The 42896-nt window shown below is 62.3% G+C and carries 43 protein-coding genes; 23 read left to right on the forward strand and 20 right to left on the reverse strand.

Going from position 1 to position 42896, the window contains the following annotated elements; genetic code table 11:
* Nucleotides 1-215 precede the first annotated feature (215 nt).
* From dctP to A6D6_RS16155, 4 genes are all read left to right on the forward strand, one after another.
* Nucleotides 216-1259 carry a TRAP transporter substrate-binding protein DctP gene (gene dctP / locus A6D6_RS16140; protein WP_133492281.1) on the forward strand — a complete coding sequence of 348 codons (1044 nt, stop codon included), beginning with the start codon at nt 216-218 and terminating at the stop codon, nt 1257-1259.
* 85 nt (nt 1260-1344) lie between these two features.
* Nucleotides 1345-1896 (forward strand): TRAP transporter small permease subunit, encoded by a 552-nt coding sequence (locus tag A6D6_RS16145; protein ID WP_133492280.1) that lies wholly within the window; start codon nt 1345-1347, stop codon nt 1894-1896.
* Nucleotides 1893-3203 (forward strand): TRAP transporter large permease, encoded by a 1311-nt coding sequence (locus A6D6_RS16150; protein WP_097058289.1) that lies wholly within the window; start codon nt 1893-1895, stop codon nt 3201-3203. The genes A6D6_RS16145 and A6D6_RS16150 overlap by 4 nt, the downstream gene beginning before the upstream one ends.
* A gap of 112 nt (nt 3204-3315) precedes the next feature.
* A complete protein-coding gene (locus tag A6D6_RS16155) occupies nt 3316-3738 on the forward strand; it encodes a VOC family protein (protein ID WP_133492279.1) in 423 nt (140 codons plus the stop codon).
* Between the two features lie 157 nt (nt 3739-3895).
* On the opposite strand, the gene A6D6_RS16160 is transcribed toward A6D6_RS16155, so the two are convergent.
* Nucleotides 3896-5134: a dienelactone hydrolase family protein gene (locus tag A6D6_RS16160; RefSeq protein WP_159661286.1), complete on the reverse strand. Its 1239-nt coding sequence runs from the start codon at nt 5132-5134 to the stop codon at nt 3896-3898.
* Between the two features lie 124 nt (nt 5135-5258).
* Between A6D6_RS16160 and A6D6_RS16165 the strand changes: the two genes are divergently transcribed.
* Both A6D6_RS16165 and A6D6_RS16170 read left to right on the forward strand, forming a co-directional pair.
* Entirely contained in the window at nt 5259-5822 is a 564-nt protein-coding gene (locus tag A6D6_RS16165) for a gamma carbonic anhydrase family protein (protein ID WP_133492277.1), read from the forward strand.
* 7 nt (nt 5823-5829) lie between these two features.
* Nucleotides 5830-6519, forward strand: a complete 690-nt coding sequence (locus tag A6D6_RS16170) for an alpha/beta fold hydrolase (protein WP_159661287.1) — start codon at nt 5830-5832, stop codon at nt 6517-6519.
* On the opposite strand, the gene A6D6_RS16175 is transcribed toward A6D6_RS16170, so the two are convergent.
* From A6D6_RS16175 to A6D6_RS16185, 3 genes are read right to left on the reverse strand one after another with little or no spacing between them, the layout of a single operon-like run.
* Nucleotides 6516-7862, reverse strand: a complete 1347-nt coding sequence (locus A6D6_RS16175) for an ATP-binding protein (protein ID WP_201303814.1) — start codon at nt 7860-7862, stop codon at nt 6516-6518. The genes A6D6_RS16170 and A6D6_RS16175 overlap by 4 nt on opposite strands.
* Nucleotides 7859-8536 carry a response regulator gene (locus A6D6_RS16180; protein ID WP_159661288.1) on the reverse strand — a complete coding sequence of 226 codons (678 nt, stop codon included), beginning with the start codon at nt 8534-8536 and terminating at the stop codon, nt 7859-7861. Before A6D6_RS16180 ends, A6D6_RS16175 begins: the two co-directional genes overlap by 4 nt.
* Nucleotides 8537-8591: 55 nt before the next feature.
* A complete protein-coding gene (locus A6D6_RS16185) occupies nt 8592-9194 on the reverse strand; it encodes an outer membrane beta-barrel protein (RefSeq protein ID WP_133492274.1) in 603 nt (200 codons plus the stop codon).
* Between the two features lie 133 nt (nt 9195-9327).
* Here A6D6_RS16185 and A6D6_RS16190 point away from each other — a divergent pair, with 133 nt between their 5' ends.
* On the forward strand, nt 9328-9645 hold the full coding sequence (locus tag A6D6_RS16190) for an antibiotic biosynthesis monooxygenase family protein (RefSeq protein ID WP_159661289.1): 318 nt from the start codon (nt 9328-9330) through the stop codon (nt 9643-9645).
* A gap of 235 nt (nt 9646-9880) precedes the next feature.
* Here A6D6_RS16190 and A6D6_RS16195 read toward each other — a convergent pair whose 3' ends face one another.
* Nucleotides 9881-11506, reverse strand: coding sequence for a long-chain-fatty-acid--CoA ligase (locus tag A6D6_RS16195; protein ID WP_133492272.1), 1626 nt, complete (start codon nt 11504-11506; stop codon nt 9881-9883).
* A 242-nt stretch (nt 11507-11748) separates the two neighbouring features.
* Here A6D6_RS16195 and A6D6_RS16200 point away from each other — a divergent pair, with 242 nt between their 5' ends.
* The 3 genes from A6D6_RS16200 to A6D6_RS16210 all read left to right on the forward strand — a co-directional run bounded on the left by A6D6_RS16200 (nt 11749) and on the right by A6D6_RS16210 (nt 14136).
* Nucleotides 11749-12576 carry an arylamine N-acetyltransferase family protein gene (locus A6D6_RS16200; protein ID WP_159661290.1) on the forward strand — a complete coding sequence of 276 codons (828 nt, stop codon included), beginning with the start codon at nt 11749-11751 and terminating at the stop codon, nt 12574-12576.
* 93 nt (nt 12577-12669) lie between these two features.
* Complete coding sequence (locus A6D6_RS16205; RefSeq protein ID WP_133492270.1) at nt 12670-13581, forward strand: recombination-associated protein RdgC; 912 nt, start codon at nt 12670-12672, stop codon at nt 13579-13581.
* Nucleotides 13582-13716: 135 nt separating this feature from the next.
* Nucleotides 13717-14136, forward strand: coding sequence for an SRPBCC family protein (locus A6D6_RS16210; RefSeq protein ID WP_133492311.1), 420 nt, complete (start codon nt 13717-13719; stop codon nt 14134-14136).
* A 15-nt stretch (nt 14137-14151) separates the two neighbouring features.
* Here A6D6_RS16210 and A6D6_RS16215 read toward each other — a convergent pair whose 3' ends face one another.
* From A6D6_RS16215 to A6D6_RS16225, 3 genes are all read right to left on the reverse strand, one after another.
* Nucleotides 14152-14496 (reverse strand): YciI family protein, encoded by a 345-nt coding sequence (locus A6D6_RS16215; RefSeq protein WP_133492269.1) that lies wholly within the window; start codon nt 14494-14496, stop codon nt 14152-14154.
* A gap of 22 nt (nt 14497-14518) precedes the next feature.
* On the reverse strand, nt 14519-15784 hold the full coding sequence (locus tag A6D6_RS16220; RefSeq protein WP_133492268.1) for an RNA polymerase sigma factor: 1266 nt from the start codon (nt 15782-15784) through the stop codon (nt 14519-14521).
* A 74-nt stretch (nt 15785-15858) separates the two neighbouring features.
* The gene (locus A6D6_RS16225; protein WP_159661291.1) at nt 15859-16218 is read right to left on the reverse strand and encodes a YciI family protein; all 360 of its coding nucleotides are present in this window, start codon (nt 16216-16218) and stop codon (nt 15859-15861) included.
* 286 nt (nt 16219-16504) lie between these two features.
* On the opposite strand from A6D6_RS16225, the gene A6D6_RS16230 reads away from it, so the two are divergent.
* Nucleotides 16505-16894 carry a nuclear transport factor 2 family protein gene (locus A6D6_RS16230; protein ID WP_133492266.1) on the forward strand — a complete coding sequence of 130 codons (390 nt, stop codon included), beginning with the start codon at nt 16505-16507 and terminating at the stop codon, nt 16892-16894.
* 183 nt (nt 16895-17077) lie between these two features.
* Here the strand turns inward: A6D6_RS16230 and A6D6_RS16235 are convergent, their stop codons facing one another.
* From A6D6_RS16235 to A6D6_RS16245, 4 genes are all read right to left on the reverse strand, one after another.
* Nucleotides 17078-18205: a zinc-dependent alcohol dehydrogenase family protein gene (locus tag A6D6_RS16235; RefSeq protein WP_133492265.1), complete on the reverse strand. Its 1128-nt coding sequence runs from the start codon at nt 18203-18205 to the stop codon at nt 17078-17080.
* 10 nt (nt 18206-18215) lie between these two features.
* Entirely contained in the window at nt 18216-19598 is a 1383-nt protein-coding gene (locus A6D6_RS16240; protein ID WP_159661292.1) for a hypothetical protein, read from the reverse strand.
* Between the two features lie 123 nt (nt 19599-19721).
* Nucleotides 19722-19853: a hypothetical protein gene (locus tag A6D6_RS22055; RefSeq protein WP_255461660.1), complete on the reverse strand. Its 132-nt coding sequence runs from the start codon at nt 19851-19853 to the stop codon at nt 19722-19724.
* On the reverse strand, nt 19820-20470 hold the full coding sequence (locus A6D6_RS16245) for a TSUP family transporter (RefSeq protein WP_236564134.1): 651 nt from the start codon (nt 20468-20470) through the stop codon (nt 19820-19822). Before A6D6_RS16245 ends, A6D6_RS22055 begins: the two co-directional genes overlap by 34 nt.
* 158 nt (nt 20471-20628) lie before the next feature.
* Between A6D6_RS16245 and A6D6_RS16250 the strand changes: the two genes are divergently transcribed.
* Together A6D6_RS16250 and ypfJ are read left to right on the forward strand one after the other, a co-directional pair.
* Nucleotides 20629-21996 carry a hypothetical protein gene (locus tag A6D6_RS16250; RefSeq protein ID WP_159661293.1) on the forward strand — a complete coding sequence of 456 codons (1368 nt, stop codon included), beginning with the start codon at nt 20629-20631 and terminating at the stop codon, nt 21994-21996.
* A 97-nt stretch (nt 21997-22093) separates the two neighbouring features.
* Complete coding sequence (gene ypfJ, locus A6D6_RS16255) at nt 22094-22984, forward strand: KPN_02809 family neutral zinc metallopeptidase (RefSeq protein ID WP_133492261.1); 891 nt, start codon at nt 22094-22096, stop codon at nt 22982-22984.
* Nucleotides 22985-23317: 333 nt separating this feature from the next.
* Here the strand turns inward: ypfJ and A6D6_RS16260 are convergent, their stop codons facing one another.
* Entirely contained in the window at nt 23318-26374 is a 3057-nt protein-coding gene (locus A6D6_RS16260) for an efflux RND transporter permease subunit (RefSeq protein WP_159661294.1), read from the reverse strand.
* 2 nt (nt 26375-26376) lie between these two features.
* Complete coding sequence (locus tag A6D6_RS16265) at nt 26377-27531, reverse strand: efflux RND transporter periplasmic adaptor subunit (RefSeq protein WP_133492259.1); 1155 nt, start codon at nt 27529-27531, stop codon at nt 26377-26379.
* A 149-nt stretch (nt 27532-27680) separates the two neighbouring features.
* On the opposite strand from A6D6_RS16265, the gene A6D6_RS16270 reads away from it, so the two are divergent.
* Nucleotides 27681-28313, forward strand: a complete 633-nt coding sequence (locus A6D6_RS16270; protein WP_133492258.1) for a TetR/AcrR family transcriptional regulator — start codon at nt 27681-27683, stop codon at nt 28311-28313.
* On the opposite strand, the gene A6D6_RS16275 is transcribed toward A6D6_RS16270, so the two are convergent.
* Together A6D6_RS16275 and A6D6_RS16280 are read right to left on the reverse strand one after the other, a co-directional pair.
* The gene (locus tag A6D6_RS16275) at nt 28301-30031 is read right to left on the reverse strand and encodes a bifunctional protein-serine/threonine kinase/phosphatase (RefSeq protein WP_133492257.1); all 1731 of its coding nucleotides are present in this window, start codon (nt 30029-30031) and stop codon (nt 28301-28303) included. The genes A6D6_RS16270 and A6D6_RS16275 overlap by 13 nt on opposite strands.
* A 58-nt stretch (nt 30032-30089) precedes the next feature.
* On the reverse strand, nt 30090-30899 hold the full coding sequence (locus tag A6D6_RS16280) for a formate/nitrite transporter family protein (RefSeq protein WP_133492256.1): 810 nt from the start codon (nt 30897-30899) through the stop codon (nt 30090-30092).
* A 295-nt stretch (nt 30900-31194) separates the two neighbouring features.
* On the opposite strand from A6D6_RS16280, the gene A6D6_RS16285 reads away from it, so the two are divergent.
* From A6D6_RS16285 to A6D6_RS16295, 4 genes are all read left to right on the forward strand, one after another.
* Entirely contained in the window at nt 31195-31746 is a 552-nt protein-coding gene (locus tag A6D6_RS16285) for a DedA family protein (RefSeq protein WP_133492255.1), read from the forward strand.
* Between the two features lie 294 nt (nt 31747-32040).
* Nucleotides 32041-32136: a thioredoxin domain-containing protein gene (locus A6D6_RS21750; protein ID WP_236564135.1), complete on the forward strand. Its 96-nt coding sequence runs from the start codon at nt 32041-32043 to the stop codon at nt 32134-32136.
* Nucleotides 32133-32546 carry a glutathione binding-like protein gene (locus A6D6_RS16290; RefSeq protein WP_201303817.1) on the forward strand — a complete coding sequence of 138 codons (414 nt, stop codon included), beginning with the start codon at nt 32133-32135 and terminating at the stop codon, nt 32544-32546. Before A6D6_RS21750 ends, A6D6_RS16290 begins: the two co-directional genes overlap by 4 nt.
* Nucleotides 32543-33052 (forward strand): methylated-DNA--[protein]-cysteine S-methyltransferase, encoded by a 510-nt coding sequence (locus A6D6_RS16295; protein WP_133492254.1) that lies wholly within the window; start codon nt 32543-32545, stop codon nt 33050-33052. Before A6D6_RS16290 ends, A6D6_RS16295 begins: the two co-directional genes overlap by 4 nt.
* Here the strand turns inward: A6D6_RS16295 and gcvA are convergent, their stop codons facing one another.
* Entirely contained in the window at nt 33053-33946 is an 894-nt protein-coding gene (gene gcvA / locus A6D6_RS16300) for a transcriptional regulator GcvA (protein ID WP_159661295.1), read from the reverse strand.
* 175 nt (nt 33947-34121) lie between these two features.
* Between gcvA and alkA the strand changes: the two genes are divergently transcribed.
* From alkA to A6D6_RS16315, 3 genes are all read left to right on the forward strand, one after another.
* Nucleotides 34122-35570 (forward strand): DNA-3-methyladenine glycosylase 2, encoded by a 1449-nt coding sequence (gene alkA, locus A6D6_RS16305; RefSeq protein ID WP_236564136.1) that lies wholly within the window; start codon nt 34122-34124, stop codon nt 35568-35570.
* On the forward strand, nt 35567-36067 hold the full coding sequence (locus A6D6_RS16310; RefSeq protein WP_159661297.1) for a methylated-DNA--[protein]-cysteine S-methyltransferase: 501 nt from the start codon (nt 35567-35569) through the stop codon (nt 36065-36067). The genes alkA and A6D6_RS16310 overlap by 4 nt, the downstream gene beginning before the upstream one ends.
* A 236-nt stretch (nt 36068-36303) precedes the next feature.
* Nucleotides 36304-36711, forward strand: coding sequence for a VOC family protein (locus A6D6_RS16315; RefSeq protein ID WP_159661298.1), 408 nt, complete (start codon nt 36304-36306; stop codon nt 36709-36711).
* Nucleotides 36712-36731: 20 nt separating this feature from the next.
* Here the strand turns inward: A6D6_RS16315 and A6D6_RS16320 are convergent, their stop codons facing one another.
* Both A6D6_RS16320 and A6D6_RS16325 read right to left on the reverse strand, forming a co-directional pair.
* Nucleotides 36732-37952: an MFS transporter gene (locus A6D6_RS16320; RefSeq protein WP_236564137.1), complete on the reverse strand. Its 1221-nt coding sequence runs from the start codon at nt 37950-37952 to the stop codon at nt 36732-36734.
* 362 nt (nt 37953-38314) lie between these two features.
* Complete coding sequence (locus A6D6_RS16325) at nt 38315-39043, reverse strand: lipopolysaccharide kinase InaA family protein (RefSeq protein WP_159661300.1); 729 nt, start codon at nt 39041-39043, stop codon at nt 38315-38317.
* A 223-nt stretch (nt 39044-39266) separates the two neighbouring features.
* On the opposite strand from A6D6_RS16325, the gene A6D6_RS16330 reads away from it, so the two are divergent.
* Both A6D6_RS16330 and A6D6_RS16335 read left to right on the forward strand, forming a co-directional pair.
* A complete protein-coding gene (locus A6D6_RS16330; protein ID WP_159661301.1) occupies nt 39267-40625 on the forward strand; it encodes a DEAD/DEAH box helicase in 1359 nt (452 codons plus the stop codon).
* Between the two features lie 30 nt (nt 40626-40655).
* The gene (locus tag A6D6_RS16335; RefSeq protein WP_159661302.1) at nt 40656-41858 is read left to right on the forward strand and encodes a class I SAM-dependent rRNA methyltransferase; all 1203 of its coding nucleotides are present in this window, start codon (nt 40656-40658) and stop codon (nt 41856-41858) included.
* Between the two features lie 258 nt (nt 41859-42116).
* Here the strand turns inward: A6D6_RS16335 and A6D6_RS16340 are convergent, their stop codons facing one another.
* On the reverse strand, nt 42117-42731 hold the full coding sequence (locus A6D6_RS16340) for a LysE family translocator (protein ID WP_133492246.1): 615 nt from the start codon (nt 42729-42731) through the stop codon (nt 42117-42119).
* Nucleotides 42732-42896 lie beyond the last annotated feature (165 nt).

Here is a 42896-nt window from a genome sequence, read left to right on the forward strand (position 1 = left end):
TTTCCAGCAGCAACGCGGTGGCGTAAAGATCCCAGATGGGCTCTTAGTCGCGGAAATGAAATAAGACAAAAGTGGGTATGGTGATGAGGGATCCTGTGTTAAATTTGCGCGGATTCTCATTATTTTGATCGCCTGTTTCGCTATGCGGAATGGCTATCGTTTTGACCCAAACCGGTGGCGCTCACCACCCGAGAAGAAAAAGCAGGAGAACTAGAATGGTTCTGTTAGCACAACTCCGTAAGCATCTGGTCACGGCCGCCGCCGCGGTGGCGGTGGCAACCAGCGCTGTTTTGCCCTCCCTGGCCTCCGCCGATGATGTCATCAAGTGGAAGGTTCAATCCCACTGGCCCGGTGCCAGCAGTTCCTACAAGGACAGCCTGGAGCGCATCAAGCGGGTACTGGAAGAACGCACCGGCGGCCGTCTGCAACTGCAATTGTTTGAATCTGGTGCCCTGTTCAAGCCCAATGAGACCTTCAATGCGGTCAGCCGGGGCATCATTCAGATGGGCACCATCTCCCCGGGCTACGCTCAGGACAAACTGAGCCTGGGCGGCATCGCCTCTGGCCTGCCTTTCGCGTTCCACAATGTGTGGGAAGCGGTGTACTTCCATAAAAACATGGGGTTCGAGGACAAGCTGCGGGCGGAAGCCGCCAAGTACGGTGTGTACTATTCCACCGACAAGATCTACCCCACGGAAATGGTGATCAAGAAGCCGGTGGAAAGCTGGGATGACTTCACCAAGCTGAAGATCCGTTCTTCCGGCGCGTTGCAGAAATTCCTCACCGAAGCCGGTGCCGCTGCCTCCTATATCCCCGGTGGCGAACTGTATCAGGCGTTGTCCACCGGCGTGGTCGACGGTGCCCACTGGGGCGCCTCCCAGGGCGCGAAGAGCATGGGCCTGTACGAAGTGGCCAAATACCACGTCAAACCGGCTCTGAACATCGCCGGCACCGACGTCTTCATCGTCAGCCAGAAAGCCCTGGACAAGCTGCCGGAAGGCATGGCCAAGATCGTCAAGGATGCCTTGGAAGAGCAGTTCTGGCTGCGCACCAATGAGTATCTGTACCAGGAACGGGTTTCCCTGGCCACGGCGATGCGTGATGAAGGCGTGCAGGTCAACACTCTGCCCGACGATGTGCAGAAACGTCTGACCGCCACCGCCCAGAAGACTTGGGACAAAGAAGCCGAGCGCAGCCCCGAGGCGAAAGCCATCGTGGAAGAACTGCGTGGTTTCCTGAAGGACCTCGGTTACCTGTAACCGGTGACCGTCAGGATGATGAGGGCGCCCACCGTGGCGCCCTTTTCTCGTTCCCGCCCTTCACTCGACCTATTGGAGGAGCCCCATGTCCGCGGTTCGAGCGTTTATTAATGGGATCACCTGGCTGAACGACCATGTCGGCCGCTGGGTGTCCTATCTGGTGTTCGCGATGTTCGCGTTCCTGATACTGGAGGTGTTCCTCCGTTACGTGTTCGGTGCGCCCACCGTATGGACCAACGAGCTGACGCAAATGCTGTTTGGTGTTTACGGTGTGCTCGCCGGTGGTTACGTCATGGCGCATAAAGGCCATGTCAACGTGGACTTGTTCCACTCCGCGTTACCGGTGCGGGTGCGCGCGGGCCTGGATGTGATCACCTCGGCGGTGTTCTTTATTTTCGTCGGGGCGTTGCTGTATTTCGGCAGCTCCATGGCGCTGGAATCGATCGAGAGTCTGGAGACCTCCTACTCCGCCTGGAACCCGCCGGTCTGGCCGATCAAGGCCTGCATTCCCCTGGGGGCCCTGCTGCTGCTGTTGCAAGGCCTGGCCAAGTTGCTGCAGGACCTGGGCGTGGCCTTCAATCTGATCGATCCGTCGGAGATCAAGACTCTGGGTGACGAGGAGGAAGACCACCTATGAGTATCGAAATGCTCACCTTGCTGTTCTTCGGCACTCTGCTGCTTTTCGTCTTTCTGGGCGTGCCGCTGACTTTCGTACTGGGCGGTGTCTCGGTGGTGTTCCTGTATTTCACCTGGGGTGCCGACGCTTTCTATATGGTGGCCTCGCAGATCTGGGGCACGATGGAAAGTTCGACCCTGGTGGCGATCCCGCTATTCGTGTTCATGGCCATGGTGCTGGAGCGAACCGGGGTGGCCAAGGACCTCTATCATATGATGCACCTGTGGTGGGGTGGCCTGCGCGGCGGTCTGGCCATCGGTACCCTCGGCATCTGTGCCTTGTTCGCGGCCATGTGTGGTATCAGCGGCGCCGCGGTGGTGGCCATGGGTACCATTGCTCTGCCGTCGATGCTGGAGCGCGGTTACGACAAGAAGCTGGCGCTGGGGGTGATCAACACTGGCGGCGGCTGGGGAATTCTGATTCCGCCCAGCATCCTGATGATCCTGTATTCGTTGATCACCGGGGTTTCCGTGGGTCAGATGTTCGCCGCCGGGGTGTTGCCGGGCCTGTTGTTGATGGTGCTGACGGTGCTGTACATCGTCGTGCGGTGCGCCTTCCAGCCGAATCTGGCACCGGCCTTGCCCAAGGAAGAGCGGGGCAACATGGCGGAGAAGATGCGCGCGCTGCGGGCGGTGATCCTGCCGATCCTGATCGTGGTGATGGTGCTGGGCTCCATCATCAAGGGTATCACCACCCCTACCGAAGCGGCCGCCGTAGGCGTGTTTGGTTCCCTGCTTTCCGCCATCGTCTACCGTAAGCTGACCCTGGGCTTGATGCGGGAAGCGGCTCTGCGCACCTTCAAGCTTACCGGTATGATCATGTGGATCCTGTTCGCCGCCCACGCCTTCAGTGCCGCTTACCAGAGCATGGGCGCCCAGGCGTTGATCGAAGGGCTGATGACGTCGATCCCCGGCGGTCCCTGGGCGATCATTATTTCCATGATGGTGATCGTGTTCCTGCTGGCGATGGTGCTGGATCCCGTGGGTATCATGCTGATCACGCTGCCGGTGTTCATGCCAATCGTACAGAGTCTGGGTTTTGATCCGATCTGGTTCGGCATCCTGTTCGTGATCAACATGGAGATCGGCTATATGACCCCGCCGTTCGGCTTCAACCTCTTCTATTTGAAAGGGGTGGCGCCACCGGATGTCAGTATGCGTGATATCTACTCCTCGGTGATTCCGTTCGTGATCGTGGAGATCATCGGCCTGGCCCTGATCATGATGTTCCCGGAAATTGCCACCTACCTGCCCCAAGCCCTGTTCTAGGGGGCTCCCGGCAAGCTCCCGGCATCCGTTTCAAGGAAAAGCCGGGAGCTTGTCGAATCCGCATCTTCCTGATCGACTCTCTGGTGACGTTAACCCATAAGGAGAGTCATCCGTGAACGTAAATCCCTATCTTTTCTTCCAGGGACAGTGCGAGGAAGCGCTGCGGTTCTACGCTGATCTGCTGGACGGCGAAATTCTGGCGCTGCTGCCGTACGGGCCTGAAGGCTGTAAGGACATGCCCGAGGCGAAACAGGACTGGATCATGCACGGCTGCGTAAAACTGGACGACACCGTGCTGATGGGCTCGGACAGCCCTTCGGACCGGTATCAGGTGCCGACGGGGCTGTCGGTGTCGCTGGAGGTAAATGACCCGGAGCGGGCCGAGCACGTCTTCGCGGCGCTGTGTAGCGGCGGCAGCGTGATCATGCCCATGGAAGCGACGTTCTGGGCGCTGCGTTTCGGCATGGCCACCGACCGTTTCGGTATCCCCTGGATGGTGAACTGCCCGAGCCCGGAGGCCGGCTGCCCGGAATAGTCGGTCTTGCGGACATGATTTCGCGAGCGAGCTCGCTTCCCGCAAAGAAACTACGAGGCCGCTGTGGGAAGCTGCCTTGGCAGCGAACGGGCGTCTAACCACTGCTATCGCCAATGGCGGGGAGGCAGTGGTTCACGGGCCACGATCGGTCGGTGGCTCAGTCCCGGCCCGCGCTCTCCTTCCAGCGTGCCATCAGCGTATTGGAAGGCAGGGATTCGTCCAGCAGCTTGCGGGCGCTGTCCACGCCGGTTACCGGCAGGCCTGCCGGGTCCAGCAGGCCGATTTGCACCAGCACACTGGCCTGGTCCCAGTAGATGTGTTCGTGGCACAGCTTGTCGCCGCGGAAGCGCACCACGCCGAGCATGGGGATTTCCACTTTCCTGCCGGTGGCGGCGACGCCGGGCAGCAGCCAGTCGATTTCCCGGTCGTGGGTGAAGCTGAGCACGAACTCGTCGACGATCTGGCAGGCGCCAATGGTGCGGGAGATCGGCGTCAGCATCATGTCCTCGGGATTGCCGTGGACGAAATGGTGCTGATAGAAGCGGCTCAGCTGCGGATAGCCGACGCCGCCGGTCATGGTGGGAATGTGGTTCACATAGGGTTCGGACACCATGGTGGCCATGGTCGCGGGCACATCGCGCGCGTCGAATTCGTAGCGCACGTGTTCCTCCCACAGGGCGGACAGATCGTATTCGGGGCCGATCTCCCTTTTCAGGGCGGCGATGGTGCGTTCATGCGCCATCTGCGCGGAGGGTTTGTGATAGTGGTCGCCCTTGGGCCGGGCAAAGGCATGATCCACTCCGGGATAGACGAAGGTTTCCAGGCGTGACACGGTGCCGCCCAGGGTGGTGATGATGCGGTTGCGGGCCGCGCTGTCGCAGAAGCCGTCCAACTCGGCGAAATGCAGCACCAGCCGCCCCCGGATCGATCCGGCCTCTTGCAGATGGTTCTCGATACCGACTCCGTAGTAGCCCACGCTGCACGCCACATCGGTGCGGCAGGCGGTCAGATAGGCCAGCTTGCCGCCCAGGCAATAGCCGACGAAGCCCAAACCGTCTCCGGCTACCTCCGGCCGTTGCCGCAGAACGTCCAGCGTGGCGGCGATGTCGTCGATGGCCAGATCCAGATCAATGGTCTGGAACAGTTCGAAAGCGCGACCGAAATCCCGCTCGGTGTAGCCCAGTTCGATGCCGGGTTCGATACGCCAGAACAGATCCGGAACCAGGGTGACGTAGCCTTCCTCGGCGTAAAAATCCGCCAACTCGCGCATGGTGCCGTTGACACCGAAAATCTCCTGACCCAGCACCAGCCCGGGCCCCCGGCCCCCTTCCGGCACGGCCAGATAGGCTCGGAAATGACCGCCGTCGCGGGCCTCGATATCAATGAACTGTCCCATGCTATGCTCCCTGTCGGACCGGCCTGTCCGGTCTCTTTGATAATGCTGGGGTGAACAGGCCCTAAATGTACGCTACGAAATTCCGAATGGTATGAAACCGCAATCAGCATAAGGAGAACAAGCCATGGGGTTCATCGATTCCCGCGCCAACATTCACGACAGTGCCTACGTTCACGAATCCGCTTACCTGTATGGCGATATCACCATCGAGGAAGGGGCATCCGTGTGGATCAACGCGGCGGCGCGGGCGGAAGCCTATGACATCCACATCGGCCGTTACAGCAACATTCAGGATTTCGTCATGATTCACATCGGCAGCGGCTGTGGTACCCGGGTGGGCGAGTACTGTTCCATTACCCACCATGTGACGCTGCATGGCTGCACCATTGGTAACAACTGCCTGATCGGCATCAACAGTACCATCATGGACGGTTGCGTGATCGGTGATAACTGCATCATTGCCGGCCATACCTTCCTCAAGGAAGGCACGGTGATTCCCGATAATTCCATCGTCATGGGCTCGCCCGGCGAAGTGCGCCGTCAACGCGATAACCGCGTCGCCAACCGGGTCAACGCCCTGGCTTACCATCGCAATGCCCGCGCCTACGCCGAAGGCGACCATCGCGCCTGGGAAGACATGGCGCTGTTTCAGCGATTGGTTCAGGAAGTAACGGAAAGCGAGCGGTAAAACGCGCATGAAACTGATGCTGCTGCCGGGGATGGATGGAACGGGGCTGCTTTTTCGCGACCTGCTGACGCATCTGACGTCGCTGGAGTGCGAAGTGATTCCGCTTCCGGACAGTGGGCGGCAGGACATCGAGCGCCTCTCCGATCACATCGCCGGCCAGTTGCCGGATAGCGACTATATGCTGCTGGCGGAGTCCTTTTCCGGGAAGATCGCGGAGCGGCTCCTGCTGCGGGAGGACCCGAACCTCAAGGCGGTTATTTTCGTGGCGTCTTTTCTTTCCAGACCCGGTAGGTTGCTTCCCGGGCTGGCGGCGGCCTTGCCGGTCAAATCATTGCTGGCGCTGCCCGCCTCATCGTTGGGAATTCGATGGTTTCTCATGGGGCGGGACGCTTCCGATGATGCGATTGCCCGGTTCAAACAGACAGTAAGCACGGTGCCGGGAAAGGTGCTTGGGGAACGGCTCAGACAAATAGCGGGTATGCGTTTTGAAGGCCACCAGTTCACTGTGCCGGCGCTGTATCTTCGGCCCCGCGATGATGTTCTGGTAAGGAACGCCACCGAGGAGTTCCAGGCTGCCTTTGCCGATCTGAATATCGTCGAACTCGAGGGGCCGCATTTTATCCTTCAGGCGAGACCGGAGCAGTGCGCGCACAGAATCGCGGAGGCCGTGCGCGGGTGGTTCCCAACTGCCTCCTAGCGAGGAAAGAACAACATGAAGCGGGCGCCGCCGAGGGGGGAATCGTCCAGGGTCAGGGTCGCCGAATAGCTGTCGAGAATGTCCTTGACCACCGCCAGCCCCAGCCCCTGGCCGGGATGGCGGGTATCCAGCCGCTCGCCCCTTCGGAGGATGCGTTCGCGCTGATCCCCGGCGATGCCGGGGCCGTCGTCTTCCACCACCAGGATGTCACCGTCGCTGAGCCGTCGGGCGCTGACGCGTACCCGGCTGAGACAGAGGCGATAGGCGTTTTCCAGAAGATTGCCGAGTACCTCCAGCAGCGCGCCTTGTTCCAGCGGTACCATGAAGTGCTCGGGAACAGCCCGCTCCAGAGTGACCCGCTTCCCATGGTGGACTTTGTCCAGGGCGGTTTCCAGGGTGTCCAGCAAGGGCGCCAGTGCCACCTGGTGACGGATCAAGCCGCTACGACGCAGCGAAGCCCGTTGCAGTTGAAAACCGATCTGTTGGTTCATGCGCTCGATTTGATCGCCCATGATTTCCACCTGCTCGTGATTTTCCCGACGGGAAGACAGCGTCTCGCCCACCGCCTGAAGCAGGCTCAGAGGGGTCTTCAGACCGTGGGCCAGATCCGCCAGGGAATCCCGATAGCGCTCCCGCTGCAGCCGTTCACCGTCGAGCAAACGGTTCAGTGAGCGGGTCAGACGCAGCAGTTCCCGGGGATGGTCTTCGCTGAGACGCTCCCGCTCGCCGCTTTCCACCTGGTCCAATTCTTCTTTCATGCCGCGCAGGGTGCGCAAACCCCAGGTCAGCCCCAGCCACAGCAGTAACAACAACACCAGAAGACCGCCGCCGAGCCAGACATAAAGCTGCTTGCGCAGGCCGGACAGCATGGCGTCATAGTCCCGGGACGGCTGTACGGTGACGATGCTGTAGGCGGCGTTCTCGCCCCGCAGCAAATCAATTTCCATGTCGTAGACGAACAATCTGACGCCGTTGGCGTCGCGAATGCGGTGCAACTCGCGGTTCTTGTCGCCGTCATAACGGGGCAGGTAATCGATGTTCAGATCGTGGGTGGAGGCGGAGCGCCAGAGCAGATGGCCATCGCGGTCATAGATATAGCCGAACAGCTTGTTGTCGAGGAGGGAGAATTCCTCGTCGGGCAAATGATCGGGCATGTGCAAGCGGCCATCTTCCACCCGGGCGGCGGAAATCAGAGTGCTCACATCCGCCGCCAGCCGCTGTTCGATGGTGTCTTCCAGTGCCAGGCTGAACGCCTGCTGCAGGGCCTGTTGCAGGGCAATGATGAACAGCACCGCCAGAGTGGCGGCGCCGAGCATCAGTCGCAGGCGCAGGGAGCGTTTCACCGGCAACGCTCGGTAAACAGATAGCCTTGCCCGCGTACCGTCTCGATCGGCCGGAAGCCACCCGGTTGATCCAGTTTGCGACGCAGGCGCCCGACCAGCACCTCGATCACATTGGGATCGCGGTCCTGGTCATCGGGGTAGAGCTGTTCCATCAGCCGGTCCTTGCTCACCACCTGCTGATGGTGGCGCATCAGGTACTCGAGAATCCGGTATTCATAGGCGGTCAGCCCGAGGCCGTGCCCGCCGACACGGGCCTGCCGCCGATTCAGATCCAGCACCAGGGGGCCGGCCTCGATAGTCGATTGAACGAACCCGGAGGCGCGCCGCAGCAGGGCGTTCAAGCGCGCTTCCAACTCCTCGAACTGGAACGGTTTGACCACGTAGTCGTCGGCGCCGGCGGCCAGCCCTTCCACTTTGTCCTGCCAGTTGCCGCGGGCAGTAAGAATCAAGATGGGAAAATCCCGGCCCTGATTGCGAATCTCGCGAATCAGGTCCAGACCACTCATGCCGGGTAATCCGAGATCGACGATGGCCAGGTCATGATGGTATTCCCTGGCCCGGTACAGCGCCTCCTCGGCACCGGCCACCGCATCCACCACGTGACCCTGCTCGCCCAGACGGCTGTACAGATGGTGGCGCAGTAACGCCTCGTCTTCCACCACCAGCAGTTTCATGGGGCCTCCGATAATGCCTCGCCGGCGTGGAGCCCATGGCACCTGACGGCGCCGATCAGAACCGATAGTTTACGCCGACATAGAACTGCTCGCTGCTGTGCAGATCAGCGCGGCCGGCATTGCCCACGCCGCGTTCCTTCAGCCGCGCGTCGGCGCTGGTGCGCAGGTAGCGGTAGCCGCCTTCCAGCGCCACGTTATGGCCGAGATCCTGAATGATGCCGGCCTGTACACCGCCGGCCAGGCCCACGTCACGATCCCGGTGGAAACCGCGGCTTTCCTGCTCCAGGCTGACCAGGCCGGCGCTGACGCCACCGAACAGTTGAGTCCCTTGATCGCCTACCGGTAGCAGGGCGTCATAGCTGCCAAGCAGATTCTGCTGGCGGAATTTGTACTGGTGCCGGGTATCGGAGGCATAGTCGTACGTGACGTAGACGCGGGCGTTGTCTTCCACGGTGCCGAAACGCGCACCCCAGGTACCGCTGTTGTTGATGGCCCCGTCCAGATCGGGGTCGTTCAACTGCGCGTTCACCGAGTGGGATTTCCGCATGTTGTTACTGGTTTCACCCCAGGTGATGCCGCCGAAATGATCGGCGGCCTGGGCCAGCCCGATAGCCCCGATCAGAGTGCTGCCCAATACCAGTTTGCCGAATGTTTTCATGGCTTTGATCCTTTGTTGCTGACACGGTTTAACGATGCGGCCAGCATAGAGAGGGCACCCTGAACCGGGCCTGTCGTCTTCCTGAACGGAGCTTGAACGGAAGGTAAAAAGTGCGGAAAGAGAGGGCACAGCCATGAAGTTTATTTTCGAAGTGAAAATGAAGCCGGGCTACACGGTGGCGGAGTACGCCGAGGCCTGGATCGAGGCCAGTGAGATCATTCAGCAGGTGCCGGGAGCCCGGGGCACCTACTTGCACCGCAAGATCGGTGAACCGGATACCCTGCTGGCCATCGCGCATTGGGAATCCAAGGCCCGCCGGGACGCCAAGGATGACCGCCGCAGCGAGATCGTGCGCGGTATCCTGGAAAAACACGCCCGGACTTGCGAGATCACCGTGATCGGTGAGTTCGAGGAGCCGGAGTGGCAGGTGCTACCGCCCCGGCGGGATTAGAACAGAAGTAGCGGAGACAATCGGAGGCTACCACGAAGCCGCTGTGGGTGCTTGCGTACAAGCGAATAGCCAACGGCCCGAGGGCATTCGCGGCCAAGGCCGCTTCCCACCGCAATGGGCGACGAAGCCGCTGTGGGAAGCTTGCTTGCAAGCGAATTCTTCACCCTTCGAGAGTACTTCATTCGCCAGCAGGGCTGGCTCTCACGGCGGCTTTTTCGTTCCCGTGAGAGGCGGTTCAGCCCTGGTTCAGCAGGGTATCGCCGAATTCCTCGCGCAGTTTGTTTTTCAGCACCTTGCCGGTGGCATTGCGGGGCAGTTGTTCCACGAACACCACGGCGTCGGGAATCTGCCAGGAGGCTACCTTGCCTTCGAAACCGGCCAGGATGTCCTGTTCCGAGGGAGTCTGACCTTCCGCCTTGACGGCGATTAGCAACGGACGCTCATCCCACTTGGCGTGACGGGCGGCGATCACCGCGGCGTCGGCCAACTCGTCCATGCCCATGGCCAGGTTTTCCAGTTCCACCGAACTGATCCACTCGCCGCCGGATTTGATCACATCCTTGGAGCGGTCCTTGATGGTGAGGATGCCGTTGGCGTCGAGGGTGGCGATGTCTCCGGTGGGGAACCAGCCGTCGCGGTGCGGTGCCGGGGTGTCCACATTGAAGTAGGCGTCGATCACCCAGTGGCCCTGAGCGTAGAGGTTGCCTTGCGCCTCGCCATCGTTGGGCAGGTCGCGGCCATCGTCATCCATGATTTTCAATGCCACGCCGAACGGCGGCCGGCCCTGCTTGGCGCGCACCGCTGCCTGCTCATCCGCTGACAGACTCAGGTGCTTGTGCAGCAGGGTGCTGACCGAGCCGATCGGGCTCATTTCGGTCATGCCCCAGGCGTGCAGAGTGTCGACATCGTAGTCGTCACGGAAGGTGGCGATCATCGATGGCGGGCAGGCGGAGCCGCCGATCACCGTGCGGTTCAGGCTGGGTACCTTCTCGCCGCTCTTCTTCAGGGAGCCGATCAGACCCTGCCACAGGGTCGGTACGCCGGCGGCCAGGGTGACCTGATGTTCGTTGATCAGGTTTTTCAGGCTGTCGCCGTCCAGGTTCGGTCCGGGCAGCACCAACTTGGCACCGACCATGGCGGCGGCGTAGGGGATCCCCCAGGCGTTCACATGGAACATCGGGACCACCGGCATGATGCAGTCCCGCCCGCTGAGCCCCAGGCTGTCGGGCATCACCACCGCGTAGGAATGCAGCACCGTGGAGCGGTGGGAATAGAGCGCGCCCTTGGGGTTGCCGGTGGTGCCGGAGGTGTAGCACAGGCTGGAGGCGGTGTTCTCGTCAAACTCCGGCCAGCGGAAGTCCGGGACGCCCTTGGCCACCAGATCGTCATAGCCGACGATGCCGGGAATCTGCTTTTCCGCTTCCTCGTCCACCGGTCCCATCAACACGATGTGTTTCAGATGATCCAGCTTGTCACGGATGGCGGCGATCAGCGGGAGGAAGGTTCTGTCGATGAACAGGACCTTGTCCTCGGCGTGATTGAAAATGTACACCAGTTGTTCCGGGAACAGCCGGGGATTGATGGTGTGGCAGACCAGGCCGGCGCCGGAGACGCCGAAATAGACTTCCAGGTGCCGATAGTTGTTCCAGGCCAGAGTGGCGGCCCGGTCGCACTGCTCCAAACCCAGTTGCAGCAGCGCGGAAGCCAGCTGACGTGAACGTTGTTCCACCTCGCCCCAGGTGGTGCGGTGCACGCCGCCGGTGGTTTCCACCGAGACGATCTCGGCGTCGCCGTGGTAACGGGCGGCGTGGGTGATCTGGCTGCTGATCAGCAGCGGCTGTTGCATCATTTGGCCAAGCATTGTTGTTCTCCCGGAGCTGGCTTGTTGTTTTTACGGTTTGTTGGTTCTTGGGTGATCAGTCGTGTCAGGGCGCAGGCATTTAGGCGTGATTCGGCCTGTTATTTGAATAAGCCGGGTTGACCTTTTGCGGCGATAGGCAAAAACCGTATGACCGCCGCTTTACCTTAAGCATGGTTGAGGTCCTAGCCTTGACCCCTCCATAGCTTGATGCCCTATCAGACCAAGAGGAAGGAGAGGACGCAATGACCAATCGGGTGGATCTCAATGCCTATCTGGAGCGAATCGACTATCGCGGCCCGCGCACGCCGGGGCTGTCACTGCTGGCGGAACTGCAACGACGGCACATCGCGACCATTCCCTTCGAGAACCTGTCGCCGTTTCTCGGTCTGGAGGTCGAGCTGTCTCCACAGGGGCTGGAACGCAAGCTGATTCACCAGAAAAGGGGCGGTTATTGCTATGAGCATAACCTGCTGTTCAAGAACATCCTCGAACAACTGGGATTTCAGGTCAGTGGTCTGGGCGCCCGGGTACTGTGGGAGCAGCCTTACACGGCGCGGCCGGCGGTGTCCCACATGCTGCTGCGGGTCACCCTGGATGAGGTGGATTATCTGGTGGACACCGGATTCGGCGCCCTGACCCCCACCGCGCCCCTGCGGCTGGATCGTGTGGGCCCCCAGGAGACCGTCCATGAGCCCTATCGCGTGCTGCATCTGAACGATCATTTCCTGCTCGAGGCTTACGCGGGGACGGGCTGGAAAACCCTGTACCGGTTCGATCTGCGCGAGTTGTGGCAGGCGGATTACGAAATGGCCAGCTGGTATCTGTCGCACCACCCGCAATCCCACTTTGTCACCAACCTGGTGGCTTGCCGGGCGGATGCCGATGGCCGCCGGAACCTGAATAACCAGCGCCTGTCGATCTATCCGCCAGGACAGGAGCGTCAGCGGCGGACGCTGAGCAGCGTGGCGGAAGTGCTGGCGGTGCTGGAACAGGAAATCGGGCTGAGACTCCCGGATCATCCGGCCTTGGAGCGGCGGGTGGCGGACTTGCTGGCGGCCGGGGCGGGTTGATGTCTCGCGGTGGATCATCGGTGCTTGAGGCCGCGGCGTCCCTTGGTTAGTGTTGCCGGTTTCCCCCAAAGATCGCCCCGAGAGTAGAACGTTATGTGGATCAAGAATCTGACGGTGTTTAGCGCCAAGGACCCCTTTACCTGGCCGGTGTCGGAACTGGAAGCCCAACTGGAAGGCGCCCGTTGTCAGCCCTGCGGCAGCCAGGCTCCCAGCAGCGAGGGTTTCGTGCCGCCGCTCAAGGGTGAGGAGCGCATGGTGTTCGCGGTGGAAGGGTTCGTCTACTGCGTGCATCAGGAGATCACCCGCTTGTTGCCCGGTCCGGTGATCAAGGAGGAACTGGATGAGCGGGTGGAGCAGATCCAGGAGCGTGATGACCGCCGTGTGGGCCGTAAGGAAAGGGCGGAACTCAAGGAGCAGATTACCTTTGAGTTGCTGCCGAGGGCATTCACCCGCTCCCGCCGCACCGGTGTATTGATCGATCTGGAGCGCGGCCGGATTCTGGTGGACAGTTCTTCCTCCACCCGTGCCGAGCAGGTGGTGTCGGTGCTGCGTGAGGCGCTGGGCTCGTTGCCGGTGACCCATGCCGGCGGTGAAAGCGCGCCCACCACCGCGTTCGCCGGCTGGCTGCGGGATCACCGGCAATTGCCGGAGGACTTCGGTCTTGGTGATCGCTGCGAGTTGAAGGATGTGAAAGGCGAGGGCGCCAGTGTGCGATTTACCGCGGTGGATCTCGGCCGCGAGGAAATCCTGGCCCACCTGGACACCGACATGGTGCCGGTACGGGTGAACCTGTCCTGGAATGACCAGTTGGAGTTCGACCTGACCGACGGCCTGGACCTGAAACGCATCAAGGCGCTGGATCAGTTCCAGGAGAACCTGGACGGCATGGAGGCGGACGATGCCGTGGCGGAGCTGATGGCGCGCATCAGTTTGCAGGGCAACGCCTTGCGTAACTTGCTGGACGGCATCTACCAATACTTTCAGGTAAAAGCCGACGCGGCCTGAAACGGCGCCCGCAATGGCCCGAGCGGACCTGTGCCCACCGTCGCGGGGGCACAACAATAGAACGCTTTGAACCGGGGCGACGACCACCGCGCCGTCGTCCTTGGGGGGACTTCTTCAGGATAGTGGGTGGATACCATGCAGCGTATTGAGATCAACCGGAGCTTTCCGTTTCCGGTGGAGAAACTGTTCGATTTCCTCAGTGATCACGAAAACCTGGAACTGATTTTCGCGCCGGCGAAAATTCAGCGAATCAAGGAAGGCGTGGACGCCCCCAATGGCGTCGGTTCGGTGCGCCGCATGCGTATCCTGCTGGCGCCGCCGTTCGAGGAAACCGTGACCGAAGTGGTGCCCAACGAACGGATCGAGTATCGCATCAGCAAGGGCAGTCCGCTGAAGAATCACCAGGGCGTGATGAGTTTCTCCGCGCAACCGGACGGTGGCAGCCGGCTGCACTACGTCATCACCTTCCAGGGCAAATTGCCGCTGGTGGGGCCACTCATCAAGGCCGGGTTGCAGCGCGGCATTGAACGCGGCCTGAGCCGGCTGCGGCTTTAGTCAGCGTAACAACGGTCAGGGCTGCAACTCCCGCACCGGCCGCACTTCCACGCAGCCCACCCGCGCCGCCGGAATTCGTGCCGCGAGCTGGATCGCCTGGTTCAGGTCGCGGGCATCGATCAGATAGAACCCCGCCAGTTGTTCCTTGGTTTCGGCGAAGGGGCCGTCGGTGACCGAAGTGGTGCCCTGGTGCAGACGCACGGTGACGGCGGTATTGACCGGCTCCAGGGCCTCGGCGGCCACCAGTTGGCCGCTGGCCTCCACGGTCTCGCAGTAGGCCTCGCATTCGGCGTCTTCCGGACTCTCCGGCAAGCCGTGCAGTTTTTCTTCTTCGCAGTAGACCAGACACAGGTATTTCATTGATGGATCCTCAACGGGGGCGTTATAACGAAGATGGGATAACGGAGGACAGCTCCGTCACCCGTTTTTCCAACAAGCGCCGCTCCGCCCCCTGGTGGCTCAGCGTCAGAGCCTCCTGGTAGACCCGCAGCGCATCCTGGTGGCGGCCCAGCCGACGCAGCAGATCGGCACGGGCGGCCCGGGCTGGCAGATAGCCGTCCAATTGACCGTCGTCCAGCAGCGCATCCACCAGTTTCAGGCCCGCTTCCCAGCCATCCCGCATGGCCACCGCCACCGCCCGGTTCAATTCGATCACCGGTGACGGGCTGGTGCGCAACAAAACGTCGTAGAGGCCGACGATCTGCGGCCAGTCGGTCTGGTCGGCACTGGTGGCTTCGCCATGCACGGCGGCAATGGCGGCCTGCAAGGTATAGGCTCCGAACCGGCCCTCGCCGAGGGCGCGCTCCACCAGGGCGGTGCCCTGCCGGATCAAGTCCTGATCCCATAACGAGCGGTCCTGATCCTCCAATAAAACCACGTCGCCCTGGTGATCCAGGCGGGCCGGACGCCGGGCCTCGATCAGCAACATCAGCGCCAGCAGGCCGCGCGCTTCGGACTCGGGCAGCAATTCCACCAGCAAGGCGCCGAGCCGGATGGCCTCGCGGGACAGATCCGGACGTGTCAGGTTCTCGCCGGAAGAGGCGAAATAACCCTCGTTGAAGACCAGATAAATCACCTGCAGCACGGAGTCGAGCCGTTCGTTGAGCTCCTGCCGTTCCGGTACCTGGTAAGGGATGCCGGCCTGCCGGATTTTGTTCTTGGCACGCACGATGCGTTGCGCCATGGTCGGTGTGGCCACCAGGTAGGCGCTGGCGATTTCCTCGGTGGTGAGGTCGCACACCTCTCGCAGGGTCAGCGCTACCCGGGCGTCGGCGGGCAGGGCCGGGTGGCAGCAGGTGAAGATCAGCCGCAAACGGTCATCTTCCAATTCCTCTTCCTCGCCGGGGGGCGGCACATCCTTTTCCAGGCGCCGGGCGATCTCTTCCTGGGAAGCGTCAAAGCGGGCGCGCCGGCGCAGGGTGTCGATGGCCTTGAAGCGGCCGGTGGAGACCAGCCAGGCTCGGGGCTGCTCGGGAATGCCATCCCTTGGCCATTGCTCCATGGCGGCGATGAAGGCGTCCTGCAGAGCCTCCTCGGCCAGGTCGAAGTCGCCCAGCAGACGGATGAGCGTGGCCAGTACCCGGCGGGACTCCGCCTGGTACAGAGAGGCCACCTGACGTTGCAGCGCCGGTGAGGCGGGGCTGTCCATGCGTCGCTCCTGGGCTTGCCGGATCGGTTGGGAGGTGGAGAGCCTGTTCATGCTAACAACAACCGCGGATCGCATCATGGGGTTTCCTCCGCTGTGGTGACCGGCCGCACTTCCACGGCGCCAAGCCGGCAGGCGGGCAGATGGGCGGCCAGGGCCAGGGCTTCATCCAAATGGGCGGCCTCCAGCACCAGCCAGCCGGCCAATTGCACCGGGCCTTCGGTGGCCGGCCCCGGTTCGATCCGCCGCCGTTCATCGCGGTATCGCAGAGTGGTGGCGGTGAGCGTGCACGCCACCGTGCCGCTGGCGTGCAGTCTTTGGTGCTGACGCAATTGTTGGCGTAATGCCCGGGCGCTGTCGTGCAGTGCCCGCCGCTCATCCGCCGGCAGTCGTTCCAGAGCGTCTTCGTTCACGTAAATCAGACACAGATACTTCATCGGCGCTCCCGTTTCCCGCCTGGCTGTCCTTGAGTAATCGTCCGGGGAAGGCGGAATTCGACAGCGCTGGCGGCTAGTAAGTCGCTTACACGCAACACGCAAACAGGCTCGGGCTTTGGCGTGCAAGCGTGTTGCGTGTAAGCGTGCCAGCGAATTCACAACATTCCTTCTTTGATGGTGACAGCCCACGCCAGTGTGCTATCGTTGGCCTCTGTTATGTTTACACCGTAAACAATAAGGCGCAAAGACAATCCCTGACGATAAAATCCAACGAGAGGAACTGGCCGTGATAGAAAAAACCATCGCCGAATGGCACAAGCTGGTGGACGCCCGGGATGCCGCCGGGCTGAATGCGATTCTGGCCGACAATGTGGTGTTTCACTCGCCGGTGGTGCATACCCCCCAGGAAGGCAAGGCGATCACCACCCTTTACCTGACCGCCGCCCTGCGCACTCTGAATAACGAGCACTTCCGTTATGAGCGGGAGATTCTGGACGGCAATAACGCGGTGCTGGAGTTTTCCACCAATCTGGAAGGGATTCATATCAACGGCATCGACATGATCCACTGTGATGATCAGGGCCGTATTGACGACTTCAAGGTGATGGTCCGCCCGTTGAAAGCGGTGAACAAGATCCACCAGATGATGGCGGCGATGCTGGAGAAGTTGAAATAATAGCGCTGGCACGCGACACGCGACACGCGACGCGCTTACACGCAACACGCTGGCACGCTAAACCCCAAGCAACAGCGTGCCAGCGATGACGGACTTCCCAAGCCATCAAGCCTTTCCGTCTATCCCAAGGCCAGCAAGCATGGCGTGCAAGCGTGTTGCGTGTAAGCGCGTCGCGTGCCAGCGTTAGTCGAACAGAATCACCTGGCGAATCGCTTCGCCATCAGCCAGGCGGTCGAAGCCTTCGTTGATATCTTCCAGTTTCAGCCGATGGGTGAGCAGCTTGTCCACTGGCAGACGGCCGGCCAGGTACAGGGCCACGTACTCGGGAATATCCAGGGCCGGCACATGGCCGCCCAGATAGGAACCCAGCAGGCTGCGCTCTTCCGCTACCAACTGCACCGGGCTCACCGCCATGCGGGTGCTGGGGTGAGGTAAGCCGGCGGTCACCGTTTTGCCGCCCTTGCCGGTGGCGGCGAAGGCGAACTCCAGCGCCGGGCCAACACCGGCGAATTCCGCGGCAATGTCCACGCCGCCGCCGCTGATCGCCTTGACCTGTTCCACCGCATCCTCGTCCTTGGAGTTCACCACATGAGTGGCGCCCAGGGACTTGGCCATGTCCAGTTTGTCCTGGGCAATATCGGCGGCGATGATCTGGCGGGCGCCACCGGCCACCGCGCCCAGTACCGCTGACAATCCGACACCACCGAGGCCCACCACCAGCACCGACTGGCCGGCGCGCAAACCGGCGGTGTGCACCACCGCACCGACCCCGGTGAGCACGGCGCAGCCGAATACCGCGGCGATATCGAACGGCAGGTCCTTGCTGACCTTCACCGCGGAGCGCCGTGACGTCACCGCGTACTCGGCGAAGCCGGAGACGCCCAGGTGGTGATTCACGGTATGCTCGTTCTGATGCAGACGCATGCCGCCGCCGAGCAGCGTGCCTTCGTTGTTGGCGGCGGCTCCCGGCGCGCACAGAGCGGCACGGCCATCGAGACAGTAGTCGCAGGTGCCGCAACTGGGGACGAAGGAAAACACTACGTGATCACCGACTTCCAGATCGGTGACGCCGTCACCCACTTCCATTACCTCACCAGCGGCTTCGTGGCCCAGGGCCATGGGCAGAGGGCGCGGACGGTTGCCGTCGATCACCGACAGATCCGAATGGCACAGGCCAGCGGCGCGTACCCGCACCAGAATCTCGCCGTGCCCGGGGGCATCCAATTCCAGCTCTTCGATCTTTAGCGGCTGGGATGTTTTATAGGGGCGCTGGGCGCCCATTTCGCGCAATACCGCGGCACGTGTTTTCATCGCTCTCCCCTTACTCTTCCGGAGCCTTTTGCTCCAGATCCTTCGTGAAGGTCTGATCATTCTCACCAGTGAAGAACTGGCGGCCGTAAATCAAAATACAAAGGGCCACGCCGACGGCGAAGGCCCAGGTGGCGCCCTGGGTGGCAAGGACCGCGGCGGTGACGCCGGCGATACCCAGGTCCCGCTGGCTGCGGGCCTCCAGAATGCCGATGCGCACGCTGACGTAACCCTGGATCAGCAGGGTCAACGCCAGCGCCACGCCAAGGATCGGTTCCACCAGACTGACGATGGGCATCAACAGCAGACCGGTGTTGGTGCCCCAACGGAACGAACCGGCGCCGCCGAAAATGGAGTCCATGGCCTTGCGGCCTTCTTTGAAGCGCTCGGTAATGACTACATGCATAGCTGCCCACAGCGGGCCGCACATGGCCACGTCGGGGCCGATGATGCTCATGGTGGCATTGCGGCCGCCAAAAATCATATGCGCCCGGTTGGGATCGTAGTCGATTTTCTCGTCCTTGCGGGCCTCGTCCGCCTCGGTTAGCAGCGCCTTGCCCTGCAGCACATCGCCGAACAGCACGATATAGGCCGCCAGCATGGTCGGGATCGCCTGCAGGAACATGCCCGCCGAGGGCAGCCCCAGACCGAACAGGGTGTATTCATTCCAGAGCGTGGCGAAATCCGGCTTGGTGAAGCCCCATTCTATGGTCGGCCAGGGCGCTTCACCAAAGATCGGCGCCACCACGATGGCCAAAGCGATGATCGGAAAAATGCCCAGTTTGCCCAGCGTGGCCCAGAACGCATTGCGGTTTTTTTGGGCGTTGAAGTGACGGGAAAAGATCAAATAGAAGGCGATGCCGATGGCGATGGAAATGGTCCAGGGGAAACTCTCGAAACGGCCGCCGACCTTGAATACGGTGATGACCGCGGCGATGCCGGCGCCCATGATGATGCCGGCCTTGATGGCTGGCGGCACCACATTGACCACCTTGCGGGACAGGCCGGTGAGTCCCAGGAAAATACAAAATCCTCCCAGTAACAACTGGAAAGCGATCAGCGCGTGCACACGCTCCGGGCCTTCCGGGAAGCCGCTGCAATAGGCCATCAGCAACGGGATCGCCGGAGTGATCCAACCCGGTACCACCGGGTCGCCCAGCAGGTGGTGAGTCAGATACAGAATGCCATTGAGCAATACCACGGCAAGGGCTGCTTCAAAGGGCATGCCAAGCAGTTCGGTCATCAGAGGAATGGCCGCCAAATCCACCGCGCACATCAACAGCCCTTGCAGATAATCGGGCCACTCAAAACGATAGTGAATAAAAGGCAGCCGCAGCTTGAACGGGCCGACGGGCAAATAGAGAGTTTCGCCGTCCGGACGTCGGTAGTCACGCATAGTGAGGGCCGTACCTACTGGTGGGAATGACAGGAGGTCAGTTTAGGGCCTGTTCACCCTATTTGCATCCCGCCTGCTGGATGCAAATAGGGTGAACAGGCCCTGGGTCGCCGCCCTCCCGGGTCAAGCGCCGCCGCCCAGAGTGGTGGCCAGGTAGCGAGCCAGCATGGCGATGCAGACCACCACGATCAAAGGCCGGATCAAGCGGGCGCCGCCGCCGATCACGGCGTGAGCGCCGAGGCGCGCGCCCAGCAACTGGCCGGCCACCATCGCACCTTGCCGCCAGCGATGAACAGGGTGAGCGAGGCGATGTTGCTGGCGAAGTTGAGCGCCTTGGCGCGGGCGGTGGCGGTAATCAGGTCGCGGCCACGCAGGGCCACTTCCACCAGGGCGAAGAAGGAGCCGGTGCCGGGACCGAAAAAGCCATCATAAAAGCCGATGCCAGGAACCAGAGTGCGCTCATAGGTGGTATCGCTGATCCGGGGCGCCCGTTCCACTTGACCGGCGCCCTTTGAAAACAGGAAATAGAGGGCGATAACCACCAACACCACCGGAACCAGGATCTCCAGAATGTCGGTGTGCATCACTTGCACCAGAATAGTGCCGAGGGCACTGCCGACCAGGGAAGCGAGGAAGGCCCCGCGCACATCGGCAATGCGGAAGCGTCGCCGGCGCCACAACGTGAACGCCGCCATGCCCGAACCGAAAGTGCCCTGCAGCTTGTTGGTGGCCAGCGCCTGCACCGGCGACAAACCGGCCAGCATCAGAGCGGGCAGCGTCAGCAGACCGCCGCCACCGGCCAGGGTGTCGATGAAGCCGGCAAGCAGTGACACGAGCGCCAATACCAGCAATATGGAGAGGTCTAGTTCCACGATATCCCTTCCAGGCGAGGGCCTACTTTACCCCGGCTGATGGGGGGCTGGCGATGGCCGTCACTATGTTGCAGCATGATCTGCGTTACCATCGCGGAAACGGAAGGGATGGAACGGCGCCGCCGGGGCTTCCGGCGTGGACGACTGAGGATATTTTGATGGTGGTGTCGGGACAAGGAAAGCTGGAGGGCTGGCTCACGGCGCTGCTGGCGTTGTGGTCGTTGACCCTGAGCGGCTGCCAGCTGTTGCCGCGGGAGCCGCTGCCGGAACCGGGGGTGGTCGCCGGTGCCGGCCGGGATCAGCCCGGTACCCTGCATTTTCAGATATCTCCCGGACATACCGGGTCCTACTACGGTTGGCAGGTGGAGGTGGCCGCCGCCGAGCACAACAAGGGCTTCATTTCGTTTACCTCAAGGCCAATGGAAGCGGGCCAGCGTCTGGACACTCGCCTCTGGGCGGACCGGTATCAGGTGCGGGTGTTGCATTTGGGACGGGTTCGGTTTCAGGAATGGGTACCGGTTTCCGCCGGCGGCGACACCCTGATATCGGTGAAGCTGAGCTTCTTGCGCAGTACCGTGACGCCTCATGTGGGCGAGGAAGCCCGCCGCCGCCTGTACGGCACGCCTTCCCGGATACGTGACCTGTCCAGTAACTATCAGCCGTTTACGGTGCACGCCGGTGATGGTTTGCGGGTGATTTTCGATGGGCCTCAATACCGGGGCGAACTGGCCGGTCCGGGGCGGCTCGAGTTCATTCAGAATGGCGCCACGCTGGCCACCATGGCGCAGGCGCGTATCGCCGCCAATGAGATCATCGGTGAATTGCGCTTCAAGGATGAGCGCAAAGTGGACCAGGCGTTGAACGGTGGTTTCTCGTTTCCCGATGGCACGGTTTCCAAATGGTCCGACGGCCGCCGTTTTGACGGGGCTTACCGGGGGCTGCAACCGGATCAGGGCGAACTGCGGTTAGCCGACGGCGATCTGTGGCACGGTTCGGTGGAATTGCTGATGCCGAGAGGGCCGGGAGTGCTCAAGCGACGCGACGGTTCCTGGCTGGAACTGCCGGCGGGTAGTGATCTGCTGACTCTTACCGGCACTGTGCCCTGTGGCCGGAGTAGCGGTGACAGTGGTCAGTGCCATTATCTGGACGGCCAGCGTCTGTCTTCAGCGGTGGATTTGAAACGGCGCCTGGCCGGTCGCCAGACTCCTTCCACCGGTTCCGCCACCGGCTGCCAACTGGCCCAGGGGCATTTCAGCCGTGGGCTGGGTCGCAGCCGGTTGATACTGGGGGCCGATGGCAAGGGTGAGTTTGAACAGTCTTCCGGTGCCGGCCGGTTCCGTTTCTACACCGAGTTCAAGTATCAGGCGCAGCCCGAACGGCTGGATGTGAAGTACGGCGAAGGCAGCTACACGCACGTGGAGAGCGGGCAGGTTTTGCACCGCACCGGTATCAGCGAGGTGGCGTTGCCGTGCCGTTTTGACGGCCATACCCTGTGGCTGGAAGGCAAGCCCTACCAGCGTAATTGAGTGGAAGCGCGATTTGGCGGCCTCTGAATAAGTATGACGATGTCCCTGGTTTCGAGAGACGTCGTCATACTTATTCAGAGACGATACTGGTGCCATCATGCGTTGGCGAGGAAGACGACAAAGCAGCAATGTGGAGGATCGCCGGGGCCAGCCGCTGAGTGCCGGCAGTGGCGGTGGGGGCGCGGCGCTACTGCTGCTGCGGGTGGTGCCCTGGCTGTTGCGCAGCAAGAGTGGCCGGGTGCTGCTTGTGGTGGGCGTGGTGGGTTATGTCGGTACCCGGTTGCTGGGAATCGACGTGCTGTCGATGGGGCAGGGAAATCCGATGGCGGAGCAATCGCGGCCTCTGTCCGATGAACAGCAGGAACTGGCTGAATTTTCCGCCGTGGTGCTGGCGGAAACGGAGGACACCTGGCGGCGCATCTTCTCCGGTATGGGGAAACAGTACCGCGAACCGACCCTGGTGTTGTTCAGCAATGGCGTGCGCTCCGCCTGCGGCACCGCCAGCTCCGCAGTGGGCCCTTTTTATTGCCCCGGTGACCAGCAATTGTACCTGGATCTGACCTTCTTCAATGAGCTGCGCCGCCGCCATGGCGCGCCCGGTGATTTTGCCCAGGCCTATGTGATTGCCCACGAGGTGGGACATCATGTACAGACCTTGCTGGGCATCAGCCAGCGGGTGCGCCAGGCCCGGTCCGGCCTTTCCCAAGCCGACGCCAATGCTCTGTCGGTGCGGCAGGAATTACAGGCGGACTGCTTTGCCGGGGTGTGGGGACATGAAGCCGGGCAAAAGCAATTGTTGGAGGAAGGGGACCTGGAAGAAGCCCTGGCCGCCGCCAATGCCATCGGTGACGATACTTTGCAGGAACAGGCGGGACGCGCCGTGGTGCCGGACAGCTTCACCCATGGCAGCTCGGCCCAGCGGGTAGAATGGTTCCGGCGCGGATTCGACAGCGGCGATATCAGCGCCTGCGATACGTTCGCGCGTTGAAGCAAAAGGGTTCGTCGCGGTTTAGAGGGAAACAGGATTACCCTCCATCAGGGACAGCGGAGCCGTGTTACGCCTTTGCGGGAACGTCGTGAAGCAGGTTCCGCAAAGGCGTAACACGGCTCCGCTTCGAGGTAACCGACGGCCGTTTATGAAAAGGGAAAGGATGTTCCTGTCCACCGCGAGCAAACCATCACACCGGGAGCTTACAGGGATGTATTTACAGCGATCCCGGAAGGCCTCCATGCAGACCCGTGCCCTTGATGGAGACGCCCATTGCCTGAACCAAAAAAAGGGGGGGCTTTCGCCCCCATATGCACCACCCTTATGCCTGGATCAGCGGGCCGGACGAGGAACCCGGAACCAGGCGGCGTACAGCGCGGGCAGAAACAGCAGGGTCAAAGCGGTGGCGACGATCAGGCCGCCCATGATCGCCACGGCCATCGGGCCGAAGAAATCACTGCGGGACAATGGAATCATCGCCAGCACCGCGGTGAGCGCGGTAAGCGCGATGGGCCGGAAGCGTCGCACCGTGGATTCGATAATGGCTTCATACTGGCCTCGGCCCTGGGCCAGATCCTGGCCGATCTGGTCCACCAGGATCACCGAGTTGCGCATGATCATGCCGGCCAGAGCAATGGTGCCGAGCATGGCGACGAAACCGAACGGTTGGCCGAAGAGCAGCAGGAACAGAGTGACGCCGATCAGTCCCAGAGGCGCGGTCAGGAACACCATCACCGTCAGCGAGAAGCTGCGCAGTTGCAGCATCAGCAGCGTCAACACCACCAGCACGAACAGTGGCATGCCGGCGTTCACCGATTTCTGGCCGCGGGCGGATTCTTCCACGGTGCCACCCACTTCCAGTAAGTAGCCCGGTGGCAGGGCGTCACGGATGTCCTGCAACGTGGGCTGGATCTTGTTGACCAGGGTGGCGGGTTGTTCGTCGCCGTAAATGTCCGCGCGGACGGTCACCGTGGGCAGTCGATTGCGGTGCCAGATGACGCCTTCCTCGAAGCCGTATTCCAGGGTGGCGATCTGGGACAGCGGCACGCTGCGGCCGTCCTCGTTCTGCACCGCCAGGCTCGGCAACAGCCCCAGCGCCTCGCGCTCGCGGGCATCACCACGGACTTCCACATCGATCAACTCGTTGTCTTCCCGGTACTGGCTGACCGCCACCCCGGACAACGAGCTTTGCAGGGCCTGGGATAGATCGGCGGTATTGACGCCGAGGGCCCGGGCGCGGTCCTGGTCGATGTTCAGGCGTACCACCTTGCTGGGTTCTTCCCAGTCCAGATGCACGTTGCTGACTTGCGGTTGTTCGCGTATCCGCTGTGCCACTTGCCGGGCCAGGTCACGAACTTCGCTGATGTGTTCTCCGGAGACCCGGAACTGGATCGGGTAGCCCACCGGCGGGCCGTTCTCCAGACGCGACACCCGCGACCGCACGGTGGGGAACTCCGCCGCCAGCGTGTCGATCAGCCAGGAGCGTACTTCTTCCCGCTCCTCGATATTGCGGGTCAGTACAACGAACTGGGCGAAGCTCGCCGCCGGCAGTTGCTGGTCCAGAGGCAGATAGAAGCGGGGAGAGCCGGTGCCGACATACGCCACGTAGTTCTCCACCTGGTCATTTTCCGCCAGCAACGCCTCCAGCCGCTCCGCCTGGGCCTGGCTGGCTTCCAGTGAGCTGCCTTCGCTCAGCTTCAGGTCCACCATCAGTTCCAGCCGCGCGGAAGCCGGGAAGAACTGTTGCGGCACGAAACGGAACAGCGCCACCGCGCCAATGAAGATCGCCACCGTCATCACGATCACGGTTTTGCGGTGGTAAACGCACCAGCTCACCAGCGCGCGGAAACGACGGTAAAACGGCTTCTGATAGGGATCGTGCACTTCGCCGGTATCATCGCGGCGCGCCAGGTTCGGCAGCAGTTTGTCACCCAGATAAGGCACGAACACCACCGCGGTGATCCAGGACACCAGCAACGACAAGGTCACCACCTGGAAGATGGAGCGGGTATATTCACCGGTGCCGGACTGGGCCGTGGCGATCGGCAAAAACCCGGCCGCGGTGATCAGCGTGCCGGTGAGCATCGGGAAAGCGGTGCTGGTCCAGGCGAAACTGGCCGCCTTGATCCGGCTCAGGCCCTGCTCCATTTTGATCGCCATCATCTCCACCGCGATGATGGCGTCGTCCACCATCAATCCCAGTGCCAGTACCAGCGCCCCCAGCGAAATCTTGTGCAGGCCGATGTCGAAGTAGTTCATCGACGCGAACGTCATCGCCAGGACCAGGGGAATGGACAACGCCACCACCAGGCCAGTGCGCAGCCCCAGCGAGAAAAAACTCACCAGCAGCACGATCACCAGGGCCTCCACCAGCACCCGCACAAAGTCGCCGACACTGGCGCGCACCGCCGCCGGCTGGTCGGAGACCTTATGCAGCGACAGGCCGGCGGGCAGGGTGTCCTGCAGGTGGGTGAATTCTTTTTCCAGGTTTTCACCGAGGGCGAGAATGTCGCCGCCGGCCTTCATGGAGACCGCCAGGCCAATGGCGTCCTCGCCCATGAAGCGCATGCGTGGTGCCGGCGGATCGTCAAAGCCGCGATAAACCCGGGCGATGTCCTCCAGGCGCAGGGTGCGCCCCTCGAACCGGATCGGGAAGCGGCGGATCTCCTCCACGCTTTGGAAATTACCGGAAGCGCGCAGGCGCACCCGGTCGGTGGGTGTTTCAAAGTAGCCGGCGTCGGAAACCGCGTTTTGTTGCTGCAGGGCTTGCTGTACCGCGCCAAGCGGAATCCCCAGAGCGGCCAGCTTGGTATTGGACAGCTCCACCCAGATTTTCTCGTCCTGCAGGCCGATCAGCTCCACCTTGCCCACGTCCTTGACCCGCTGCAGGGCCAGTTGCAGGCGGTCGGCGTAGTCTTTCTTCAGGGCGTAGTCGAAGCCGTCGCCGGTGAGCGCGTAGATGTTGCCGTAGGTGGTGCCGAACTCGTCATTGAAGAATGGTCCCTGGATCCCCTGGGGCAGGGTGTGGCGGATATCACCCACCTTTTTGCGCACCTGATACCAGAGATCGGGGATGTCGTCGGAATGCATGTCGTCCCGCGCCATGAACATGACCTGGGACTGTCCGGGGCGGGAAAAGGACGTGATGCGGTCGTAATCCCCGGTTTCCATCAGCTTCTTTTCGATGCGCTCGGTGACCTGGCGGGAGACGTCCTCGGCGCTGGCGCCGGGCCACAGCGTATTCACCACCATGACCTTGAAGGTGAACGGCGGGTCCTCGCTTTGTCCTAGCTGGCTGTAGGACAGTGCGCCGAGGGCCCCGAGAATGATCATCGCGTAGAGCACCAGGGCGCGGTTTTGCAGCGCCCATTCGGACAGATTGAAACGCATCCTCAGTGTCCCCCGTCGCCAAAGTTCACCTGGCGATTGCGACGGTCCACCGGTTTCACGGTCTGGCCTTCGCGAAACAGCTGGGTGCCGGCGGCGACGATCCAATCATCGGTTTCCAGGCCAGCAAGCACTGGCACTTGGTCTTCCTGGTAGGGTCCGATGCGAACCGGCGCTTTCACCAGAGTCTGGTCCGCCGGGTTCACCTTCCAGACATAAGGGGCGTCCGCTTCGGCGGTGAGTGCGCTCAACGGGATGCTCATGCGAGTGTCGCCCTGAGGGAAGAATGCCCGGGCGCTTTGCCCCAGATCGGCGGGCACGTCGTCGCTGGTGAAAGCCACGCGCGCCGCGTAGGTGCGCAATTGCGGGTCGGCGGACGGGGCGATCTCGCGGACCCGGCCGTCATAGTGCTCACCGGGTCGCGACCACAGCTCCACCTTCACGTCCTGCTGGAGAGAAACCTGATTGACGCGGTTTTCCGGCAGATGGATCAGGACCTCGCGGTCGCCATCGGCGGCCAGCGTGAACACGGTCTGGCCGGCCGCCACCACCTGCCCGACCTCGACCTGACGGCTCATGATGACCCCGTTCCGGGGCGCACGCAGTTCGGCGTAACCGGCCTGATTGCGGGCTACTTCCAGATCGGCGCGGGCCTGGCGCAATTGTGCCGCGGCGGCTTCGAGCTGGCTGCTGACTGAATCGTACTGCGACTGGCTGATCACCTTGCGTTCCAGCAGGGTCTGATACCGTTTCTGCTCACTGCGCGCCAGATCATGGTCGGCCTTGGCGGCGGCCACCCGGGCGCGGGCGGCATCCAGTTGCAGGCGCACGTCACGGGGGTCGATGCGGGCCAGTGACTGACCCTTCTCCACCCGGTCCCCGACTTCCACCAGACGCTCGATCACCTTGCCGCCGACCTGGAACGCCAGATCAGGCTCGTAGCGGGCGCGGACCTCGCCGGCGAAGCTGTCATGGCCGGTATGAGTGCTGTTCGGCTGGACCACCAGAGCAGTGCTGATGGTGTGCTCGGTGGTGGCGGCATCACCGCTGCAGCCGCTGAGCGCGCTGGCGAACAGGGCGACGAGAAACAGCAGGGGCAGGCCGGAAGCGCCCACGCGATGAGTGGGTAAGTGCGATGTGGATCGGTTGCGGCAAGTCATGGAACACCTTATCCCTTGTTGGTACTCCCGGGCGGGAAAGAGCGCCTGCGGATAGCAGCAACAACAACGTCGTTATTTTGTCGGTTGAATGGTAAACTCGCCGGTATAGTAAAATTAGTGAACTCGCCAGTCCATCATTTGTTGAGATCATGTCGAACAATCCGACTCGCAGCGGCCCGGGCCGCCCCAAAGACCCCGCCAAACGCGACGCCATCCTGTCCGCCGCCACTACCTTGTTCCTGGGACAGGGCTACTCCGGCACCAGCATGGATGCCATCGCCGCCGCCGCCGGTGTGTCCAAGCTCACCGTCTACAGCCACTTCAAGGACAAGGAAGCGCTGTTCGCCGCCGCGGTGGAGATCAAATGCCAGGGGCAGATGCCCTTGCCGATCTTTCATTTCGATCAGAGCCAGTCGGTGGAACAGGTGTTGCTGCGCATCGCCCGCTCCTTCCATGAGCTGGTGACCCAGGAGGACGCGGTCAATCTGATGCGCCTGATGGCGGCTCAGGCCGGCCAGGACCAGACCATGGCCCGGCTGTTCTTCGAGGTGGGCCCGCAACGAACCTTGCTGGACATGGAGCGGCTGCTGGCGGAGCTGGATCGGCGCGGCTTATTGCGGGTGGCGGCGCCGGATCGTGCCGCCGATCACTTCTTTTCCCTTATCAAGGGCTGCCATGAAATGAAGGTATTGATCGGTTGTGGCGTACCGCTGACGGCGGAGGACGCCGAAGCCCATATCTCCGAGGCGGTGGCCATGTTCCTGCGCGCTTACGCGCCATAGAGACGCACGGCGAGCAGCGCCACCAGCAGTGCCAGCACGGCACTGACACTTTGCCAGAAACGCACCGGATGGCGGTCCATCAACGGCGGTCGGATTGGGTGCGTGAGCCCCGGATTGGGGTGGCGCAAGTCGTGGATAAATTCCGATAGCTCCCGGTAACGTTTGTCCGGATGCGGATGCACCGCCTTGCGCAGTGCTCCGTCCACCCAGGATGGCAGATCGCGATCATCGCGTAAGGCGCTGCGATAGCGGAGCCGGTTCTGTGCGGACCGGGTCCGGCACTGGGACACGGCGGTACCGTAGGGCAAATCTCCGGTCAGCAGTTGATAGGTGATGACACCGAGGGAAAACAGATCGGAGGCGGTATCGCCCGGTTCTCCGAGAAAGTATTCCGGCGCCATGTAGGGCAGGGTACCTTGCGGCGCTTCCCGGTCCCGGGGCGGGGCCAGCTCGGCCAGCCCGGCCACGCGGGCGGCGCCGAAGTCGATCAGGGTGACGGTGCCGTTGGCGTCGATCATCACGTTTTCGGGGCGCAGGTCCTGGTGCAGAATCTCGCGCCGATGGAAGGCGTACAGTGCGCGGGCGATCTGTTCCACCAACTCCCGAACCGTTTCCAGAGCCGGGTTGGGGTGGTCACGCATCCACTGCGTCAGGGTTTCCCCCTCCACATAGTCCGTCACCGTATACAGGTAACGACGTTGCCGTTGCCGTGGCGGCGCCTTGAGAACATGGGGATGGTCGATGCGGTGGGCGATCCATTCCTCCATCATGAACCGCTCCAGAAAGGCACGATCATTGGCGCGGTCGATGGCCGGGGTTTTCAGTACCACGGTGGCGCCACTGTCCAGATCCTCCGCCAGATAGACGTGGCTGCGGCTGCTCGCGTGCAACTCCCGCAGGATGCGGTAGCCGTCGAATTCCATGCGGACACGCAGCTCCGGCGGGAGCGGCAGATCATCCAGACGGCCGGATACGGCGGAGGGCTCTGCTTGCGGCAACCGGTCGATACGCAGCACCTGCACCGTCAGATTGTCCTCGCTGCCATGCTCGTAAGCCAGCGCCACCAGGGTTTTCGCCGCCTGTTGTGGATCGGTTTGCGAGGCCAGAGTGCGGGTCAGGGTGTCGGCATCCAGGTGTTCGTGGACGCCGTCGGTGGCCAGCACGAACCAGTCCCCTTCCGTCACCGGTACGCTGAGATGATCGATTTCCGCGCGGGCGTTCATGCCCAAGGCCCGGCTCAGGTAGCTCTGCTCCCGTGACACCCATAACCGGTGATCTTCGGTCAGCTGTTCCAGGACTCCGTTACTCAGCCGATACAGGCGGGCATCGCCCAGATGGAAGCAATGGGCGCTGTCGCCTTTGATCACCAGGGCGGTGAAGGTGCACACATAGCCCCGGTCCAGATCATAGCGGTACTGGCTTTGGCGGGTCTGCGCGTGCAGCCAGGCGTTGGTGGCGTTGATCACCCGTTGCGCGGATTGCCGTACCGACCAGGTTTCCGGAGTGCTGAAGTAGTCTTCTAGGAAGCCGCTGACCGCGGTTTCCGCGGCGATATGGCTGACGTTGCTGCTGCCAATGCCATCGGCCAGCGCCAGGGCCAGTCCCTTGTTGACCAGCGGTGGCCCCTCGGGGATCAGGGCGCCGTGGAAATCCTGATTGGCCGGTTTGCGGCCCTTGTCGGAATACTGTCCCAGGGACACCTTGAGAGAGGAAGGCATGGCGATGAGCGCCCCGTCCGATGCCGGGGCGCGGTCCTGTCGGTTGTTGTTCCCTGGATTACAGGGACCGTTTCGGCGCGGTGCGCACGTGGGTGGTGTAGAGAGTCAGACCGGTGAAGGCGAGACCACCCACCAGGTTGCCCAGCGCGGTGGGGATCTCATTCCAGATAAAATAGTCCGCCACCGAGAAATCACCGCCCATCAGCATGGCACAGGGGAACAGGAACATGTTCACCACCGAGTGCTCGAAGCCCATGTAGAAGAACAGGAAAATCGGCATCCACATGGCGATCACCTTGCCGGATACGGTGGTGGAAACCATGGCGCCGACCACGCCCATGGACACCATCCAGTTGCACAGCATGCCGCGAATGAAAATGGTGATCCAACCGGCCAGGCCATATTCGGCATAGCCCAGAGTACGGGACTCACCAATGGCCGCCAGCTTTTCGCCCACCGCCCCCGGCTCGGTGTTGAAACCGTAGGTCAGAATGAACGACATCATGAACGCCACCGTCAGCGCGCCGGCGAAATTGCCGAGGAATACCAGCCCCCAGTTCTTCAGCACGCGGTTGGTGGTCACCCCCGGCCGCCGATCCAGCAACGCCAGCGGCGTCAGCATGAAGACACCGGTGAGAAGGTCGAATCCCATCAGATAGAGCATGCAGAAGCCGACGGGAAACAGCAGGGCCCCGATCAGGGGGTTGCCGGTTTGTACCGTGATGGTTACCGCCATGGCCGCCGCCAGGGCGAGGATGGCGCCGGCCATGTAGGCACGGATCAAAGTGTCGCGGGTCGCCATGTAAATCTTCGATTCACCGGCATCCACCATTTTTGTCACGAACTCGGAAGGTACTAGGTAAGACATGGTCGCACTCTCTGGATCATCGATGTTTGCGGAAAGCCTTTAAAAGCGTCGTTCTATTGCTATGGAAAGGATCAGCAAGAACCGCACCAGGAGAGCGGGGAAATTGTTAACTATTTGATGTAAAAGGGATTTGTTGTTTTGATGGTAGTGGTGCCCCAGGTCCGGTCCGAAAGTATGGCGCCATTGTGGTGCGTCAGGTTCGGTCCGTTTTGGTGCTTTTCCGGAAGGCATGTCATTCATTGTGCGATGTGGGCAATCGGGTTAGGCTGCCGGCTTCCTCCCGCCGGTCTTCGCCATGCTTCAACAATTCCTGGAACACTTCGGCTATCCCGCCCTGTTCGTGGGGACCTTCCTGGAAGGCGAGACAATACTGGTGCTGGCGGGGTTCCTGGCGTTCCATGACTATCTGCGTCTGGATCTGGTGATATTCACTGCTTTCGCCGGTGCTTTTTGCGGCGATCAGCTCTGGTTTCTGCTCGGGCGCCATCATGGCCGGCGGTTGTTGCGACGTAAGGCGCGCTGGGAAGCAGCGGGGGAAAAAGCCCTGGGGCTGGTGCGGCGCCATCCGGATCTGTGGGTGCTCGGTTTCCGTTTCGTCTATGGTCTGCGTACGGTGATGCCGGTGGTGATTGGCCTGTCTGGTTATCCGCCGCGCCGCTATCTGTTTTTCAACGCTCTGGGCGCCGCGATCTGGGCAACGGCGCTGGGCGGCGCCGCCTTCCATTTCGGTACCTTGCTGGAAGGGTTGCTTGGCCATCTGAAGCGTTATGAATTTTATGTGTTGGGGGCGCTGTTGCTGATCGGTGTGCTGATGTGGCTGTGGCGCCATTTCCGTGCACCCCGCTGAGACACGATTCGCTGCCAAGGCAGCTTCCCACAGCGGCCCCGTAGCATTCTCTCTGTGGGAAGCTGCTTTGGCAGTGAATCGGCGCAACGGTGGGATATCCGTGGCCTACGGACCGCTTTAGCCTTTCTATATCCTGAGCTCAGCACATATCGTTTTTCCCGGGCCCGTGTCCTGGCTACCTTGCGACTCTGACTTTCCTGACAGATAAGCGAGGTTGGCCCATGATCACTGTGTTCACGGATTCCTCCCCCATCGCCTTTTCTGTTGATGAACCCTCATGGCCGGATTCCCGTCATGCGCGATGATCAGACCGGGGTGACGCTTTTCGAGTCTTCGGCGATCCTGTTGTATCTGGCGAAAAAGCCGGGCGCCTGCCGTGGGAGCCGTTGACGGCGCGTTGGGAAGCGATCAAGTGGTTGCAGTTTCATTCCGCCAGCATGGGGCGGATACTGGGGCAGCGTGTGTATTTCGAGTTGTTCGCGCCGACCCTGTCGCGCGATGTTGTTGATCGTTACCGAAGCTTGAGCGAGGAAGCTTTCGCCACACTGGACCGGCATTTGAGCAGCCGGGCCTTCCTTGCTGGCGACAACTACTCCATCGCCGATATCGTCACTTTGGGTTGGACGCACATCGCCGTGATTTGCGGGTTTGGATTTGAGCGCCATCGTCATTTAACACGCTGGCATGACGCCGTGGCGCGGCGGCCGGCGGTGCGGCGTGGCGTGATGTTGCCCGCGCCGGCCACCGGGCCGTGCCCCTTATTCAATATCAAGAACAGGCTCCAGGGTGACCAGGTATGACGTACAGGGCTGATGTGCTAACCACGCCGCTGGGGTCGATGATCGCCCTGGTTGATGAGCAGGGTGCTCTGGTGCGCCTGGAGTTCGTTGATGGGCAACACCATCCGGCCAGCGTGCACTGGCGCGGCCTGTCCTATGTTCAGGACGCGGCGGCCGTCCGTCACGTGGCGGAGCAGCTGGACGCTTATTTCGCTGAGCAACTGACGGATTTCGACCTGCCACTGGCGCCCCACGGCAACGCTTTTCTGCAAGAGGCCTGGCGTCATTTGCGGCGGGTGCCCTATGGCACCACCATCTCTTATGGCGAGCTGGCAACGCGGTTGTCCCGGCCCACTTCGGCGCGGGCTATTGGCCGTGCCAATGCCGTCAATCCGATCGCCATTATCGTCCCTTGTCATCGGGTGATTGGCGCCGACGGCAGTCTTACCGGCTACGCTGGCGGAATCGAACGCAAGTTGGCTTTGCTTGAGCTGGAGCGAGCGTTGCCACAGCGGAGCTTGTTGTGATCAAACCTCACCGTACGACGCCTCCTGCTCCAGCCATTCTCTGAAGAGTGTCATGGCCGGTTTTTCCTGCACGGAAGCAGGCCACACCAGATAATAGGCGAAGTCCGATGGCCAGGGCTGATCCAGAGCCAGCACCAGCCGGCCGGCATCGATTTCCGCCCGGGCATGCACATCCCGGATCAAAGCGAGACCCTGCCCGGCCTCCGCCGCCCGGATCAGCAGCAGCTCGTCATTGAATGCGGGCCCCCGGTCGGCGTGGGTCGGTTCGCTCACCCCCAGTGCTTTCAGCCACAGCACCCAGTCCGCCCGGTTGCTGTTTTGCAGTAATGGGAAGGCCAGACAGTCGGCGGGTTCCTGGATCAGTGGTCCCCGGGCCAACAGGGCGGGGCTGGCCACCGGCACCAGCACCGACGCCATCAGGCGCTGGCATGCCAGCCCGGGGTAATCGCCCAGGCCGTGACGGATCGCCACGTCCACCCGGTCGCGCTGAAAGTGGATCAGATCGGATGAGGCCTCCACGCGAACATCGATATCCGGGTGACGCTCGGTGAAGCGGCCGAGACGGGGCACCAGCCAGGAGGCGGCAAAGGACGGCGTGGTGCTCACGGTCAGTGTTTGCCGGGCGTTCCGGGCTTCCAGGCTGCCCAGGCTGCGTTCGATCTGTTCGAAGGCCTGGAGCAGGGCGGGATAAACCTGTTCGCCGGCTTCGGTGAGCTGCATGCCCTGGCGGGTTCGGATAAACAGAGGGGCCCCGATCCGCTCTTCGAGCTGTTTCAGTTGCTGACTGACCGCGCCGGGCGTAACCCCCATCACCCCGGCGGCGCGCTTGACGCTGCCATGGCGTCCAATTTCAGTAAAGGCGCGTAGGGCCAGTAACGGCAGAACCGCACTCATGATTTAGTTTGCCTATGTGGAATGCTTGAGAAAAATTGGATTGCTGTTCTTTCAAAAAAGAGAGTTTCTCTCTTTTGGTGTCATTTTGGAATTTAGTTTTTCTGAATAAAAAACAAAAATCTCGAGGTCCGAAAAGGGCGAGTAGCGGACGCTGCGGCGGGGTATGATCGATGCCATGTGGATTGACGATGATCAGTGTTATCAGGCTCTGCGTACCCGCGATGTTCGTTTCGACGGGCGCTTTTTCGTGGCGGTGTCCTCCACCGGCGTGTACTGTCGGCCGGTGTGTCCGGCGCGTCTGCCCAAGCGAGAGAACTGTCGCTTTTTCGCCAGTGCGGCGGCGGCGGAATCCGAGGGCTATCGTCCTTGTCTTCGTTGCCGGCCGGAGTTGGCCCCGGGCGATGCCAGTGTCGACGCGAACCGGCGCCTGGCCAGACAGGCGGCGGAATATCTGGACCTCGGCGCGGGCGATACGGAATCGCTGGCGGCTCTGGCCGAACGGCTCGGCGTCACCGATCGCCATTTGCGCCGGGTGTTCCACGCCGAATTCGGCGTGGCACCGGTGGAATACGCGCAAACCCGGCGCCTGCTGTTGGCCCGGCGCCTGTTGCGCGACACCGGTCTGACCATCACCGAAGTGGCGCTGGCCGCCGGCTTCAACAGTCTGCGGCGTTTCAACACTCTGTTCCGGGGACGCTATGGCCAGCCGCCCTCCACATGGCGACGGGCCGCGTCGAGACGCCGCCCCGGCGACGGTGAATTGGTCTTTCATTTGAGCTATCGGCCGCCTTTTGATTGGGAAGCGTTGCGCGATTTTCTTGCCGCCCGGGCGATCCCCGGAGTGGAAGGCATGGAGCAGGGGCAATACCGGCGCACCGCACTGATCCGGCGCGGCGACCGGGTGCATCGTGGCTGGCTGGCCGTGGCGCCGGGGCCGCGTAACGGGCTCACGGTGACCCTTTCCGAATCCCTGGCACCGGTGGTGCCGGAAGTGTTGGTGCGCTTGCGCCGACTGTTCGATCTGGATGCCCAACCGTCGCTGGTGGCGGAACGGCTGGGGCCGTTGGCGGCGGCACGGCCGGGGCTGCGGGTGCCCGGCGCTTTTGATGGCTTCGAAGCAGCGGTGCGCGCGGTGCTGGGGCAGCAGATCACGGTCAAGGCGGCGCGCACCCTGGCCGGCCGGGTGGCGGCATCACTGGGAGAGCCGCTGGACACGCCGTTCGAGGATCTCACCACTACCTTCCCGGAAGCCGCCGTGGTGGCCGCCGCCGAGGCGGAGACGCTGGGGTTGCTGGGCATCATCCGGGCCCGGGTGAAAGCGATCCAGGCGCTGGCCACTGCCTGCGCCGAGGATCCCATGCTGCTGTCGCCGGCGGCGGATGTGGAGCGCACCCTGACCCAGCTCAAGGCCCTGCCTGGCATCGGTGACTGGACCGCCCAGTATCTGGCGATGCGGGCGCTGTCCTGGCCGGATGCCTTTCCCGCCGCCGACCTTGGCGTGCTCAAGGCGTTGGGGGAAACTTCAGCGGTGACAGTGAGACGGCGGGCGGAGGCCTGGCGTCCGTGGCGCGCTTATGCGGTGATGCATCTTTGGTTTAGCGGCCAGGAGAACAAGACCCCATGATCGAGTATCACGCTTTACCCACATACCTGGGCGCCTTGTTGCTGGCGGCGGAAGACGACGCGCTGGTGGGCGCCTGGTTCGAAGGACAGAAATACCATCCCGACCCGCGACCCTGGCGGCACAATCCGGCGCATCCGTTGCTGTTGAACGCCGCCGATCAGGTGCGTGCCTATTTCCAGGGAGAGCGACACGATTTTGATTTGCCGCTGGCGCCGCGCGGGACCGAGTTTCAGCGCCAAGTCTGGCGGGCCCTGGGGGAAATCCGCTGCGGTGACACCACCACCTATGGCGAATTGGCGCACCGGCTCGGGCGGCCCCGGGCGGTACGGGCGGTGGGGGCCGCCGTGGGCCGCAACCCCTGCTCGGTGATCATTCCCTGCCACCGGGTGCTGGGTGCGAACGGCAGCCTGACCGGCTATGCCGGCGGTGTCGACCGCAAAGCCCGACTGTTGGCACTGGAAGGCGGCGGACCGGATAACGGCACCCTGTTCGATTGACCACGGCTGCAGGTTGATTCGCGAGCAAGCTCGGCTCCCACAGCGGCTTCGTGGCCCGCTTTGTGGGAGCCGAGCTTGCTCGCGAATACAGCGCTCGTGGTGGACCACGAAAGCATCGTGAAGAACCGCTTGGGTAACGATTGGACTCTTTTGTCGAAATCCGGGGACGTGGTACGACTAGCGGGAAACGGCGGCGCTGGCCGTCTTTTCGATCACCACCTTGAGAGGTTCCGATTATGTCCAGGATGATTTTTGTCAATCTGCCCGTCACGGATCTGCAGGCGTCCATGGCGTTTTATACCGCGCTTGGTTTCGAGAACAATCCGCACTTCACCGACGACACCGCCGCATGCATGGTCTGGAGTGAGTCGATTCACGTCATGTTGCTCACCCATGACAAGTGGCGCACTTTCACTCAACGGCCGATTCCGCCCGCCACCGCCAGTGAAGTGATGCTGGCGCTCAGCCTTGATAGTCATGAGGAAGTGGACGCGATGAACGACGCCGCCGCCGCCCATGGCGGCACCGCCGATATCAATCCGGTCCAGGATCTGGGGTTCATGTACAACCGCAACCTGGCGGACCCGGACGGCCATGTCTGGGAAGCGTTCTGGATGGACCCGTCGGCGATCCCCGGCGAATAACCGGATCCAGGTGACCGGAGTCAGTCGGCCAGTCCGGCACAGGTTTCCCGGGCGGGCCGCTGGTAACGGCGGCTGCGGTGGCCCAGGTAGACACCAAGGGCCAACACCACCGAGGTGGCGGCGAAAGTGGCTCGAAAGCCGCCGCTCCATTCAATGATCAGCGAGGCGGCGGCGGGGCCGATCAACTGGCCGACGGCATAGAACAGGGTGACGAAACTCACCGCCACGGCGGCCTGATGGGGCGCCACGGTTTCCGTGGAAGCGGCCAGGATGGAGGTGAACAGGCCGGAGATGCACAGGCCCAGAATCAGGAAATGGGCAACGAACATGGGTTGTATCGGCCACAGTACCGGCAGGGCGGTACCCACCAGCGACAATGTCATCGCCAGCACCAGACTGTTGGAATAGCCCAGCCGGTCGGCCAGGCCACCCCACAGCGGACCGGTGAACACCGACATGATGCCCATCATCGACACCAGATGACCGGTGGTCAGCGCCGGCACGCCCGACTCCAGGGCGTAGCTGTACATGAACGTGGTCTGCACGATATAAGTAAGGCCCTGTACGCCGTACACCAGCCCCACCGTGATCACATGGGGATTGCGGAACACCGGCAGATCCTTGGCGCGAAGCTTGGGTCTGGCCGTACTCGCATGGTCCTGTGGATTACGCAGAATCAGCACTGACATGACCAGCACCGCCAGCCCGCCGGAGGCGAACAGCAGCCAGACATCGCGCCACCCCTGTTCGGCGCTGCGTTCGGTCATGGCCGGTACGATCAGGCCAACCAGCAGCATGCCCAATCCCACGCCGCTGTTGGCGAAGCCGATCACCGCGCCACGTCGGTGCGGGAAAGTGTTGGCCAGCAGCGAGATCAAAGGGGTGTAGCCGAAGGCCGTGCCCATGCCCAATACCAGCATCAACAGCAGGATCGGCACGAAGTCACTGGCGTGGGCGAGGCCGAAGAAGCCGCCGGTCACCAGCATGAGTCCGAGTACCACCGAAGTCTTGCCGCCGAAACGCGCGGCGAACACGCCGGCCACCATCACCAGCAGCAGATAACCGAGGGCGTTCACCGTGCTCAGGTTCGCCGCCTGAGCGTTGCTCAGGCCCAGCCCGTCGCGCATGGCTGGCAGCACCAGGCCATAGCTGAGGCGCGCGAATACCAGGATGGCGATAGTGCATAAAGCCCCGTTAATCACCATCAAGGCGAAGGGCGGGCGGCGGCGGAAAAACGGCATGGTGGCCTCGGAATGGTCTGATGTTGTTATTCGTGCTCGATCAGCACCCCGGTCGTCGTCCGCGGCCAGGGCGAACGGATCAAGGTGCTTGCCATATTGATGGTCTTTGAGTGTAGCCCAACTGGCGGTGGCGGGCATACTGGTTGGTTTGATGGTCGATGAATCGAGGGGCGAAAAGGGGCGCCGGCCACGGACCATCGGCCCTTGGAGACATGAAACCGGAGGTTGCTACGAGGCCGCTGTGGGAAGCTTGCTTGCAAGCGAATGGCCAACCGCCCGGGGCATTCGTGGCCAAGGCCGCTTCCCACGGTGACTCCGTGGTTCTGTCTGTGGGAAGCTGTCTTTTTCGCTGCGAATGGCGCTTATTCCCGCCCCTGGAAGAACCGTAGCACCTTGCGGATTCGGCGGCGGTCCGCGTCATTGAGCCGGGGGCGGCCGCTGTAGCGCAGATAAAAGCGCAGGCGTTGTGTCCGGCTGAGGGTGTGCTTGGCGACTTTGTCCAGGCAGGCGAGATCCTTGATCACGCGGTAACGCAGAAACGGGCCGGACCAGAAGCGACCGGCGGGGCAATCGATGAAGAACACTCTGGGTGGGTTACCGCTGACCAGTATGTTGCGCCACTTCATGTCGCCGTGACAGAAGCCGTGGTCGTGCATGACACGCAGGCCGTCGGCGACCTGATCGGCCACCGTGGCCACCCAGGCCGGGTCCCTCAGGCAGCCGGCGCCTGAACGGGCCAGGGTGGCCAGATCGGTGCTGTCGGGGATACCCACGGTGATCAGGGCCCCCTGATGAAAACGACCCCGCCGGCGGCGGAAACCGGCGCCAACCACGTCCGGTACCGGCAGCCCCCACTGGCGGAACAGGTCCAGGTTGCGCCATTCCCGTTGTACTCGCGGTGTGCCCACCCAGTTGTGCAGATGGCCGCCGCCGTTGCGGTACCGTTTGACGAAGAAGGTTCGCTCGCCACGGCGCAGGCGCACCACATCTCCCATGGGGCCGTCGGAGACCACTTGCCCCTGGAGTTGAAACACTGCGTCCAGACCATCAAAACCGGTCTGCTCCGGAGCGCTTTTGACCCACCACCTCATGGCTATGCCGGTTCCCTCTATACACAAGCCTTCGTCATGCCCCGAGGGGGTCGGGGCTCGCCAATCCCGCTCATTGTAGCGCCGACCACCGGGAAAATCCGGCGTCGGCGGGAGGTGTACTCCCGGACGCGGCAAAACCCCCTTAAAGCGGGCGCAAATCCGTTACACTACGCCTCTTGGCCCGACCGCTCGCGGGCGGGTAACGATACGAGGAGAGAATGGCATGACGGGGTTCGCCGAATTAGGGCTGCATGAGCGCCTGCTTAAAGGGATAGAGGCGTGCTCTATGGAGACGCCCACGGAAGTGCAGCGCGAGGCGATTCCGCAGGCGCTGGCCGGACACGACCTGCGTGTCACCGCCCGCACCGGTAGTGGCAAGACCGCGGCCTTCGCGCTGCCTTTGCTGCAGCATCTGCTGCTGGAACCCAAGCCGCTGTCCGGCACTCGGGCCCTGATTCTATCCCCCACCCGGGAACTGGCCAGCCAGTTGCGGAAACAGGTGCAGGCGCTGGCGGGGTTCACCTTCATCCAGTCCGAGGTGGTTACCGGCGGTGAGGATTTCAAAGTCCAGGCGGCCCGCATTCGCAAGAACCCGGAAATTCTGGTGGGTACGCCAGGGCGCCTGTTGGAACATCTGGAAGCGGGCAATCTGGCTTTGGCGGATCTGGCGGTGCTGGTGATCGACGAAGCCGACCGCATGCTTGATCTGGGCTTTGGCGAGGATGTCAGCCGTCTGGCCGCGGCCTGTCCGGAACAGCGTCATACCTGGCTGTTCTCCGCCACCCCGGGGGACGCCAACATGGAGCGCCTGGTGCGCGGCGTGCTGCGTGAACCCCGGGTTCTGGCGTTGCACACCGTCCGTGAAATCCACCACGGCATTCGCCAGCAGGTGATTACCGCCGACGACGCGGCGCACAAGGAGCGCCTGACACAATGGCTGCTGGCCCATGAAACCTATGCCAAGGCCATGGTGTTCACCAATACCCGGGTGCAGGCGGATCGCCTCGGCGGGGTGTTGCGCGCCACCGCACGCAACAAGGTTTATGTGCTGCACGGCGAAAAAGCGCAGAAAGAACGCAAGCAGGCCATGGACCGGTTACGCAATGGCGATGTGGATATCCTGGTGGCCACCGATGTGGCCGCCCGGGGCCTGGATGTGTCCGGTCTCGATCTGGTGATCAACTTCGACATGCCGCGCAGCGGTGACGATTATGTCCATCGTATTGGCCGCACTGGCCGGCTTGGTGGCGAGGGGCTGGCGGTGTCGTTGGTGAGCGCCAGCGAATGGAATCTGATGGCGAGCATCCAGCGTTATCTCGGCCAGCAGTTCGAGTTTCGTATCATCGAGCCCCTCAGGGCGCACTATCAGGGGCCGAAGAAACGGCGCGCCGATGGTCGTGCGGTGGGCAGCAAAAGCAAAAAGCTGAAGCGCAAGGCCGCCGCCAAAAGCGGCGTGAAAGGAGCGAAAGCGGCGAAAGGCGCGAAGAAAAGCGCCGGTGCTCGCCGTACGGTAAAACCCGCTGCCCAGGAACTCAAGGGCGGCCACGCCACCCTCAAGCGCAAACCCCGTTCGCAAGACTGATTTCCGGTCCATTGTCTGTAAGGTGCTGTCATGAGTGAATCGACCCCGGTGATCCGGTTGAAGAAAAACGAGGAACGCCGGCTCAAGGCCGGGCACGAATGGATTTACGCCAATGAAATCGATACCCGCGAGCAACCGCTGAAAAGTCTGCCCGCCGGTGGCGCCTGCATGGTGGAAGACCATCGTGGCAAGGTGTTGGGCAGGGCGTTGCTGAGTCCCAATTCCCTGATCGCCGCGCGCTTGTACAGCCGTGATGCCCGTCAGGAACCCAGTAAGAGTTTCTTCAAGAAGCGCATTGCTGAAGCCCTGGCGATGCGCGAGACCCTGTTCGATGAGCCCTTTTATCGATTGATTTACGGCGAGGCTGATGGTCTGCCCGGCCTGGTGGTGGACCGTTTCGGCGACACTCTGGTGGTGCAATGCGGCACCGCCGGCATGGAAGCGTATCTGCAACGTGTGGTGGAAGCCCTGGACGCGGTGCTGGATCCGGCCTGTATCGTTGTCAAAAACGACGCCAGCGTGCGCGCGCTGGAGGACCTGCCTATTTATGTGCGGGCGGAGAAGGGTCAATTGCCGGCGGTCTTATCACTGCGGGAGAATGGCGTGGACTTTCAGGCGCCGCTGGAAGAAGGGCAGAAAACCGGCTGGTTTTTCGATCACCGTGCCGCCCGGGCACGGATGGCGCCGCTGGCGAAGGGAGCCCGGGTACTGGATGTGTTTTCCTATTGTGGTGGCTGGGGCGTGCAGGCGGCGGTGGCCGGAGCCGAGGAAGTGACTTGCGTGGACAGCTCCACCACGGCGCTGGACTTCGTGCACGCCAACGCGGAGCGCAACGGCGTGGCGGAAAAAATGCGCACTCTGGAAGGCGATGCCACCATGGCCATGAAGCAACTGGTGAGCGACGGCGAAAAGTTCGATCTGGTGGTGCTGGATCCGCCGGCTTTCATCAAGCGTCGCAAGGATTTCAAGAACGGTCTGGCCGGTTATCATGCCATCAATGAGCTGGCGGTGCGGTTGGTGAAACCTGGCGGTTACTTTGTCTCAGCGTCCTGTTCCATGCTGCTGCCGGCGGAGAAGCTGCTGGATGTGGTGCGCGCCAGCGCCCGCCACATCGATCGGCGTCTACAGGTGATCGGCTACGAAGGACAGGGGGCGGACCATCCGATCCACCCGTCGATACCGGAAACCGCGTACCTGAAGAGCTGGTTCAGCCGGGTGCTGTTCAAGGTTTGAGATTGGAAGAGCCTGCTTACACGCAACATGCTGGCACGCCAACACGTTCTTCGCTGCCAAGCGGAGCGCCGCCCGGACATCTTCCCGCAGCGGCTTCGTAGCCCTTCTGTGGGAAGCTGGCTTGCCAGCGAAGACGGCGCGAATTCATATCCGCAAGGCTGTGCAAGCGGGCCACGGGTTTGGCGTGTTGCGTGTAAGCGTGCCAGGGGATTGTGGGTTATCACTGGCTCGTGAGCCGCGATTGGCTGGCCTCCGACGTCATAAAACAATTCGCGCCAGCACCGCCAAGGCCAGCCCGGCCAGAATCAGCGCGGTGCCTCTTTCCAGCCAATCGTGGTGACGCGCCAGCCAGGCCGGTGCCGGTCCCCGCGCCAGGACCAAGGCGAACAGGCTGTACCAGGCGCCGTCGATGACCACGGCGGTGGTGGCCATCTGGAGTCGCGCCGGAGTGCCCATATCCGCTTCGATGAACTGGCTGAACAACGCCAGAAAGAACAGTGCCACCTTGGGGTTCAGCAAGGCGATGAGGAAACCGTCGCGGGCGGCACCGTGGGTGGTGTGTGCCTCGGCTTCGGGGGCGGGTCCGGCGGCGGCGCGCCCGCTTTTCCAGGCCAACCACAGCAGGAACAGCGCTCCGGCCGCCGAGATCAGGGTTTCCAGCCAGGGAAAGCGGTGCAGCAATGCCGCCAGCCCCGCCACCGAGGCCGCGGCATAGACGGCGATGCCACCGGCATGGGCCAGGCCGGCGGTGACACCGCCGCGCGCGCCGCTTAGCACGGTGTGGCGGGTCACTACCGCCAGACTGGCGCCCGGCGTCATCGCGCCGAGCAGACACACCGCCGTGAGAATCAGCCAGGAATGAAGATCCAGCATGCTGTCGGCCCCGATGGCAAAGAGGGCATTTCAGTGCGCGGGGACCTTGCCGTCAAGGGCGAGGTTAAGGCAAAGGGCCGAGCGACAGACGCTGGACGCCAGACGCTAAAGTCAAAACCCGGGGCCGCGGCGCCTCAATCATGGGCACGGGTCTGTAACGGAAGG

Origin of the sequence: Alcanivorax xiamenensis (assembly GCF_009846745.1) — a bacterium.
In the GTDB taxonomy this organism is placed as follows: domain Bacteria; phylum Pseudomonadota; class Gammaproteobacteria; order Pseudomonadales; family Alcanivoracaceae; genus Alloalcanivorax; species Alloalcanivorax xiamenensis.

Excerpts from the sequence above, each read along its gene's own strand:
- A6D6_RS16250 (WP_159661293.1), top strand. The coding sequence starts at position 20,629 with ATGGTGGTGTCGGGACAAGGAAAGCTGGAGGGCTGGCTCACGGCGCTG.
- A6D6_RS16265 (WP_133492259.1), bottom strand. The coding sequence starts at position 27,531 with ATGACTTGCCGCAACCGATCCACATCGCACTTACCCACTCATCGCGTG.
- A6D6_RS16275 (WP_133492257.1), bottom strand. The coding sequence starts at position 30,031 with ATGCCTTCCTCTCTCAAGGTGTCCCTGGGACAGTATTCCGACAAGGGC.
- gcvA (WP_159661295.1), bottom strand. The coding sequence starts at position 33,946 with ATGAGTGCGGTTCTGCCGTTACTGGCCCTACGCGCCTTTACTGAAATT.
- A6D6_RS16270 (WP_133492258.1), top strand. The coding sequence starts at position 27,681 with ATGTCGAACAATCCGACTCGCAGCGGCCCGGGCCGCCCCAAAGACCCC.
- A6D6_RS16190 (WP_159661289.1), top strand. The coding sequence starts at position 9,328 with ATGAAGTTTATTTTCGAAGTGAAAATGAAGCCGGGCTACACGGTGGCG.
- A6D6_RS16145 (WP_133492280.1), top strand. The coding sequence starts at position 1,345 with ATGTCCGCGGTTCGAGCGTTTATTAATGGGATCACCTGGCTGAACGAC.
- A6D6_RS16220 (WP_133492268.1), bottom strand. The coding sequence starts at position 15,784 with ATGGACAGCCCCGCCTCACCGGCGCTGCAACGTCAGGTGGCCTCTCTG.
- A6D6_RS16310 (WP_159661297.1), top strand. The coding sequence starts at position 35,567 with ATGATCGAGTATCACGCTTTACCCACATACCTGGGCGCCTTGTTGCTG.
- A6D6_RS16295 (WP_133492254.1), top strand. The coding sequence starts at position 32,543 with ATGACGTACAGGGCTGATGTGCTAACCACGCCGCTGGGGTCGATGATC.
- A6D6_RS16200 (WP_159661290.1), top strand. The coding sequence starts at position 11,749 with ATGACCAATCGGGTGGATCTCAATGCCTATCTGGAGCGAATCGACTAT.
- A6D6_RS16235 (WP_133492265.1), bottom strand. The coding sequence starts at position 18,205 with ATGAAAACACGTGCCGCGGTATTGCGCGAAATGGGCGCCCAGCGCCCC.
- ypfJ (WP_133492261.1), top strand. The coding sequence starts at position 22,094 with ATGCGTTGGCGAGGAAGACGACAAAGCAGCAATGTGGAGGATCGCCGG.
- alkA (WP_236564136.1), top strand. The coding sequence starts at position 34,122 with ATGTGGATTGACGATGATCAGTGTTATCAGGCTCTGCGTACCCGCGAT.
- A6D6_RS16315 (WP_159661298.1), top strand. The coding sequence starts at position 36,304 with ATGTCCAGGATGATTTTTGTCAATCTGCCCGTCACGGATCTGCAGGCG.
- A6D6_RS16340 (WP_133492246.1), bottom strand. The coding sequence starts at position 42,731 with ATGCTGGATCTTCATTCCTGGCTGATTCTCACGGCGGTGTGTCTGCTC.
- A6D6_RS16165 (WP_133492277.1), top strand. The coding sequence starts at position 5,259 with ATGGGGTTCATCGATTCCCGCGCCAACATTCACGACAGTGCCTACGTT.
- A6D6_RS16335 (WP_159661302.1), top strand. The coding sequence starts at position 40,656 with ATGAGTGAATCGACCCCGGTGATCCGGTTGAAGAAAAACGAGGAACGC.
- A6D6_RS16170 (WP_159661287.1), top strand. The coding sequence starts at position 5,830 with ATGAAACTGATGCTGCTGCCGGGGATGGATGGAACGGGGCTGCTTTTT.
- A6D6_RS16240 (WP_159661292.1), bottom strand. The coding sequence starts at position 19,598 with ATGCGTGACTACCGACGTCCGGACGGCGAAACTCTCTATTTGCCCGTC.
- A6D6_RS16185 (WP_133492274.1), bottom strand. The coding sequence starts at position 9,194 with ATGAAAACATTCGGCAAACTGGTATTGGGCAGCACTCTGATCGGGGCT.
- dctP (WP_133492281.1), top strand. The coding sequence starts at position 216 with ATGGTTCTGTTAGCACAACTCCGTAAGCATCTGGTCACGGCCGCCGCC.
- A6D6_RS16260 (WP_159661294.1), bottom strand. The coding sequence starts at position 26,374 with ATGCGTTTCAATCTGTCCGAATGGGCGCTGCAAAACCGCGCCCTGGTG.
- A6D6_RS16325 (WP_159661300.1), bottom strand. The coding sequence starts at position 39,043 with ATGAGGTGGTGGGTCAAAAGCGCTCCGGAGCAGACCGGTTTTGATGGT.
- A6D6_RS16180 (WP_159661288.1), bottom strand. The coding sequence starts at position 8,536 with ATGAAACTGCTGGTGGTGGAAGACGAGGCGTTACTGCGCCACCATCTG.
- A6D6_RS16280 (WP_133492256.1), bottom strand. The coding sequence starts at position 30,899 with ATGTCTTACCTAGTACCTTCCGAGTTCGTGACAAAAATGGTGGATGCC.
- A6D6_RS16215 (WP_133492269.1), bottom strand. The coding sequence starts at position 14,496 with ATGAAATACCTGTGTCTGGTCTACTGCGAAGAAGAAAAACTGCACGGC.
- A6D6_RS16225 (WP_159661291.1), bottom strand. The coding sequence starts at position 16,218 with ATGAAGTATCTGTGTCTGATTTACGTGAACGAAGACGCTCTGGAACGA.
- A6D6_RS21750 (WP_236564135.1), top strand. The coding sequence starts at position 32,041 with ATGCGCGATGATCAGACCGGGGTGACGCTTTTCGAGTCTTCGGCGATC.
- A6D6_RS16330 (WP_159661301.1), top strand. The coding sequence starts at position 39,267 with ATGACGGGGTTCGCCGAATTAGGGCTGCATGAGCGCCTGCTTAAAGGG.
- A6D6_RS16160 (WP_159661286.1), bottom strand. The coding sequence starts at position 5,134 with ATGGGACAGTTCATTGATATCGAGGCCCGCGACGGCGGTCATTTCCGA.
- A6D6_RS16320 (WP_236564137.1), bottom strand. The coding sequence starts at position 37,952 with ATGCCGTTTTTCCGCCGCCGCCCGCCCTTCGCCTTGATGGTGATTAAC.
- A6D6_RS16195 (WP_133492272.1), bottom strand. The coding sequence starts at position 11,506 with ATGCTTGGCCAAATGATGCAACAGCCGCTGCTGATCAGCAGCCAGATC.
- A6D6_RS16150 (WP_097058289.1), top strand. The coding sequence starts at position 1,893 with ATGAGTATCGAAATGCTCACCTTGCTGTTCTTCGGCACTCTGCTGCTT.
- A6D6_RS16285 (WP_133492255.1), top strand. The coding sequence starts at position 31,195 with ATGCTTCAACAATTCCTGGAACACTTCGGCTATCCCGCCCTGTTCGTG.
- A6D6_RS16210 (WP_133492311.1), top strand. The coding sequence starts at position 13,717 with ATGCAGCGTATTGAGATCAACCGGAGCTTTCCGTTTCCGGTGGAGAAA.
- A6D6_RS16205 (WP_133492270.1), top strand. The coding sequence starts at position 12,670 with ATGTGGATCAAGAATCTGACGGTGTTTAGCGCCAAGGACCCCTTTACC.